Here is a 57,671-nt window from a genome sequence, read left to right as displayed (position 1 = left end):
AAAAGTTTTTCCTCTTATACCTGCGATCTGTTCGCAATCTCCCGAGCATGGCATAGCGTTTGGCATATACAGAAAAGCCAGCAAGACTTACCAATTGTTTGTCTGAGAATAATCCATACAATCGATTGGAATCAGTAACTAATCGATGAAAAATTCGTTGGATATAATCATCTTCTATTCCTGTATCCATGGCAGCAAAATATGCCTCATCTTCTATTTGTAATCTACGAATTTGTTGCAACATGGTTTGTTCACTCCCTATCAAGCATGTAAGTATAGTATAACGATTAGCAATAGTTTGGAAAAAGGATTTGTCTGTATCCCCTTAAGAAACATTGGTTTCCTATCATCATGTTTAAGTTCCCTCCTTTTGCTGGGGTACTTCAAAATTTCGGTGTGCCCAATCATTAATAAAGGAAAACTATTTCAGTAAATTTACGAAGTATGCTACACTCTGATTGGATTAAGTGCGAGGTGTAATTATGAATGATCGACAAAGGGAACTGCTTAAAACATTATTAATACAAAACGGAAAAATTCTTAATATAGATGATTTGTCACTGCAAATGGGATGTTCAGAAAAGACGGTACGTAATGATTTGCAAGTAATCGAAGCGCTGCTTATGGACTATAACGGTACAAGTCTAAGACGGCAACGAGGAGTAGGAATTACACTTGAAATGGATGAAACGGACCGACCTGAATTATTACAGAGAGTACTATCATCTGAGACCAAAGTGCATGAGGATCGATGTATTGAAATCGCCTATTATTTACTGGTAAGTAATAAAGCGGTTTCTTTAGAAGAATTGTCCAATAGGTACTATGTTTCAAGAGCCACCGTGAAAAAAGAATTAGAAATCATCGCGAATTGGCTTAACACGTATCAGCTAACGTTATTATCTAAGCCTAAATTAGGCAATGCTGTTCAAGGGGAAGAAATGCAAAAACGTAGTGCATTGGCTCATTTATCAGAGCTTATTTCTTCTGTTACAAGCGATGAAAGCTATGTCTTAAATTTGTTTTTGCCTTATGAAATAACAATGGTAAAAAGGGTACTACATGAATTACAAAAACGATATGAAATCGCCTTTACAGATGGTGCGATGGAAAGTTTACTTGTGCATACGCTTATTATGGTTAAACGAACGCGGCAAAAATCTCCTGTGTCTATTCCAACCGTGGAGAAGGAAACCATACATTCTTACAATGAATATCACTACGCAACCTGGTTTTTAAAAAAGCTCGGCTCCGTTTTTCGAATTAAATTTCCTGAAGATGAGTTAATTTATTTTACCTGGCATTTGCTTGGCAGCAAAAAGAAGGATGACTTAGGGGATGACATCTTTATGAAAGATGATCACCTACTACAAATTATTGATGATTTAATAAACAGACTGGGTAACCTTACCTTATTTTCGTTTGAAAGTGATGGTATTCTCAAGAAAGGATTAATTGTACATATTCATTCCGTGATTAATCGAATGAAATATGGATTTCCTATTACGAACCCACTCTTATCCGATATTAAAAAAATGTATCCCTACTTGTTTAATATGGTTATGATCGCGTTGGATGAAATTAAAGAAAACCACAAACTGGATGTTCCTGAGGATGAAGCAGCTTATTTAGTACTTCATTTTCAAGCTTCACTGGAACGATTAGAAGGCAAACGAGAGAAAGAAAAAAGGATATTAATCGTTTGCCATTTGGGTGTCGGCATGTCTCACTTATTGCAAGCGAAGATCGAGCATCAATACCATGGATTACAAATTGTTGCTTGTATAGGGAAAGCCGATATGAACGATTATGTGAAAAAATATGAAATTGATTTCATCATTTCAACTGTAAAATTGGAACAGGTGAATATCCCCTATGTGATGGTATCTCCTTTATTAGAAGCGAAGGATAAAGAAAAACTAAATCAATTTATTGCGGAAATAGAAACTAAACAAAGTGGAAAGAGTGAAAAATCAGTACTCTCCTCATTAATTCGTGCGGATCTCATCCATTTGGATGTGGATAAAGAGCACCCGTTTCAAGTAATAGAAATGCTAGGGAATACACTTTATAAGAAAGGATTTATCAACAAAGAGTTCATCCATAGTGCACTGTTAAGAGAAAGAAAGTCATCGACTTCAATCGGGGGAGGTATTGCGATTCCGCATGGGAATCCAACAATGATTAATCAATCCGTCGTTGCGGTTGCTGTGTTAAAACAATCTCTAAATTGGGGGGATGAACAAGTATCGTTAGTGTTTTTGCTAGCCATTTCTAGGAATGATCAAAGGTTAAATAAGGACGCGGTCCGACAGATAGCTAATTATAGTGAGGATCTGTCATTTGTTCACTCATTAGTTCATGCTACTAGTGTGAAAGAATTTCTACAAAAGATGAAATAGTCAATCGTAGTTGAGATTTTCGCTAATAATTCATATTTACCAGAAGTTCTGGTAAACATCGAAATTAATTATTCGATATTCTAAGTTATAATACAGGTAGGTAAGAATAAACGATTCATAGGAGGAAAGTGTGATGAAGGTATTAGCTGTTACAGCTTGCCCTGTTGGAATCGCTCACACCTACATGGCTGCTGAAAATTTACAAAAAGCAGGCGAAGAAATGGGCATTGATATAAAAGTAGAAACACAGGGATCGATCGGTGCAGAAAATGTACTTACAGAACAAGACATTGCCGAAGCAGATGGTATTATTATTGCATCTGACAAAGAAATTTCTAAAGAACGCTTTGTTGGTAAGAAATTAATTGTAACCGGTGTCCAAGAAGGAATTCGTAACCCAAAAGCATTAATTGAACGAATTCAAGCTGGAGACGTATCGGTTCATCAAGAGGGGTTAGTATCTCCAGAAGAAGTGAAGCAAGAGCGTAAACAAAAAGAAAACCCTATTTATAAGCACCTGATGAATGGTGTATCGTATATGATTCCGTTTATCGTTGTTGGAGGTCTTTTGATTGCGTTTGCATTGACCCTTGGTGGGGAACAAACAGCAGGTGGAATTAAAATACCAGAGGGTTCGATTTGGAAACAGATTGAAAGCCTTGGCAATACAGCATTTATGTTCATGGTACCAATATTAGCTGGTTTCATTGCTGTTAGTATTGCAGATCGGCCAGGCCTAGTACCAGGTATGATTGGCGGCTATATTGCAGCTACAGGAAGCTTTTATGGAAGTGAGGCAGGTGCTGGTTTTATTGGCGGGATAATCGCTGGTTTCTTAGCTGGTTATATCGCATTGGGTATTAAGAAAATAAAAGTACCAAAAGCTGTACAACCAGTAATGCCAATTATATTTATACCGATTATTTCATCTGCCATTGTAGGTCTATTATTCATTTATGTTATTGGTGCACCCGTTGCACAAGTGTTCGAAGGTTTAACGGTATGGTTATCAGGAATGCAAGGCGCAAGTTCGATTTTACTCGCACTTATTCTTGGTGGTATGATTGCTGTTGATATGGGTGGACCATTCAATAAAGTGGCATTCTTATTCGGTTCTGCAATGATAGCAGAAGGAAACTATGAAATTATGGGGCCGATTGCTGTTGCAATCTGTATTCCACCTATAGGAATGGGATTAGCAACATTACTGAATAAGAAGAAATATCAGGAGAATGAAAGAGAAGCTGGGAAAGCATCATTGACCATGGGCTTTTTTGGAGTGACAGAAGGTGCCATTCCTTTCGCTGCGCAGGATCCCTTACGAGTAATACCGAGTATTGTGGTCGGCTCCATGGTAGGGTCTGTGATCGCGATGATAGGGAATGTTGGAGATAAGGTTGCACACGGTGGACCAATTGTAGCACTCTTAGGTGCTGTCGTTAATGTAATCATGTTCTTTATTGCAGTAATTGTGGGTGTTCTTGTAACAGCATTTTTAGTTAACTTTTTGAAAAAGGATGTAGCAGATGCTGCACCCGTTCATCAAGAAAACACAGATGGTGGAGCAGCAACATCGAAAGAGACGTCTGAACAACCTACAGATCAGGGAGAAATCCATAAGCTAGTAGATATTACCGCTACCAATCTAATGGAAACAAATCTGACTGGTTCCACACGTGATGAAGTAATTAAAGAATTAATTGAAAAATTTGATGCTGCCGGTATAATAGAATCGAAACAAGCGTATAAGCAGGCAATTCTGGATCGTGAAAGTCAAAGTTCAACTGGCTTGGGAATGAATATTGCGATTCCACATGGTAAATCAAGTGCAGTAAAACGTCCGGCCGTTGCCTTTGGGATTAAGCGTGATGGTGTCGATTGGGATAGCCTCGATGGAACCGATGCGAAGCTAATCTTCATGATCGCTGTACCTGAAGAGAGTGCCGGAGATGCTCACTTGAAAATATTGCAAATGCTATCTCGTAAGTTAATGGATGAAGATTATAGAAACCAATTGCTTGAAGTGACCTCTGAATTAGAAGCAATGAAATTGTTGGGGGAAATTCAATAAAGTTATAGTTGACCGATAAATTACTCGAGGTGATGTTGAATGTATAAAGAACCGATGTTTTTACAGCCCGTTTTTCAAGAGAGGATTTGGGGTGGTCAAAAGCTGCGGAGTGAATTTAATTATGAGATTCCTTACGAAAAAACCGGAGAGGCATGGGTGATTTCTGCACACCCGAATGGACCAAGTGTTATCATGAATGGTCCTTTGTCGGGAAAAACGCTTGCAGAAGCCTGGTATAAACATGGGGAATTATTTAATAAAGATGCAGCGAATATTGAGGAATATCCGTTACTTGTCAAAATCTTAGATGCTAACGCTGATCTTTCGGTACAAGTTCATCCAAATGATGAGTTTGCAAGAGAAGTCGAAGGTGTACCATACGGAAAAACGGAGTGTTGGTATGTGCTTCATGCAGAAGAAGGGGCGGAACTCGTTCTAGGTCATCATGCTAAAAACCAAGAAGAGCTGAAGGAAATGGTTCGTAGTGGAGAATGGGAGAAATTATTACGTCGAAAAAAAGTACAAGCTGGCGATTTTGTATATGTTCCGAGCGGTACCATCCATGCCATTGGAAAAGGAATTGTCATTTTAGAGACACAGCAAAGTTCGGATATTACGTACCGTGTATATGATTATGATCGTACCGATAGAAGTGGTCAAAAGCGTGAACTACATTTAGACCGTGCGGTTGAAGTGACAAACGTGCCACATCAAGATGCGAAAGTAGGACAAAGTGAGATCACGGAAGAAGATTTAGATATAAAGAAACTAGTGGAAGCAAACTATTTCTCGGTAAATCACTGGCAATTACATGGTGAGGTAACTTTGAAGCAAGAATATGACTTTTTGCAGGTTAGTGTGATAGACGGCAATGCTACGATAACAGTAGCCGAGAATGAATTCCCAATCAAAAAAGGAGATCATTTCGTACTCCCTTATGGTATAACTGAATACCATATCGCAGGTGAAGCAGCGTTTATTGTATCGCATCGCTAACGTACTCGATAAATCCAACGTAATGAAGCAAGAACTGTTACTGGTAAAACAACAGTTCTTGCTTTTTATTTACTGCTCCTTTGATAACTGGGAAAGAACGTAGAGAAACCGTTACATTTAGCTAATAATCCAAATAGATAGTAATCTAGACTGCATTTAACATTAGTATATGCTGTATATAGTGTGACAGCTCTGGTATAGGTAGATGGGTGGTCCTTACAGGTTATAGAAGATCATGAGCAAGTTACAAAAGTTGGTATTGGTCGTTTTAGTGGGGAGGGGTTTTTAGAATGTGGCACACGAATCGCAAATTTGATAATCAATTATTTCCTATTTATACGAAGAACATAAAAAATGGATAAACAGACTAGTAAAGTTTATAAAGCCTATCAAAGGAAAGTAAATGAATTATATTATTGGATAGCATTTGCTCTTGTTTTAGCATGTCTTCGGGGGATAGATCACATATACTTGACGCTTCTGAATGAATTTTATATGACGCTACTTATAGTAATTGGCTTGGCAATTAGTTTTTGGTACAGGCGTATATTATTATAAAAAATTAACCTACGAACCTTTAATGGAAGTATATCTAACTGACGACATGATTAATGATTACATAATTGCTGGAAAGAACGGATTTAAAATAGAAGTTGGCATAGCCATCATTATTGTATGCTTATTTGTTTTAGCATTTGTCTTATTTATAGTATTTCGCTGGTTAATGTGTTTCCTAATATCGTTATTCTTATTTGCCCTGTTAGGAATGTTGTTTGGATCCATAACGATTGAAAGATTTAAATTCTATCAAAAAAGGAAATCGGTATGAAGTTCATGCATATTTGCCTGTACCATAAGCCATTCCCTCAAAGTTAGAGGGGTAACAGAATGCGACACGTTGGTTATGTACCAACATAGAAGGATGACTCCATTCCCCCAACTTGTTCCTCCTACTATCCTTTTCACGATCCGGATTCTTCCAAACGCGCTTTGATGTTGTATCCTATGGAGTATAAGCGTTTTACATGATTAACGACTTTCGTAGATTTCAAGATCTGTATGGCATTCAACCAGGTAAAAGGACAAGCATAAATCATCTGTTTAATTGCACTTTTCGATACGTGGAAGGTGTTTGATTTGTTGTGCGTTTAAATGCCTGTGTAAAAAAAGATTGTGAAGAAAAACCAATAATTTCAGCAATCTCACCGATATTATAGTCGGTTGTATCCAACAATATTTTTGCTTCCTTAATTCGAACTTTATTCAGGTATTCAATCGGAGAGATTCCCATATCTTTCTTAAACGTATGTGATAGGTAATATTTATTGATATGCCCCACCTTTGCTAATAAATCAAGTGTGATGTTGTTACGATAGTTTTGATTAATGTAATGCTTGATAAAAGCTACTGCCTTATTAATATTCAGTGTTTCTGTTTTCTCGATGGTAAATTTTTTCTCGCGTTTTAGTTTAACAATCAAGATTTCGATAATATTTTGACAAATAATTTCATATTGGATATCGCCATGCATCACTTCATTTAATAATTTATTAAGGTAAAATAGAACATCTTCACGGTCTCCGCGGTACGTAAAAAGCCCCATTTGTGCGTCTTTTTCCTCAGTAAGTGAGAAAGTCAACCCCTCTATTCCCAAAGCAATATATTGAAGTGAATCTTGAACATTCGACTTCTCCGTATGCTCTACATTAGGATTTATTATCACTAAATCATTTTCTTTAACTGGAATTTCATGAGTTGGAAGAACAAAAGACCCTTTTCCATTTACGATATAAAATAGTTCAGTAAAATGGTGGGTATGCTGTGTACTATGCCAGCCCTTATCATATTCGGAACGAGTAATATACAAAAGTTTAAATGGTCTTTTTTTAGCAGTTGAATTATTTACTTTATATACTTCGTAAGACATGATACGCACCCTCTTTTTATATACGTAATTATGATGACTGATTATTGTTTATATTCTAACTAGTTTTCTAATAAAAGGCAATATTTATAAAACAATGACACCTAGAATATGGAATTATTGGTTTGGTTTTGGATAGTTTCCGTTCATCTATTTTTAACTAGGAATCTAGTATTCACTACAGGGTCTCATGGGAGTTTATTAACAAGCGATAATAACAGCAATATTAATAAAAAAGTCAACAATATTATTATTGTGAAAGCGTTTTTATAAATGTAGCCTTGGAGTAGAGTAGTGATTTGACTACTAAATAAACTATTGAAACGACGGTTTGCCTTTGTTCAACTATGGAAAATCGTTGGATTCCTAAAGGAGGGGATGATTCGGCTTTAGCACGATCTAGCTGTTCATTTATTCTTGGGTAATTGTCTTGAAATTCAAAAGGAGGTTTTGATGTGAACAAACGTTATGAAAAACCATTTTTCATCGTTTTTTTTGCAATGACGATATCTTTATTATCGATAAACGTCCCGTCATTACATGCCGAATTATCAGAAGAAGATAAAGTAGATATTAGTGATCGTGATCTTGAAGAAGGGGATTTTAATTTGATTCAAGGTGACGGATCGATCACATATAATGATGACGGTTCAGCGACTTTTCGTGTTACCTCAAATGAGAAAAATAAAATTGTCTACAGTAAGATGGAAGAGATAAAGAATGGTGTTTTTGAAGCAGATATAACTTCGAATACGGATTTAAGCCGCTTTGGTTTTATTTATCGTCTGCAGGATGCTTCTACGTATTCCTTCGCTGGTACGGAGGATGAAAACGATCAATATTTTAGTGAGATTTTTGGTCCTGCCAATAAGTGGACCTCTACAACGAAGGGGGTACCTTTGGAAGCGGACAAAACCTACCATATACGTGCAAAGTTTGTTGATGATAACGTTACGTTATATGTTGATAATGAAAAAGTGGGTTCCTGGTTTCAACCTGATGGGGTAAATGAGGCAGGATTACTTGGCTTGGAAAAGAGCCGTGGACCTGCTAATATTACCATCTCTAATGTAAGTATCGAGGAATACACACCCCCAGAGCCACCAAATAAGGAACCAATCGAACAAACATTACATTCCAATTATATGGATGTCACCATTGATGAAGTATTTCCACGAATTATTCAATACAAGGTAGATGGTAAAGTGATGAATGGGCAGAAATCTCCTGTTTATGGCTTAAAATTAAACAACATGCTGTACTATCCTGAAGTATCATTTGAAAAAGTCAGTGAAGATGAAGCAATTTACACTTTAGCAGTTGAAGACGAGTATGAAGCGATGGATGCCGAATTAACACTTTCCGTAAAAGTAGAAGATAACCAAGTTACTTACAGATTCGAAGATATAAATAATAAAGCTGGGGCAACGATAGAGACCATTGAATTTGCAGATATGAATTTCATTTCGGTTAATTCCAGTCAAAAGGATGCAAAGGCAAAATTAACAAACCTTAGCAAGGATGTAACCAAACCTGGCGACATCAATGTATTGGTTAATGATTCGCTGGGGGGGATGGACACAGAAACAGGGTATTACACTGCTTTCCTGTCTACAGATGAAATAAGTGCTGGTGTTTGGTCCAGTTCCGAAGTAAATGGATACAAAAATCTTACCGCAAGCCGTTATGAAAATGAAAATGGTGACAAAGCGATTGGGATCGGATCCAGCCCCTTATACTATCATCGCGAATTTATGCCTGAGCCATCATCCAATAAACCAACGATAAAAATTGCGCTTGCCGAAGATATCAATGAAGATAATAATGTAGACTGGCAGGACAGTGCGATTGCTTACCGTGATATCATGCAGGACATTAAAGGAGCAAACAATGTTAATAATCTTGTAGGAACACGAATTGCGATGAATTTTGGGTCACAGGCACAGCAGCCTTTTCTTAAAACATTGGATAATGTAAAAAAGGTAGCCTTGGCAACAGATGGATTAGGACAAGCAGTTCTCTTAAAAGGATATGGAAGTGAAGGACATGATAGTGCGCATCCGGATTATGGTAATGTAGGGGAACGCATGGGGGGCAAAGCCGATCTAAACACCCTTATTAATGAGGGGCATGCGTATAATACCGAATTTGGTGTTCATATAAATGCCCAGGAAACGTATCCGGAAGCAAAAGCTTTCAATGAAGACTTAATTGAAGGACCAAATGCAAAAGGTTGGGGCTGGCTAGACCAATCTTATACAATTGATAAATTAAAAGACTTGTATTCAGGAACGCGGGCAGAACGTTTGGATGAATTACATGCTGCAGCTCCTGGGCTTGATTTTATCTATCTAGATGTCTGGTATCAGGATCAATGGGAATCAGATCGAATTTATGAGCAGTTTAAAGATAGAGGTTGGAGATTGACATCCGAATTTGGGACAGCTGTAGCCAACTATTCTACATGGCAGCACTGGGCTACGGACAAGAATTACGGAGGTCCTGAAAATAAAGGGATTAATTCTGAAGTATTACGTTTTATTGGCAACCATCAAAAAGATTCCTGGGTTTTAAATTGGCCGGAAGCTGGCGGCACAGCAGATCATCCATTACTTGGCGGATTTGAACTAGCTGGATTTGAAGGATGGCAATCCGATAAAAATTATGACAACTTCATCAAAATGACGTTTGATACGAATCTTCCAACAAAATTTTTGCAGAAATATTATGTAACAAACTGGGAAACAACAGATGGTGATCCGACAGTAACAAACTTAGAACAAGAAATTAAGCTGGAAGATCCAAGTAATGGAGATAAAGTGGTGGTAACAAGAAAGGATAATTCCAGAGAACGTATCATTGCGCTTAATGATCAGGTAGTACTTGATGGAAATACGTATTTGATTCCTTGGGTAGAACAAGATTTTGAAAACCCGACCCCTGATTCTGATAAGTTGTATCATTGGAATCTAGAAGGCGGAGAATCAACATGGTCGCTTCCAGATGAATATGCAGGTGTATCTAAGGTTTATGTATATAAATTGACAGATCAAGGCCGATCAGAAAGGCAAAAAGTTAACGTTATTGATCAAAAAATAACCTTACAGGCAGAGGCTGCTACACCTTATATCGTGACGAAGGAAAAAGATGAAGGATTGATCATTGATAATTGGAGTTCAAAAGCGCATGTTTATGATACTGGTTTCAATTCAGGAACAGTAAAAGGGGAACACACAAAGGTTTCTGGTGACAAAAAAGCTGTAACCGTCAAACGGACGAATCAGGCAGGATCAGCTAGAAATTTAAGCAGTGGTGATTATTACTTGGATATCGATAATCCCAAAAAAGACACCTATGTCACTCGTACACTTACAGGACTGGAGCCAGGTAAGGATTATGTAGCTGAGGTTTATGTAGAAAACAACAGTGATAAGCAAGCTTCCATCGAAGTGACTGGTGCTTCAAAAGATGTGAAAAATTACACTCTCCGCAGTCTACAAAAAAATTATGTGAAAGCTGATTCACATGCAACAAATGATGGAACCAATAGTACCATGCAGCGGATGCAGGTAAGCTTTACGGCGGAAAGTGAAAGCGCTGAATTGATCCTTGGTAGAGAATCTGGTGAAGGAAATACCATATATGATGACATCCGAATTGTTAAAAAGTCTTTAACAAATCATGCATCTCCACGTGTATTTGAGCAGGATTTTGAAACGGTAGTGCAGGGTATTTATCCGTTTGTTGTAGGAAACACAGAAGGAGTGGAAGATAATCGTATTCATTTATCCGAGCTCCATGCTCCTTACACCCAAAAAGGATGGGCAGGGAAAAAATTAGTCGATGACGTAATCGATGGTGAATGGTCTTTGAAAGTGAATACTGGAAATAATGGCTTAGTGTACCGAACCATTCCACAGCATGTCCACTTTGAAGCAAATAGTCTATACAAAGTCAGTTTTGACTATCAGACTACTGCTGATTCCTATCGGTTTATAGCTGGAGATCAGGCGATTGATGTAAAGGATATTGATGATGCCAAAGGGCTTTCAGTGAATGAACAAATAACTGCATCCACCGATACCAACAGGGCAGAGTTCACAGTAACTGGCTCAGGAAATGGACAGACCTATATTGGAATCTTTAGTGATGGAACAAGTGTGAATATGGATACCGGTGAAGGAACTTTTATATTAGACAACTTACAAATTGAAAAGGTAGCTACGATAGAAAGCACAGCTGATATCCGAACACTTATTGAACAATACGATGAAGTGGAGGAATTCGCGAACCCTCAAGTGATTCGCGCATTAAACACCCATTTGATTGCAGTTGCTCGTTACGAAAAGCAGGAACAAGCTGCAAAGGTTATCAAGCATCTAAATGGATTTAAACAGCTGCTAGATCAACAAAAACAAGAAAAATTAATTTCTCAAAAGGCGTATAATACGCTTAAATCGAGTTCTGATATTTTAATCGGAAGATGGGAGTAGTTTTTTACCTATCTTTCTATATGAATAAAAAAGCAGGGAGCTGAATTTTTAATCAGCTCCCTTATTTCTATTTGGTAATGATTTTTAGAAGCTACGGTTCTATCTTTATCAAGAAATTTTATTCAAAACATAATAAAAAGCAATATATCTAAAAATCACAACAATATTTTTATTGTGGAAGCGCTTAACACTAGGTACGATTGAACTATAGTAAATAAAACTATGGGGGGTACAAGATGAAAAAATGCTTGTCTATGATTTTCTTTAGCTTACTCGTGCTAAGTTTGGCTGCTTGCTCGGAATCTCAATCAGCAAACGGTGATACAGGAAATGGGAAAACAACCTTACATGTGGCTGCTTTGGAATCCGGTTATGGTGGCGACATGTGGACAAAGATAGCCGATGCATATGAAGCAGCTAACGAGAATGTAACTGTTGAATTAACCGTAGAAAAAAACCTGGAAGAATTGATCCGGCCAAATATGCAAGCCGGAGAATATCCAGATGTATTGTTATTGGCAACAGGTAGACCAGAAGGGTTAACAGAAACACTTATTAAGGAAGATGGTATGGAAAAAATTACAGATGTACTAGACATGGATGTATATGGAGAAGACATGACGGTAAATAACAAATTATTGGAAGGATTCAGTGATACATTAGCTACGAATCCATATGCAGATGGGGAAACCTATTTAGCTCCTATGTTTTATAGTCCTACAGGGTTATTTTATAATGCAGGATTATTTGAAGAGAAAGGCTGGGAAGTTCCGAAAACTTGGGGTGACATGTGGGCTTTAGGTGAGAAGGCAGCTAAAGAAGGAATCTCACTTTTCACCTATCCAACAACTGGCTATTTTGACACGATGGTTGGATCAATGCTGTATGCTTCAGGAGGTACAGATTTCTTTAATTCAGCAATGACTTATGAAGATGGTGTATGGGAAACTGAAGAAGCAACGAAAGTGTTAGAAACAATAAAAAAATTAGCTGATTATACGCATCCAAATACAGTTGCAAATGCAAACCCCAATGATTTTACGAAGAACCAGCAGTTGGTTTTAGATAATGAGGCACTATTTATGCCGAATGGAACTTGGGTAGTTGGTGAAATGAAAGAAGCCCCTAAAGCGGATAATTTTGAGTGGGGGATGATGTCACTTCCTTCGTTTGAAAAAGGCGGCGATCGTTATGCATTTACATTCTTTGAACAGATGTGGATTCCATCTGCTTCTGAAAATAAACAAGCAGCCAAAGAATTTATCACCTATATGTACACAGATGAAGCAGCTTCTATCTTCTTAGAATCTGGAGCAGTTCAGCCAATTAAGGGGATTACAGAAGAAATGGAGGGAGACAATCTACTCTATTACAATATCTATGAAGAAGATGGCGTACTTCCAGCAATGGGAACATTCGCTTCTACAGCTCCTGTTCCAGGTGTCAGCATCGGAGACACATTATATGGTTCCATTGACAGTGTGATCAGTGGTGAAATTTCTGTGGAGGAATGGAGAAAACAAATTGAAGAGGCAAGTGACCAGCTAAGACCTGCTATGAACTAATGGACGATCCAAAGATAAAAATAAAACGGTGGGAACGTAAACTCATCGTTTTATTTGGTCACAGGGTGCGAGGTACGTCGAATGGTGACGAGGGATGCCTGGATGGTGATATGTTGCATATAATGTGTGACTTAGGTGGACGGACGCGTGAATCAGTGGTGAAGTTGCCCAACTCAGGATACCCGGCATGTGATGAAACAGTTCTATTTGAACATGTTGCCTATGCCCCCTACGCGATTTCACATGAAAGAGGTGAGAATAATGAGTAAAAAGAAATCTAGGAATCTATTTATTGGCGTCTGTGTGGCTCCTGCACTTATTTTACTGATTCTTTTTATGGTAATTCCGACGATTGAGGTATTTCGAATGTCGCTTTATCAATGGGGCGGGTTTTCGAATAACCAGCAGTTTGTAGGATTTAATAACTTTAAGCTTTTATGGAATGACATGGATTTTATTCGGTCCTTTCAAAATTCAATTCTATTAATTGTTATTGTTGCCATTTTTACCTTCGTGATTGCTGTTTTCTTTGCGGCAATATTATCCAAAGAGAAGATCCGAGGCAGCAATTTTTTTCGAGTGATCTTTTATATCCCAAACATCTTATCTATTGTCGTAATTGCTGGGATTTTTTCTGCCATCTATGATCCTTCCAATGGGTTATTAAATAGCATTTTCCATCTATTAAGCTTGGAAACCTTACAACAGAAATGGTTAGGTAACCAGACCATTGTTATTTACAGTGTAGCAGGAGCATTGGTGTGGCAGGCTATTGGTTATTACATGGTAATGTATATGTCTAGCATGGCAAGTATACCTGCGAGCTATTATGAAGCAGCCTCCCTAGAAGGGGCTAGCAAGATGAAGCAATTTACCGGCATTACGTTACCATTGATCTGGAACAATATTCGGACGACACTAACGTTTTTTATCATTAGTACGATTAACTTGAGCTTCCTACTTGTAAAAGCAATGACCGGCGGTGGACCAGATGGTTCGTCAGAGGTTTTTCTTTTCTATATGTATGATCAAGCGTATACAAATTCGACCTATGGCTATGGGATGGCGATCGGGGTAGTCGTTTTTATTTTCTCCTTTGCTTTAGCGGCGATTGTAAATTTTATTACAAAACGAGATGTACTGGAATATTAAAGAAGGAGGTAGGAAGTGGTGAAAAAATCAAATGGTTCGCAAACGGATACGTTGTATAAGCTATTTATCTATATTGCTTTGATCACCTTGGCAATATCAATCATTGTACCAGTAGCATGGGTGTTTTTTGCATCAATCAAGCAAAATGCTGAATTCTACGGTAATCCATGGTCGATTCCCCTTGGCTTCCATGTTGAAAATTTCATCGAAGCATTTCAGGAAGCAAATATGGGAAACTACTTATTTAATTCGGCCGTGGTGACCGTATTGGCATTGGCAATCTTGCTGATTGTAGCGTTACCAGCAGCTTATGTATTATCCCGTTTTAGTTTCAGAGGAAGTAAAATGATTAACTCGTTCGTTAAGGTAGGATTGTTTATTAATATCAGCTATATTGCCGTTCCGATTTTCCTCATGCTCCTAGATTGGGATACGGTTATCCGGACTATTCTTGGCGAAGAACTCCTGTTAAATAATCGGTTTATGCTTGCACTCATTTATGCGTCAACCGCATTGCCGTTTACAATTTATCTCTTATCAAGTTATTTTCAAACACTTCCTTCCGATTTTGAGGAAGCAGCAAGTATCGATGGCGCGGGATATTTTAAAACCATGTTTTCAGTGATGCTGCCGATGGCAGGACCAAGTATTATCATAGTTATTTTATTTAACTTCTTACTTTTTTGGAACGAATATATTCTGGCACTAACATTAATGCCGGGCGAAAATCAAACATTGCCAGTTGGCTTATTAAATCTGATGGCGGCTGAGCGGGCAGCGGCGAATTATGGACCAATGTATGCGGGGATGGTCATCGTTATGCTCCCAACATTAATTCTTTATATTATCCTGCAAAAACGTCTAACACAAGGAATGACGGTTGGTGGGTTGAAAGGATAGGTGGATCAAATGAAGAAATTATCAGGAAGAGTAACGTTACCAAGTGAGGAAAATTTTTTAAATGAAACGAAGGAACTACTTAGCCGTTGGGGTGCAGATGCTTTGCGGGATAGTGATGGAACCAAGTTGGATAAAGAAATCAAACAGTTAAATGCCAAAATATATACGACCTATTTTGTGGCACGAAGTCACAATGAATTTGCTGAACAGCATCCGGAAGAAATTCAGCAGCTTTATCTCATGTCCCAATATCATATGGCTACTGGAACGAAGCTGGAAGTAACATTTACGAAGGGGTACTTTGATGAACAGATAGAACCGGATTATGTACATGACCCAAAAAAGTGGTGGGAAGTAATTGACCGGACAACAGGTGAGGTAGTAAATCCAGATAGTTGGGAAGTCAATCAAGCAGAGAATCAATTAGTTATTCATCAAGCACAGCCTTGGCATGAATATACGGTCTCCTTTTTAGCTTATATGAAATGGGATCCGACACAAATGTACAATCATATGACCAATGATTGGGGGGATAAACCGCATGAAATCCCTTTTGATGCTCGGCAGCCATACTCTAATCAATTTATTAAAGATTATTTGGTAAAGTGGCTAAAGGAAAATCCGGACACCGATGTGGTTCGGTTTACCACCTTTTTCTATCATTTTACATTGATATTTAATCATTTAGGAAAAGAAAAATTTGTGGATTGGTTTGGCTATGGAGCGAGCGTTTCTGTGGCGGCATTGCAAGCCTTTGAAAAGGAAAAAGGCTATTCACTAAGACCGGAAGATATCGTAGATCAAGGCTATTACAACACTACCTTTCGCGTTCCTTCAACAGCCTATTTGGATTATATTGATTTCATTCAACAATTTGTTGCGCAAGAAGTGAAAGAACTGGTTGAAATGGTTCACGACAGCGGCAAGGAAGCAATGATGTTTTTAGGAGATAATTGGATTGGAACAGAACCATACGGCAACTATTTTAAAGATACAGATATGGATGCGGTCGTTGGCAGTGTTGGAGATGGAACTACCCTTCGAATTATTTCCGATATTCCGCATGTTGCTTATACCGAGGGGCGATTACTTCCTTACTTTTTCCCGGATACATTTTATGAAGGGAATGATCCGGTTATTGAAGCGAATGAAATTTGGTTGTCTGCTAGAAGGGCTATGATGCGAAAACCACTGGATCGCATCGGCTATGGCGGCTATTTAAGCCTCGCCTATAAATTTCCTGCGTTTGTTGACTATGTGGAACACATTACCGAGGAATTTCGCGAAATTTATGACAAGATTAAAGGAGTAAAGCCTTATACAGGAATTAAAGTGGCCATCCTGAATGCCTGGGGACAACTGAGATCCTGGCAGGCACACACTGTTGCCCATGGGAAGTGGTATAAGCAAACCTATTCCTATTATGGTATTTTGGAAGCGCTCAGTGGTTCAAATGCAGAAGTTACCTTTCTATCTTTTGACGATGTGATACATCATGGTATACCTGATGACATCGATGTGATCATAAATGCAGGAGATGCTGGTACAGCCTTCTCAGGTGGGGAAATATGGAAGGAATCTGTGTTGACAGAAAAACTAAGAGAATGGATTTATCATGGCGGTGGATTTATCGGGATTGGCGAACCAAGTGCATATCATCACGAAGGACGTTATTTTCAACTAGCCAATGTATTAGGTGTGGATAAAGAACTTGGGTTTAGCTTATCGACGAACAAGTATTTTACCGATACGGCCGATTCCCATTTTATTACCGATGATACCAAGGTATTCCATTTCGGTGAAGGGATAAAAAACATCTATGCATTAGAGCAGCAGACGACGATTCTTGGACAAAATGATGATGGCATTTATTTAGCTAGTTCACCATTTGGAAGTGGTCGAAGTGTTTATATGGCCGGACTTCCATATAGCCATGAAAACACACGGTTGTTTATGCGGGCATTATTTTTTGCAGCACATAAAGAAAGGGAATTGAAGAAATGGTATGCATCAAATATTCACTGTGAAGTTCATGCCTACTTAGAAATCAATATGTACGCAGTTGTTAACAATTCAATGGAGACACAGACAACAAATGTTTATGTTGGAACCGGTATTGAGCATGTAGTGACCCTTGGACCGAGTGAGATTATTTGGGAGGTATGCAAAGATGGAAGATAAGGTGTTTCGTATCTTGAAAATCGTATTTTTTCTCTTTTGCATGTATTTGATCATTAATGGACAACGAACAATTGGGAGACTTGAGTTATTTTCCCAATTAATTGGGTTGGCGGGGTTGTTGTTCCTGCTCTGGAATTATAATCGGAAATTCATTTAATAGAGGATGGTTAAATTGTCACATCTTTATCCTCCTTTTTGAACACGAACTACTTTTGCTTTTTGCCAATCTTGGTGATGAAAGTCTAAGTTTCCATAATACGCATGTAATAAAAATGAAACTTTTTATCTGGAATAAAGAGGCAAAACAATTTTGGAAACACTCCATTTGGTTTTGCCTTTTCTAAGCCATTAGAATGGGGGAAGGAAATGAGGTACGCCATTGGTATTGACATTGGTGGGACAAAGATTGCAAGTGGGATTGTTAATGAACATGGGGATTTAATTCAAAAAGAAGTTGTAAGAAGTGATACTTCTGATAAAGAGCAAATGTTTTCACAGGTAATAACATGTGTGCAGACCCTGATGAATCATTCGAGTATCCCATTAAGTGATATATTTGGTATTGGTGCAGGTATCCCTGGTAAAGTGGATAGGGAAAATGGAATAGCTGTATTCCAGAATAATCTACCTTGGCGAGACTTTCCGTTTACAAAACGGATAAGCGAAGCTTTGGGCGTTAATCGAATTGTCATTGATAATGATGTAGATATGGCTGCTTTTGCTGAATGGAAGAAAGCAGAGCTGACGGAAACGGATTTATTTACTTATATTACGATAAGTACAGGAATTGCATGTTCCATCATCCAAGGTGGAGAAATTATTCGAGGTGCTGGTTTTGCTGGAGAGCTAGGGCTTATTCCAATTACCTTGAAAAACAAAGGGACATACATGGAAAGGTTAGAATCCATTGCTTCGGGTCCTGCCATTGCCAAAAGAGGGCAGGATCTATTTAAAGATTCGTACATTACCTCAGCAGATGTATTATCTGCATATCATAAAGGAGATGCACAAGCTGAGATAATTATTCAAGATCTGGTTTCCTCTTTAACCCAAGGGTTATACGTGATTACTAGTTTACTAGACCCACACAAGATTGTATTTGGCGGAAGTGTTGCTGTACATAACCCGCAACTATTACAATTAGTGAAAGAAGAATTAGCTTGTTACTTATTAAAGGAGCAACTTCATATATTAGATCATATGGAATTTAGTCATTTTAATCATGACCAAGGAATTCTAGGCTCTGGTCTTAAGGTATTTAATTCGAACTAAACAGGTGAGTTTGAAAGGAGTATATAAATGAAATGCACCCATGTATACCAAAAAGGGAATGGTCCGATTAACGAAGATTCCTATGTTATTAATCAAGATGCCAATGTATATGCTGTAATAGATGGGGCTACTGGATTAGATGGACTTCCGGGTTACTTGGCTTCGTATACGGTCCAAGAGCAGTTGCAAGCACTGAAGCAAACTGATGGATTATATAATGGGGTGCTTCGAGCGAATCAAACACTAGGTCAAAAATTAGTGGATCAATTTAATAATTTTGCTAGGAGTGGCAGCAATATATCTAGTATTCAAGATATTCCTAAAAAGCAAAGAAGTTCAACCGGGTTAGCAGCAATTCAGTTGCACTCAAATGGTCATGCATTGGACTTTTTTCACGCGGGAGACTGCATGATATTTGTAGAGTATAAAAGTGGTGAAATACGTGCAATTACATATGATCTAATCCAATATTTTGATCAGCTTGCCCTTAAAGAATTCATGAAACTCCATGAGAAAAAAGGAAACCATATGGATTTAAGTCAATTAAGAGAAATGATAAAACCTATTTTAATGCAAAATCGCGAGAACATGAATACATCAGGGGGTTATGGGGTGATTGATGGGACTGCTGAAGCATTCCAATTTATGGAGTCAGGAACGGTTTCCTTAAGCAAGGTGTCGAAAATAGTATTACTTACGGATGGTATGCTTTTACCTACAAGAGAGCAAACCACGATTGCTTGGGAGAAATCTGCAAAGATTGCATGTAATCAGGGGGTAGAGGCATTATTTAATGAAGTAGTGAAACGAGAGAGTCAAGACGCCTCCTGTTTAACCTATCCAAGGTTAAAGGAAAGTGACGATAAAACGGCTCTATTATTAGAACGATAACCGGTATACTAACATTTGTACTGCTTTTAAGTCTGCTGTCTTCGCTTTCACGTCGAAGTCTATGTATCTTTGTTAACATGGAGTCTTCTTATGTCATAACATGCTTGTTTCACTAAATAAATGTTCGATAATTGGAGCAAAAGGAAGTTGACTCAAGCAGGAAATAAGATAACTGAAGATCCTTGAAGAAGCAGTCTTTGTTGCCACGGGAGCTGAAGATGTCCGCAAAAAACACCTTGCTGGAGCAGAAATTAGTACTGTGTATACATGTCGTAGTTTGAATCAATAGCAGCAGAGGAAGCGTAAAGATCCTTAATAACAGGAGCATTGCTGTTTTATTGATTTCCGACGGACCGAATGGGAACCTTACGACACATATAAGTTTGGTTTCTTTTCAAGTCAAATCAGTTCCCATTTACCTGTGACATGGTCGATGGCAAGCTTAACACACGGAATGATAACCAGTTTTTGGAAGCTATATACATCGTAGAGTGGAATCCTATCGTTTTTCTTCCTGTATGGCAAACTATGAAATAAAAGTAGAGACAGGAGGTCCTATTTTTAAAAGTATCTAAAACAATAATTATGTAGCTGGCAATGTAACACCGCTTTAATTAGATAACCATTGCTACAATGGCCCCGTTTAAAAGGTTTGCTAAAGTAGCTGCAATTAATGCTTTCAACATTAGTTTTTGAATATCAAACTTCCGTTTAGGAGCCATGTTTGTTAGCATCCCAACGATACTGCCTGCTGCTCCAAAGTTAGCAAATCCACTAAGTGCAAAAGTCAAAATAGCTAATGTTCTATCCGATAGGCTATCGATAATTTCAGATAGTTGGGCAAACGCTACAAATTCATTTAATAAGAATTTTTGAGCTAATAAATTTCCAGCTGTTAAAGCTTCCCCCCAAGGAATCCCAATAATAAATGCTATGGGAGCGAACAGATAACCAAAAATCAATTCTAATGAAAAGTTGTCAAATCCCAAAAGGGATCCTCCCCAATTTAAAAGCCCATTTATTAACGCCATTAATCCAATGATAGCCATTAACATGAGGCCTACGTTTACTGCAAAGTGTAATCCTTCCTTTGAACTCACAAAAATAACATCAATGATATTTGTCTTTTCCTTGCTTGCAGCAGCTTCTACTGGTTTTATCCACTCGTTATCATTAATTTCTTCTGTTTCCGGAATAATAAATTTTGCTACCATAAGCCCTGCTGGTGCAGACATTAAGGCTGCTGATAGTAAATATTCTAATGGAATCCCCATTGCAGCTAGTCCAACCATTACAGCACCAGAAACGGAAGCTAAGCCTCCTACCATTACAGAAAATAACTGTGATCTCGTCATATTGGCAATATAGGGCCTTACAACTAATGGTGATTGTGTATTACCAACAAAGATGTTCGCAGCAGCGGCTGCTGATTCAGCATAAGAAGTCTTCATTATCTTAGAAATAAATCCTCCAATAATCCGAACGATATACTGCATGATTCCATAATGATAAAGTATTGCTATTAGAACGGTTAAGAAGATAATGAGGCCTAATACGTTAACAGCGAAGACTGCAAGTTCACCGTCCTTATCTGCTAAAGGACCGAAAACAAATGCAATTCCCTCATGTCCATAGTTAATAATATCGTTGATGCCTGTGGATACATATGCAAGTACTTCTTTTCCAAACTCCCATTTTAATACAAGATACCCAAAAACAATTTGGAGAAAAAAACCAATTGTAACTGTTCTTATATTTATATATTTTTTGTTCTCAGATAAGAGAAAAGAGACCAAAATGATAAAACAGCATCCTGCTATACCCCAAATTACATTCATTTTGTACACCTCTGTATATAATAAAATAAAAATTATGACATTTTTGGAGTAATCAGAATGTAAGTGATTGTACATCCTGATTACTTGTTTAAATTCTATTAATTACTTTTTTAACTAATAAAACAAACTTCTCTCGGGATTTGCCGGCAACTTCAATAACTTCATCATGACTTAAAGGCTGGTCTAGGATCCCACAAGCCATATTTGTTAAGCAAGAAATCCCTAATACGCTCATCTCAGAGTGTATTGCAACGGTAGCTTCAGGTACAGTAGACATACCGATTGCATCACCTCCAAGTGTTCGTATCATTCGTATTTCTGCAGGTGTTTCATAAACAGGCCCACTCCACCATCCGTATACACCTTCTTGTAATGTAATATTATTTTCGATAGCTATATCTAAGGCTAAATTACGTAGCTTCTTGCTATAAACCTCAGATACATCAGGAAAGCGTGTGCCTAAGGCAGGATTATTTCTGCCGATTAACGGATTTGTACCAACTAAATTAATATGATCGGTAATTAGCATTAGTTCACCTGGATTAAAGTCTGTATTAACTGCACCGCAAGAATTCGTAATAATTAGATTTTTAGCACCTAATGCTTTTATTACTCTTATAGGAAATGTAACTTCATCCAGACTGTAGCCTTCGTAGTAGTGATAGCGTCCTTTCATTGCAACGATTTTTTTTCCTTCTAATCTACCAATAACCAATTCGTTTGCATGTCCTGCCGCATCAGATTTAGAAAAAAAAGGAATATCTTCATAAGGGATAGTAACGGCATCTTCTATTTCGTCAGCTAGACTTCCTAACCCAGAACCGAGAACGATTCCGACTTCAGGGATAATATTCGTTTTACTTGATATAAAATCTTTCGCTTCCTGGATTTCATTTGTCTTATGCATTATTTGTACCTCCGTTTTTATTTTTAGTAGACCGGTCTACATAATTTATAAAAAAAAATGACTATTTTAGAATGATAGGTATCATGTGAGACATCCCTCGAATAGCAGAAGAATCTTTACGAGCTAAGGATACAATAAAGGCGCCTTGAATCATGGAATTTATGGACTCGCCAAGTTCGTTTGCTTTCTCTTTTTCATAGCCATTTATTTCTAACACTTGAGAAAATTCTGTAGACCAGGCTTCAAATACATCATTACATGCTTTTCGTAAGTTTTCACTGGTTGAGGACGTTTCTAATACAAGGGCAGTAATAGGGACCCCTATAAAGTAATTGTCTTTTTCAAAACGTTCTGCGCTCTCTGCTATAAAGTATTGTATAGCTTCTACTGGATTGTCATGTAGTGTAAGTTTTTCTTTAATAAAATTGGTTACGACTTGTTTTGTCCAATTTATAGCTTCAATAGCTAGTTGCTCTTTACCATTTGGAAAATGGTAGTAAATAGACCCTTTTGGTGCACCACTTTGCTGTATAATATCATTTAATCCTGTTCCAACATACCCTTTTTTTTGCAGAAGTTTTGCTGTTGCCTTAATCATTTCTTCTCGAGTATTTTTTTTCATGTAAGAACATTCACTCCAATTAAAGTTTTATACCAAACGGTCTACATATTATATTTTATGGAAGCGATACCAATTTGTCAATACAAAATAGAACACTATAAGAGGTTAATTATTATCAACTGATTCAGTAACCATGATGTATTCCTACACATTTCCCCAACCGGTTCACTGCTTCTTCAATATCCTCATCTTGTAAATTAGCAAAACCGATAATTAATTTAATCTTTCCAGGTTGTTTGGGTTGATGTTGTAACATGAACCGTCTCATAGAGTAAATCTCAAGCTTTTCTTTTTTAGCATGAGTCTCAACTTCTTCATACCGCTTTTCCGTTTTGAACGTTGCAACAAAATGAAGGCCGGCAGGGATATCTTCAATCGAAATAGTATGTTTAAAGTAAGATCGAAGGTAGGTGACTAGTTTTTTTCTTTTTACTTTATAATAATGATTCATTCGCTTCACATGTCGGTCGTATTCTCCTGTTTGAATAAAATAATGCAACGTATACAGTGCAAGTGCGTTACTGTTTTGAATCAAATGCTGATGGTGATTTCGATAATCGCGCAATAACTTTGGTGGAAGTACCATATAGCTAATGCGAAGTCCAGGTAAAATCGTTTTTGAAAACGTTCCGGTATAGATAACCCGCTGATTTCGATCCAAACTTTGTAAGGATGGAATGTTGTCCGTTTCATACTTAAATTCACTGTCATAATCATCTTCCAAAATATAACGATCGTTGTTCTGTAATGACCAATTAAGCAGTTCGATACGTCGAGAGATTGGCATTATTTTTCCAGTTGGAAATTGGTGGGAGGGTGTGACAAACAAAAGATTCGCCTTTGATTGTTCCGCTCTTTCTATATTCATTCCCTTATTATCCAAGTCGACAAGCTGTACCGGAAATTCCATATTCTTTAAGAGGGTATAAAACCGGGAATACCCTGGGTTTTCCATGGCTATTCTCGTTTTTTCTGTTTTGCTTTCCATGAGTTGACGAATTAACAGCTGGGTACCTGCGCCGATAACAACTTGTTCGGGTTCGCAAACCACACCACGAGATAATGTAATCATCCTGGCAATTGTTTTGCGTACAATGAAGGGTCCTTGAGGATGCGGGAATTCTGAAAGTTCCTGCTTATGCTGATTAATCGCCTTTTGCTGACATTTGATCCACGATTTAAATGGGAATTTCGTAATATCAGAAGCCATATGAGATAAGGAGAGCCAACCTTTTTTATCCACACTCTCTTCTCTTAAATCATCTGGTAAAGTACGAACAGGTTGTTTGTCTTGAATAAACGCAGTTATCGCTTCGACATAATACCCCTTTTTTTCAATTGTATAGATGTATCCTTCTGCTAGTAATTGTTCATATGCATGGGTGATCGTATTTACACTGACGTTTAGTTGAGTGGCCAACGTTCGTTTAGAAGGTAATTTTTCATTGGCATGAATCTTACCCGCTAGGATGATCGCTTTGATTTCTTCATAAATTTGCTGATAAATAAAGGCTTCTTTCTTTGTTTTATCTAATCTCAATAACATTTGAAAGCACTCCTTAATCTGGTACCTATTAAATTTAAAATCTGGTACTTTTCATTATACCAGATTATTGTCATACTAATTACTAAATTTAAAAAAGTGAGGGATATAGATGACTACTGTCGAACAAGCCAGAGATGATATATTACGAACAAAGCGAAATAAGTATATTCCTAGGGGAGTAAGTAACGGAAATGTATTAATTGCTGACCATGCTAAAGGAGCAACCATTACGGATCATGCACAGAATGAATGGATTGATTTTGCTGGTGCTATCGGGACGTTAAATGTAGGACATTCCCACCCCAAAATTACAGAAGCGGTCAAAGCGCAAGTAGATAAATTTTTACACCCGGGATTTAATGTAGTCATGTATGAAGGGTATATCCAACTGGCGGAACGATTATGCCAGCTAATTCCAGGTAGTTTCGATAAGCAAGCAATCCTGTTCAATTCTGGAGCAGAAGCAGTAGAAAATGCGGTCAAAATCGCTCGTAAATATACCAATCGTCAAGCCGTTGTTACATTTACTAGAGGGTTTCACGGGAGAACGAACTTGACGATGGGGATGACAAGTAAAGTAAAACCATATAAATTTGGGTTCGGGCCATTTGCTCCGGAAATTTATCAAGCGCCGTATCCTTACCTCTACCATAAACCAGATACGATGTCAGAATCAGATTATATTGACCAACAGATAGAAGAATTTGAGGAGTTTTTTATTTCGACAGTTGCCCCAGAGACAGTAGCTTGTGTCGTGATGGAACCAGTTCAAGGCGAAGGTGGATTTATAATTCCTCCAAAGAAGTTTGTTCAATTTGTGCGTGCATTTTGTGAAAAACATGGAATTGTATTCGTAGCCGATGAGATTCAAACTGGTTTCGCACGAACAGGGAAACTATTTGCTATGGAACATTTTGATGTTATACCAGATTTGGTAACCGTTTCCAAGTCATTGGCGGCAGGCTTGCCATTAAGTGGGGTAGTAGGCAGAAAAGAAATTCTTCATGCGGCAGAACCTGGAGAATTGGGTGGAACATTTGCTGGTAACCCAGTAGCTTGCGCGGCTGCTTTACAAGTATTAGATATTATTGAAGAAGAAAAATTAGTGGAAAAAGCGGAGCTTCTTGGGAAAAAGCTAGAAGATAAATTAATTACGCTCTCTAAGGAGCATGCATTTATAGGAGATATTCGTAGATTAGGAGCAATGGTAGCTGTTGAATTAGTTACCGATCAAAACAGTAAATTTTCGAATAAAACGAAGGCAAGTGAAATTGTCAACTATGCGAATGATCATGGGTTGCTACTCCTATCAGCTGGTCTAAAGGGAAATGTGATTCGGTTTTTGGCGCCACTAGTTATTTCAGACGAAGAATTAGCGAAGGGCTTAACCATTTTAGAACAGGCATTTAATCAATAGGGGGGATGGTCATGTCTGAAAAGATCCAAGTATGGAACCCTGCAACAGGTGAGATTGTTAATGAAGTGAAAATTAATACAAAAGCAGAAATTGATCGAGCGCTTGAAAATGGACATCGTGGTTTTAAAGCCTGGGCAAACCTTGATGCCCATAAACGGTCTAACTTATTAAAACAATGGTCACATGTAATTCAACAACATAAACAAGAAATTGCAGAGGTTATGACATTAGAAAATGGAAAGCCGCTAAAGGAGTCATTGGGCGAGGTAGATTACGCAACGAGTTATATTGATTGGTATGCAGAAGAGGCAGTAAGAATCTATGGTCGAACGATTCCTGCATCGTCTGATTCAAAGCGGATTGTCATCAGTCGACAGCCAGTGGGGTTAGTTGCGGCGATAACGCCATGGAACTTTCCTGCGGCGATGATGACAAGAAAGGCAGCACCAGCACTAGCTGCAGGATGTTCGTTTATTATTAAGCCAGCGGAAGAAACCCCATTGACGACGATGCGATTCGTAGACCTTGCGCATGAAGCTGGAATTCCAGCGGATGTGATACAGTACGTTAATGGATATGGAACTGATGTTGGTCCATTGTTCACTGCGAGCAACTATGTGCGAAAGATTACCTTTACTGGATCTACACCAGTAGGTAAGACATTAATTCGTGATAGTGCAGATACAGTAAAGCATGTAACGATGGAGTTAGGTGGTCATGCACCACTTATTGTAGCAGCGGACGCAGACTTGGATATTGCCGTTAAGCAAACAATGCTTTCTAAGTTTAGAAATGCTGGTCAAACCTGTATTTGTGCAAATCGTGTAATTGTACATGAGAGCATGGTAGAATCTTATACAGCAAAATTAACAGAAGCGATAAAGCATTTGAAAGTCGGTAATGGATTAGAGAAGGATACAGATGTCGGTCCGATCATAAATGAAAAAGGCTATGACAAAATTGTATCTCAAGTAGAAGATGCAATTCAAAAAGGGGCCGAGGTGTCGATTGGAAATAAGTTTGATGCTAATTTTGAAAACGGTACTTTTTTTGTCTACCCAACGGTGTTAACTCATGTGAGTGAAGCGATGGCTATCATGCAGGAAGAAACATTCGGACCAATTCTTCCGATTACGAGTTTTTCATCTATTGAAGAAGCGGTTGAGATAGCGAATCGAACGCCATATGGCTTAGCGGCTTATTTCTTTACGAATGATTACCGCGTAGGAAGTTATCTTCATGACCATCTTGATTATGGGATTATCGGTTGGAACGATGGGGCTCCTTCTGGTGCGCATGTACCTTTTGGAGGAATGAAAGAGAGCGGTATTGGAAGAGAAGGTGGATTGGAAGGAATTGAACCGTACTTAGAAACAAAATATTTGTCGATTGGTAATTGTAACTTTTCTTAAGATAAAACATGGCTAATTCTACGGATATGGAATTAGCCAGATGCTTAGCAAAACTTTATTGTTGGAAAATTCGTTTAAATGTATGTCGTAGATTTAGTCGGAGGTGCTCATGTGAATGTGGTTCAAAAAGAAATAGAAAAATCCAACGACTTGGAAAAAGAAGATTTGTCTTTTTGGACACCATCTAATCAGTGGAAATCTTTCATTGTATCGCTTACAGGTTTATTTTTATTTCTTGTTCCAATTCCTTATCAGGGACAATGGACAATTGGAATAGGTATTATTGCTGAATTCCTTCAAAACAAATTTGAAGTTTATTTACCAACATTTATGACAGGTGTGTTAATCCTTTCTGTATTGGGAACTACTGTTATGAAAGTAGGTTTACGATACCAAAAACAATGGGCGACCAATTCCAAGTTCTTAAGGGAATTATTAGATGTTAATTGGTTTTGGGGGATATTTCGCATCCTAGGTGCTGTTTTTGCAGTAATGACACTATATGAGTTAGGTCCTAAATTTATCTGGACGGGTGCTACCGGTGGTACGGTATTATTCGATCTCATTCCTGTACTTACAACGTGGTTTTTAATTGCTGGCTTTCTTATGCCCTTATTATTAAATTTTGGGTTAATGGAGTTTATTGGAACTGTTGTTAGAGGGGTGATGCGACCGCTATTTAAATTACCAGGACGCTCATCAATTGATGCTTTAGCGTCATGGATGGGAAGCGGTACCGTTGGAGTGTTGATTACAACACAGCAATATGAGAGTGGATTTTATACAAAACGCGAAGCATCTGTGATCGCAACCAATTTTTCTATTGCATCCATTGCTTTTAGTTTACTCGTTATTAACTTTATTGGTATGGGTCATATGTTTGTACAATTCTATATCACGGTTATTGTGGCAGGAGTTATTGCTGCAATTATCATTCCAAGGATCCCCCCACTATCAAGAAAAGAAGATAACTATTATGAATTAGCAGGCAAGCAAATCGCTGAAGAAGTTCCTACTGGGAAAACCCAATTCCGCTTTGCGATGGAGAAAGCAGTTGCTCGAGCAGCAGAAGTGAAAAGTATTTCCTCAATTGTAAAGAGTGGCGTACAAAATGTCATTGATATTTGGTTTGGTTTGCTCCCACTAGTGATGGGATTAGGCACGATTGCACTTATAATTGCTGAGTTTACACCAGTCTTTCATATTCTTGCTTATCCCTTTGTCCCACTTCTGGAATGGGCGAATATCCCTGAAGCATCAGAGGCAGCGCCAGCGATGATCGTTGGCTTTGCGGACATGTTTCTACCGGCAGTAATAGGCAGTGGAATCGAAAGTGAACTTACCCGCTTTGTTATCGCATCTTTATCAATGACGCAATTAATTTATATATCAGAAGTAGGCATCTTAATTTTACGTTCGAAAATTCCAATCAGTTTTCTTGATATGGTAATTATATTTTTACAGCGCACCATCATTACACTGCCAATTATCATTCTAATGGCACAGCTCTTTTTCCTTTAATGTGACTTGCATAAATAACCGCTAGCAATTAGTTTGATAGTAGAGTGATTAATTCAATAGGAGGAAGACGACATGTACAAACCAAAAGATTCTTCAAAAAGCCCACGATACACCGGTGTACGTACATTTATGCGACTGGAACAAATCCAAACAACAGAAAATGTAGATTTTGTAGTGGTAGGTAATCCTTTTGATACTGCAGTATCAAATCGAATTGGAGCTCGTGGCGGCCCGCAGCATATTCGTAACTTTTCTGTGTTGCTTCGACCTTATAATCCGAATCAAGGAATTAATATTTTTGATTATTGTTCAGGAGTTGACTACGGGGACTTTGAAATTGTTCCACAAAACATTCATAAATCCTATGACATTGTGGGAGAATCGTTAGCTCCCATTCTTGAAAAAGAAATTACTCCCATTATCCTTGGAGGAGATCATTCTGTATCTCTAGGTCATCTTCGGGCGTTTGCAGCCAAGTACGGCCCTGTTTCGCTCGTTCATTTCGATTCCCACAGCGATACATGGGATAATTATTTCGGAGAAAAATATATGCATGGAACGCCATTCCGTAGAGCAGTAGAGGAAGGACTCATTGATACAGAACACTCTATACAGGTTGGTTTACGGGGACCGCTTTATGGACCAGAAGATATAACAGATCCGGAAGATTTAGGATTTAAAACCATTCCGATGCGTGAAGTGAAAAAATTAGGACAAGAAGAGGTATTACGCCAAATTCATGAACGTGTTGGCGACAAGCCCGTTTTTGTTTCATATGATATCGACTTTGTTGACCCTGCATTTGCTCCAGGAACGGGGACCCCAGAAGTAGGCGGTCCTGATAGTCATGAGGCCCTAGAATATGTACGTGGACTTCATGGGCTAGATATTAAAGGTTTTGACTTAGTCGAAGTATTGCCCGAATATGATAGTGGTGAAATAACTGCTGCCCTTGCTTCTGCAGTGGCATTTGAAATGATTACACTAGTTGCCATGAAGAAGCGTGATGATTTAGCAGTTGAAGGGAAGGAAGCCACCTTCACTAAATAAAAATACGTGCGGGAAGGATGCCATCAAATCGAAATGGTTTGGATGACATCCTTTTTTTGTAATAAAATAGATAAAGAAAGCATGAATCTTTTTTTCATATATCAACGTATAATTAGACAGTTTACCTTTGAATCAGGAGGAAGAATATGAATCGAACGATTGAAAAAATATTAGGCATCATTGGGTTTGTAATGGATGCGTTTTTTGCTGCAGTAGGGGTGTTATTACTAATAATTGTTAATACAGGTATTGGCTGGCTTGAAGGTTCGATTAATCCTGTCGAATTCGGAGCCTTTGCTGAATTAATAACGATATTTATCAATTTATTATGGATTCCGATTATCAGTTGTGTCATTAGTTTTATCTTAGGACTTGTAGGTGTTCTTAATCTAAAGCGAAATCCACGTGTTGCCGGCGGGTTCTTTATTGCAGCTACTGTTATTAGCAGCTGGTTACTATTCACAGGAATTGCTTTCCAATCTGTATTATACGCAGTAGCAGCAATTATGTGTTTTGTTAGAAAGCCCGAAAGGAATGCTGCGTAGGCGGTACTCTTGTATCCGTAAAGAAACGAACGGAGAAAAAAAGGATCTTATCCCAATACGAATCCGAACGATTCCACTCGAATCCGTTCGGAATTTTTTTGCACAACACATCGGTCCATCACTTTCCACGAGCGAGGATTCAGCTTCCTTGCCGCGACAAGGAGTTGTCGACGTTGTCCGCGTGGTCGTTCCTCATCAGAACAATTTCCTGCGGCACCTAGTACGATTATTTTTTGAAAATAATAATTATTTCGTATTGACAGATGATATAAACTTGGTTAAAATTCTGTGTAAAGAACATAGTTTTTTATACGGAACAAATAGTTGGAGATGGAGGTTATGAAATGTCACAAAATCCTTCCGGTAATCCAAGCTTGGTTCAGCAAATTAGTAATGCAGTAGTTCCAGAGGGGGCGATAATGTTCTGGCATTTAGGCCAGTCAGGTGTAGTACTAAAAGTGAATGACGTTATTTGTTATATCGATCCATACCTGTCCAATTACATTGAAGAAGAAAGTCTAGTCTATCCACCTAACTTATTAAAACGAAACTTCGATTCACCTATTTCTCCTGAAGCTATTACACACGCAAATCTCGTTCTGATAACACACGAACATGTAGATCATCTCGATCCAAAAACGCTAAAAGCAATCATGAAAAGCTCCCCAGAAGCAACGTTTATTTGCCCAGCACCATCTACCACACAGCTAAAAACGATAGGAATACATGAAGATCGAATCCACTCCGCACTAGCATACGAAGTTATCCAATTCGCTAATTTGTCCATTACTCCAGTTCCTGCGAAACATGAAGATTTTTTCACTGATCAAAAGCAAAGGCATTACTATCTCGGTTACGTTATCGAAACAAACAATGAAACGATTTATCATGCAGGTGACACCGTACTTTATAAAGAATTAATTGACTTTTTGAAACCACGCGCTATAGATGTTGGTTTTTTACCTATTAACGGTCAGGATTGGAAGCGCTCAAATGAAGGAGCACTTGGTAATATGAATTTTCGAGATGCTATCGAGCTTTCCCAACAAATCGACCTTGATTTAATAGTACCGGTTCATTATGACTTATTTCAATCAAATACAGAAAGTCCTGCTTTCTTTGTAGATTACTTATATCGAAACTATCCTTTTCAAAAGTTCAAAATGATGGTCCCTGGAGAAATGATGGTTTACTGGTCCAAATTTAAATGAGGGGAGAAGGACGAATGAGGAAAAAATTGTTTTCGTTTCTGTTGATCGGACTAGTTTTACTGGTTGGCTGTAATGAGGAAAAGAATGCTGGAGGAGAAGCTAAAGAAGGAGATAAGACCACGCTTACTCTATGGCACTATTGGTCAGAAAACCTAGAATCAGAGCTTATTGATCGTGTTGAAGCGTTTAATGCGTCTCAAGAAGATATCCAAGTAGAATTGACATATGTACCTTATAGCGAGTTAACACAACAGCTTTTAATTAGTGCAACGAGTGGTGATATGCCTGATTTGGTTATCGGGGGTATAAATGAAGTTCAGTTTTACGCAAAGTCTGGCATTCTAGAAGACGTTACAGACAAAGTAAAAGATTCTGGATTAGCAGAGAAAATGTATGGAAATATTGCAGAGATTCATCAACTTGATGACAAGTACTATGGTGTCCCGCTTCATACAAATGCGGTTGCGCTTTTTTACAACACAGATTTAGTAGCGGAGCCACCTACAACTTGGGACGAGTTAGAGAGCAGTGCAGAAGAATTAACAGAAGATGGATCATACGGCTTTTCAGCTTCAGCACATAATTCGCAGCATGGTACAGCATCTTGGATACCGTTTTTATGGTCCACAGGTAGTGATGTAACTAATATAACAAGTTCAGATGCGATAAGCGCACTTGATTTGTGGAAACGAATGTTTGATAAGAAAGTGATGCCGCAAGAAATTGTGAATAAAGAGTTAGAGGAAGTGGGTGTGGATTTTTATAATGAAAAAGTTGCGATGATTATCGGCGGCTCATGGATGATACCTACTTTCGAGACGGAAGCTCCAGATTTAAATTGGTCTGTCGCTCAAATTCCAAAAGATAAAACCCATTCGTCCGTTATCGGTGGGGAAAGTATTGCCATTGGGAGTGGGCAATCGATTGAAGAATCGTGGGAATTTATTCAATTCATGCTTGAACCTGATAGACAATTAGAGTGGCTGAAAGCAACTGGGAATTTCCCATTTAGTGACGATGTAGCTAATGACTCCTATTTCCAAGATAATGAAATACGTCGTGTCTTTGCTAATGTCATCCAAAATTCTCAAGGATATGGCTGGGGCGAACAACATAATGATATCAATACTGCTATTTATACTGTGTTACAGGATGCTTTAGTTGGTGGCCAATCTGCCGAAGAGGCGTTGAAAAAGGCGAAAGAAACAGTACAACCATTATTGGAGTCAAATAGGAACTAGAGATTTTATTAAAGGGAGGGAGTTTGGTGGAGAAGTTTGGAAATGCGAAACAATTAAATCGAAATAAATTCAAGGACTATACATTTCTTCTCCCTTCAGCTTTATTTTTACTCGCTTTTCTTGTGTATCCCATTCTGTACAATATTCTATTAAGTTTCAAGGATATAAACATCGGTAATCTGATTCAGGGAGAGCAGCCATTTGTCGGTATTGAAAATTATATTACCGTACTAAAAGATCCGCTATTTGGTAAAGCCCTTGTAAATTCACTAATCTTTACTGTTGCTACAATAATTTTTTCAACAAGTATCGGATTTGCACTTGCTTTATTATTCAATAAGTCGTTTCCTGGTCACAAATGGATGCGGTCGATCCTATTAATTGCTTGGATGACACCAATTATTATTATTGGCACCGTTTTTAGTTGGATGTTAAGTGGGGAGAACGGCATCATTAATGAATTCTTGCTTCAGAGTGGGTTTATTTCGCAGCCTGTGTATTGGTTGACCAATCCAAATTCAGCTTTAATTAGTATTATTATCGCAAATATTTGGATAAGTATCCCATTTAGTATGGTCATTCTATTATCAGGACTGCAAGGTTTGCCTTCAGGTATTTATGAGGCAGCTAAAATAGATGGTGCGAATAAAATAAAGCAATTTTATTACATTACACTCCCATTGATGAAGCCTACTATTCTCGTCCTATTAATGCTCGGGGTTATATTCACATTTAAAGTATTTGATTTAATCTATATCATGACTGGTGGTGGACCTGCTGATTCAACCCAGGTTATCCCATTTCTCGCATATCAGCTGTCCTTTAGCATGTATCGTTTTGGAGAAGGTGCTGCACTTTCTAATATTTCCTTCTTTTTAATAGGAATGATAGCGATCCTCTATCTCTATCTTATTCGGAAGGAGGAAGTAATGTGATGCGTAGTAAAAAGTGGCTATTCTCTATTGTAGGTTTTTTAATTGTTGCTGTATTCTTATTTCCAATCTACTGGATGGTAATCTCGTCTTTAAAACCAATGTCGGAGATCTTTGGTGAATCCACACTTTTCCCGAAGAATGTTACCTTTGAAGCGTATCGAAACATTTTTATAGGAAGTGATCTAGCCATATTTCGTCACTTCTTTAATAGCCTGATCATTAGCTTTGGGACAATGATTGGTACGATCTGCTTAGCTGCACCTGCTGCCTATGCCATTGCAAGAAAGAATTTAAAAGGAATCACCTTGTTTCTTTTATTTATTTTAATTACGCAGATGTTTCCGAGTAATATGTTGGCATTACCTCTTTATACGATGTTTGCCAAGATAGGATTATTGAATTCGTATCTAGGTGTCATTATTGCGAATATGACATTATCACTGCCATTTGTCATTTTGATCATGCGAACGCATTTTTTAACATTGCCCAAGGCATTAGAAGAAGCAGCAATCATTGACGGTTGCTCTAGGTGGGGAGCATTTTTGCGAATTATTCTACCTCTTGCAAGATCAGGAATACTAACTTGTGCGGCATTTAGCTTTTTACTTGCTTGGGGAGAATTTCTATATTCATTAACAATGCTGTCAGACAATAGTAAATGGCCGATAACATTAGCAATGCGACAGTTTGTTGGTCAGTTTGGAACAAATTGGGGAGAATTGATGGCGTTATCAGCTGTTTCTACCCTTCCTATCATCATCATTTTTATATTTACACAGCGTCACATTATAAGTGGTATTGCTGATGGATCAACGAAATAAATAGATAAAAGCAAGAATCGAAAGGAAGAACATCGTGGCTAAATACAATGTACCGGCTTTGGAAAAAGCTATTTCTATATTAAATCTAATTGCATCACCCGAAAGAAAATATACCGTTACAGAGATTCACAAGACGTTAGATATTTCTAAAACAACCGTTTTTTCAATCTTAAAGGTGTTGGAAACACATGATATCGTCAAGAAAAATGAAAAAGGAGAATACAAGATTGGGGTAAAGCTCTATGAATTAGGTATGGCTTATATATCAGAAGTGGATATGGTGAAAATAGCAAGGCCTTATTTAAATAAGCTAATGAATAAAACGGGATATACCGTTCATTTGGGGGTGTTGGATGAGGGGGAAGTGTTGTATGTGGATAAAGTGGAACCAAATTCATTTATACGATTTTCTACCTTCCCAGGACTGCGGACAGATTTTCATATAACGAGTCTTGGAAAGGTAATCGCAGCCTATTTAAAAGAAGAAGAACTTGAACAACTCATTGATCAGAAAGGACTCACACGTCATACAGATCGTACGATTACAGATAGTTCGAAGTTAAAACATTCATTACAGCAGATTCGAGAAAAAGGATATGCCCTCGAAGATGAAGAGGAAGAAATCGGCGTCAGATGTATCGGAGTCCCCGTTTTTAATGGAGACAAAGTGGTAGCTTCTATCAGTATTGTCGGCCATACCTCGATGCTGACATTTACCAATTTGGATGAATTGGTAAAAGAATTGCAGCAAACGGCCATGGCTGTCTCAAAAGAATTAGGGGCAGTAACGTAAATCACGCTGTATGTAGTATCTATGTAGTAGATATATAGGTCATAACGCTGCGTGTTCAATAATTAATCTCAAAGGAGGTAATATGTATGAACAAAGCGAGTAATGTAGAGCTTTATAAAGAGGCAACTGCCTATTCACCAGGTGGGGTGCATACTTCTATTCGTAATGTGGATCCGCACTTAATCTTCACAAAAGCGGAAGGAGCCTATATGGAAGATGTGGAAGGTAATAGATTTATAGACTACCAAGCCGCATTTGGACCATTTATTCTCGGACATAATTATCCTTATGTGAACAATAAAGTAACAGAAACTATTGCAAGAACGGATTTATTCGGTGTCGGAACAACAGATCTCGAAATCGAATTAGCAAAGAAGATTTGTCAGCATGTTCCTTCCTCTGAACAAGTATTATTTTGTAATTCAGGTTCGGAAGCAACGTATCATGCGATACGTTTAGCAAGGGCAGTAACAGAGAAGCGGAAATTAATCAAATTTCAAGGCTGTTACCATGGTTGGCATGATTATGTAGCACGTAATATGTTGAGTGATTGGGATAAAATTGGGAAACGGGATCCTGGTTCTAACGGGATGCTAGATGAAGCAGTTGATAACACATTGGTATGTACATTTAATGATCTTCAACATGTAGAAGAAACCTTAATCGAAAACAATGATGAAGTAGCAGCAATTATTGTTGAACCAATTCCACATAATATTGGCTGTATTTTGCCGGAAGATGGATTTCTAAGTGGTTTAAAAGAACTCTGTTCGAAATACGGCGCTTTGTTGATATTTGATGAAGTGATTACTGGATTTCGTCATGATATTGGTGGCTTTCAAAAAATAGCAGGCATTACCCCTGATCTAACTACCTTAGGAAAAGCAATGGCCAATGGATATCCAATGGCAGCTATTGCCGGTAAGAGGGAGTATATGTCTCGATTTAATACAAATCCAGGTGGTGATGTTTGGTTTGCAGGAACATACAATGGTCACGCAGTAGGGACAGCAGCATCACTTGCTACGATCGAAATGCTGGAGAATGAACCTGTACATGATCACATCTTCCGTTTAGGAGATAGGATGCGAAAAGGAATAAAGGAAATACATGAAGTACTAGGAATCGACGCGTTTGTTGCAGGATTTGGATCCGTTTGGACAACATATTTTATGAATTTTCGACCGAAAAACTATTCGGATTTACAACATAATGATGGAGAGCTATATGTTCGCTATCGCAAGAAGCTCATCGAAAAAGGTATCTTTAAAATGCCGATGAACATGAAACGGAATCATATTAGCTTTAGTCATACAGACAGAGAAATTGATGTAACTTTGGAAGCGATGGAGGATGTATTACGAGAATTGTTTTAAGTTTGAAGACATAGGAGGTTACCAATGAAAATTACTGATGTAAAAACATATATCGCAGGTAATAATTGGAAGAATTGGGTGTTTACACAGGTTGAAACAGATGAAGGAATAACCGGCTTAGGAGAGGCAACGCTTAACGGATTTGCAAAAACGACAGAAGCAGCTGTTCATGAGTTAAAACGGTTGGTGATAGGAAAGGACCCTTTCGATGTCGAGCAGCATTCCTTACGACTATTCCGTGATTACTACTCTGATGGTGGCCAGATTCATGGTGCAGCATTATCTGGAATTGAGTACGGCTGCTGGGATATCATGGGGAAAGCATTAGGGGTCCCGGTTTATAAATTACTTGGAGGAAAAGTGCAACCGAAGCTTCGTGCTTATGCAAATGGCTGGTATCGATCGGCGCGAACACCGGAGAATTTCTATAATAACGCAAAGAAAGTGATCGAAAAAGGATATACAGCATTAAAATTTGACCCCTTTGGATCAGCTTGGCGAACTGTGAGTAGACCTGATTTTAATGAAGCTATCGAAATTATTGCTGCAGTTAGAGAAGCAGTGGGAGAAGATGTGGATATTTTAATCGAAGGTCATAATCGATTTAGTGTTCATACTGCGTTGCAATTTGCTGATGCGATGCAGCCTTTTCAACCAACCTGGTTTGAAGCCCCTGTACCGCCACAAAAAATAAGTTCGATGGTGGAGGTTGCCAAGCGAAGTCCAGTACCAATCGCGTGCGGGGAGGATTATTATTGTAGAGAACAATTTTCGGAACTCTTAGCACATCATGCCGTTCACATTATTCAGCTGGAGCCCCAATATTTAGGGATAACAGCAGCGAAGCAAATTGCTGCGATGACACATGCAAGTAATGGTGTCATTGCTCCACATAGTGCCCAAGGACCTTTATGTTCGGTTGTTTGTGCCCATTTAAACACAGCTACACCGAATTTTTATTTACATGAGATATTCGATGATTTCAATGTCGACTGGACCCAACAATTATTAACCAATCCAATAAACGTAGAAAACGGCTATATTTCAGTTAGTGATCAACCTGGATGGGGGGTTGCATTAAATCATCAAATTGTAGAACAACATCCTTATCACCCAAATCATTTTTTACCACTCTTTTCAGACGGATGGGAAAAGCGTCAATCTGTTGAAATGAATTAATTGATGAGCAGGAGGAAAGTTCATGGGCAAATTACGCATTGGGATAGCTGGAACGAGTAGAGGAAGTCACTTTCATGAAGATTTTAGCAAGGTAGATGGTGCAGAAGTAGTCGCTATTATGGATCCGGATAAGAGAGCACGACAGGCTTTTTGTGATAAATATCAAGTTGAGTATGCGCTCGCTTCGTATGAAGATCTATTAAATGCTGGGATTGATGTGGTTGTTATTGCTTCGCCATTGCAACTTCATACTGCACAGGCGATCGACGCACTCAATCAAGATATTCATGTTTTATCAGAAGTTACGGCTGCTGCTACATTGGAAGACTGTAAGTTATTACTACAAGCTGCTAAAAATAGCAATGCACAATATATGATGGCAGAGAATTACTGTTATATTCGGGAAAATATCGCTATTCGAAACATGGTTAGAGCAGGTTTATTTGGTGACATATATTTTGCTGAAGGGGAATATTTGCATAATGTAACCTACCTTCATTACGACGAACATGGGAAGCCAACATGGCGACGTAAAGAAACAATGGGAAAACGTGGCTGTACGTACGGCACACATAGCTTAGGACCGCCTTTGGATTGGTTTAATGAGCGGGTGAAATTGGTTAATTGTCTGGGCCCGGGATCGCATACGGAGCCTGCATATGAAAACGATGACACAACGATGATGCTATGTCGCACAGAAAGTGGAGCCCTGATAACGATCCGTTTAGATATGGTGTCTAATCGGCCGCATAACATGGGATATTACTCGCTTCAAGGTACAAAAGGCTGTTATGAAGCGCCAAGAGTACCTGGTGGCACACATCGGATTTGGCTCACGGATTATACGCAATCAAAGGAGGAGTGGCTGGCGCTCCCCGATGTGTATGGTGATTTTCTTCCAGCTGAGTTAATTGATTTCCCAGAAGAGGCAAAAGATTCCCACCATTGGGGAGCCGATTATTTTATGGTCAAAGACTTTGTTCATCGTATCCTTGAACAACGACCAGTAGCGATTGATATCTATAAATCACTTGAAATGACCTTACCGGGAATTCTTTCAGAACAATCAATTACTCGTAATGGGGCTCCCATCGAGGTTCCGGATGTGCGAAAGTGGTAGATAGTAAAACAGATGGAGGGATATATAATGCCGGATTTGTATAAACAAACAGATATCGAGCTCGTTATCAACAATCTGCTGAATCTAGTACGTATACAAGATCATGCAGGTGATACGAGAGAAATTGCAGCACTTTATGAACAATTACTAACGGAAGTCGGCTTTAACGTAGAAACATATGAATTCATCCCAAATAACCCAACACTTATTGGAAGATTTCAAGGAAATACCAACCCTGATGGGAAAAAGTTAATCTTTAATGGACATATGGATGTCATTCCTTTAGATCATCGAGCCCCATTTGTTAAGGATGGGAAAGTATACGGTCGTGGAACATGCGATATGAAAGGATCCCTCGCGTGTATTTTGGAAGCTGCTAGAATGCTGCATGCTTCTCGTGATGCTATTAATGGGGAATGGATTGTGATTGCGAATAGTATGCATGAAAGCCCGGGGGGAAGAGGAGAAGATTTATATGCGCTTGCGGAAAAGATAGATTTAAAAGCTGATGCAGCAATCGTCATGGAAGGAGCAACAAGCGATTGCACCATTGCTCAAATGGGATCAGCCACGTTTCATATCGTTGTCGAAAGAGAGGGAGATCCTAGTCACCAATTATTCACACCGATTGAAACACCACACCCTATTCATGTTATGGCAGATGTCATTCATGCGTTAGAACTTGAAAATAAGTACTTAAACCAACAAGCGATTGAAGATATTGGCTATGCTTCTTACTTTATTGGCCATATACAAAGTGGATCCTTTTATAACCAAATGCCTAAGTATGCTAGTGTGGAAGGAGTCCGACGCTATGGACCAGATGACGATTTTGAGGCGGTTAAGCACCAAATGGAAGAACGATTAGCTACTATTGCGGATAAACATGGCGTACGTATTCATTTAGAGTTAACCAAGGTGAGAGATGGCTATCGCATAGCAAAAGATCATCCTCTAGTAACAGCTCTTCAGCAATCGGTAAAACAAGTAACGAAAGTGGAAATACCATTAACAGGGAAAAAACTAGTAACAGATGCTGGCATTTTTGTAAAAGAGATGGGGATACCAACCGTTTGCCATGGTCCTGATCAACGTACTGCTCACGGAGAAATAGAATATGTAGAAATCAGTGAACTGGAAAAAACGATAAATATTTACGTTCAGTTTATTCATGAGTTTTTTAAAGCATAGGCGTGGACGTGGAACGTACTTGGGACTAAAGCGTATAAGGGGAGGGGATTTTTGCGTGAACAAGCGAGTATTAGTTACTGGCGCTGCAAGTGGTATTGGGAGAGGAATTGCTGAAAAGTTCCTAAGTGCAGGATGTAAAGTAGTGTTGCTAGATAAGGATGAACAAAAATTATCAGCGGCGCTGCAAGATCTAGCTGAATTAAAGGGCGCATCACACGCTGTTATTTGCGACATTTCAGATGAAAATGAAGTTCAGTCAGCTGCTAATGCGTGTTGGAAATGTTGGGATGGACTTGATATTTTAATAAACAATGCTGGCTGGGCTGCTAGAGAACCTTTTCTAGAGATTTCATTAGCAAATTGGGATAAAATATTGGAAATCAATTTACGAGGCACCTTTCTCCTTAGCCAATGGATAAGCAAAGAGATGGCCGCGCAGCAAATACCTGGTTCTATCGTGAATATATCGTCAAAGAATGGGCTTGCAGGGAGTTCCAAGCTCGCACATTATAATGCCTCGAAAGCTGGTATCAATCTATTAACGCAATCTATGGCAGTTGAGTTAGCAGCGTATAATATTCGTGTTAACGCAGTAGCACCCGGATTCATTGATACACCATTAGATCAAGCCTTAAAGCAAAAAGAGGAACAATTAAATTTAACCGATAAAACTCCATTGAATCGACTTGGCACGATAGAAGAAGTTGCAAATGGAGTCTTTTTTTTAGCATCCGATCAAGCCTCCTATATTACCGGCTCGATATTACCGATTGATGGGGGGCATCTGGCAAATGCAAGTGAATTTTAAATCATAAACGATACTTGCTTCATTCGCATTTATTTATCATCGAAAAGGGAGGAGATAACATGAAATTAGTGACAATTAGAGGATCACAGACAAATTATCTTGGCATAAAAACAGATACAGGAGTAGTCGATCTAACTGCCATATTTCCTCGATATAACAATATGAAGAAGTTAATCGAGCATGTAGATATAACTCAATTAAAGACGATGATTACCGAACAAATGGAAAAAGAATTGCCGGTTTTTGTTGATGATACAAAACTTACGCTTGGTCCTTGTATCACAGATCCGGAAAAGGTCATCTGTGTTGGATTAAATTATCGTAAGCATGCTGAAGAAACGCAAGCAGATATACCTCAAACACCGATTCTTTTTAATAAATACAATAATACACTGGCTGGACATATGGAGGATATCAAATTACCAATGGATTCTGACCAAGTAGATTATGAAGCAGAATTGGCCATTGTAATTGGTAAAACAGCAACGAAGGTGTCGAAGGAAAACGCGAAAGATTATGTTTTTGGTTACTGCTGTGCAAATGATATATCAGCAAGAGATTTGCAGTTTAGATCTTCCCAATGGTTACTAGGTAAAAATTTAGAGGGATTTTGCCCACTAGGACCTTATTTTGTAACAGCTGATGAGATACCTAATCCAAATAACTTAACGATTAGTTGTCGTGTGAATGGAGAGGTTAGGCAACTGTCCAATACAAAGGATATGATTTTTCATTGTGATGAGATAATTAGTTATATTTCACAATATATGACGCTAAAAGCTGGAGATATCATTCTTACTGGTACCCCTGAAGGTGTTGTGATGGGGTATGATAAGGCAGCGCAAGTTTGGTTACGTGACGGTGACGAAGTGACAGTAGAGATAGAGGGTCTTGGAAAACTAACGAATGTCTTAACTAGCTGTTATGGTTAATTCTTTCTTTAAAGTGGGGAAGGGGTGAAAGAAATGATGGTTGAAAATCAAATTATTTACCTCGTATTTTTTTTACTATTTTTATTGTTTATGGTATGTATTGGAATTTGGGTAACGCGGAAAGTTCAAACAGGTGAGGATTTTTTAATGGGAGGAAGAGGGTTAGGCCCAATTCTTTTAATTGGGGCAACGGTTGCGACTGCTGTTGGTACGGGTTCAAGTATGGGGGCAGTCCAGACAGCTTATGAGCAAGGGTGGGCAGGAGCATTTTTTGGGATAGGATTGGGAATAGGAATGATTACGTTAGTTTTGTTATTTTCGGATGCACGGGATAAAAATTTTATGACGTTCTCTGAAGAATTGAGTTATTACTTTGGGGCAAGCAAAGTAATTAAAGGAGCTATGTCAATTATCTTATACTTAGCAGAGGTTGGATGGTTAGGAACCCATATTCTAGGGGGCAGTATTTATCTAGGGTGGATTACTGGTCTAGATCCTACAACTGCTAAAATTGTTACTGCAGTGGGTTTTGGCTTATATACCATAATTGGTGGATATTTAGCCGTTGTTTATACGGATGTGGTTCAATCTATTATTTTATTTATTGGGTTTACCCTTTTAGCCATATTGTCCTTCATAAGGGTTGGAGGCTTCACTGGTTTATCTGAAGGATTACCTAGGGAGATGACAACATTCTTAGGTGTTCAAGAAGCTGGATTAATTCCCGGACTATCCTTGATTTTAGTTACAGTGGTGGCAGTTTTAGTCATTCCTGCTTATCGACACCGTATTTATTCTGGTAAGAATGCGAGCGTAGTTAAGAAAAGTTTTATTATTTCAGGAATTGTAGCAGTGTTATTCTCTATTTTCCCAACCATCATTGGTTTATCTTCTCGATTGTTGAATCCGACCATGTCAGATACCGCTTTTGCCTTTCCCTATATGATAACTGAGGTATTTCCACTTTGGATTGGTGCTTTTTTATTGGTAGCAGGCTTAGCTGCAACGATGTCTTCAGGAGATTCAGATGCTATAGCTGGAACAACGATACTAGTGAGAGATGTTTATCAGGTAATTAGCGGGAAATTACCAAGTAGAAAGAAGACAATTTTGTTTTCAAGGATAGGATTAATGATAACCATTGGGTTAGCGCTACTTTTCATTATTGGTACTACAAACATCATTAGTTATATTACCAACATGAGTTCTACCATTATGACTGGTTTACTAGTAGCGGCTTTATTAGGGAAGTATTGGAGAAGAGCTACTTGGCAAGGTGGAATAGCAAGTCTAATAGGGGGATCTGGTACTTCTTTCACCATAATTTCAAATGAAACTTCATTGAATTTTGGGGAAATCCAGTTATCCCATCTTTAATAGTGTCCTTTCTTGCTGGTTTAATAGTTAGTTATTGTTCTCCAAAGAAAAAAATTACAAATGACGAGGCCCTAAAAAAATTAGAAGAGGAAAGAGAGATTTTTAATAATGTTGGTTAATTAGCTAGAATATAACTAAAATAAGAACCTCTAATTTGAATCAACCAATGTATGCGTTAAACTGCAATCTGGTATACGGGATACTTTCCACAGACAAGGGCTCAGCTAGCTCGGGTAAGAAAAAACGCTTACTCGAGTGGAGCCTCACTCACTCCCCCGTGGAAGTCATTTCTGTTCTATTATTAAGAATTGGTTATTATCCTTACAGTAGTAAATACCACTTTAAAAGCGAACGATAAATAATTTAAACGATTCTCCGAATGTAACTTCGCACATGAAGAAAACGGATTATTCCTTTATCTAAATTAGGATTGCCCTCATCTCTTTTTAAGCTAGACTAAATAGTATATTTTTCATACCACCCCACCCTCATATCACGATATTCAGCAATACGCTCAATGTAACGATGCTAACCAAAGTAGAAATTAGTGTAATACTCGATACTAATTCTGGTTCGGAATCGAATTCGATTGCATACATAGTTGTAGTTGCAGCGGTTGGCATGGCAGAAATAATAATTAGCACAGATGCAATAATTGGATCTACATCAACAATGAATACAAATAAATAAGCGATTGCTGGTGCAATTATCATTTTTAAGGTAACAGCAGATGTAACGACTTGCCAATTAAGTTTTAATCCAGTAATGGATCCAAGCTGCATTCCTAACATAATCATCATGACAGGAATGGCGGCATCCCCAACCATTGCTAAAGTTGAATGAATGGCATCTGGGATAGGAACTGCAACGTATTTAAAGATAAAAGCTAATATTGCTGCATAGGTAGTAGGCATCTTAAGAATATTTTCGCAGGCACGCCGTATTCCATTTGTACTTCTAGAAGCATAGTAGATACCAAAGAAATTATTTTGCAATGCTTGTACGACCATTATGAAAATGGCATATGGAACCGCAGCTTCTCCAACACTGAACAGGACAACAGGTAAGCCGTAATTTCCAGAATTCATAAATCCTGTAGCTAAAATAGAAGCACTTTCTGTATCAGGTTCCCATTTAAAGATTCTTGCTAGTAATTTATTTAATGCCACCATTAAGTAGAACAAAACAAACATATAGATCAGAATAATGAAGAAACCACTGTCATATTCCGCGTCATATAGTGTAACAAAGATCAGGGGTGGTGAGAGTATGTATAGTGACACGGTAGAGATGGATTTTACGTCTAAAACCCGAATTCGTTGTAAAATAAATCCTGAAGCAAAAACAGCCATAATTGGCAGAATAACACTAAGAAATAACATCATGTTGAACATCCCCATTTAATCAAGTAAGAAATAGTTTACCATATACATAGACAGTTAAGGAATGGAGATGGTTTCTTTTTAAAGGAGTTCAGGTTTGGTGAAAAAATATCAAATTTTAAAATCGTATATCCACTTCGGAAATTCTACCAATGGTATTAATTTGATAGAACTTATAGTAACGAGTATATCGTATTACAGGTAAAGTTCGAGCCAATTTCTGTTGTATCTTTTTTCACTAAATGTTTTTTTTACTTTTAATGCATTTGTAGATAAATTCTTACGATATTTTTCATTCTCCATTACGTCAATTATTTTTTTAGCAAGCGCTTGTCTACTTCCGTCTTCGACTAAATGCCCATCTATTCCATCTGTAATAATATCTTTAGGACCATATTTAATATTATATGATATTACAGGGGTACCCACTGCCATACTTTCTGTAATAACCATTGCAAATCCTTCTTGTCTCGAAGTTAATATCGAGCATGCTGCGTTTCTATACGTAGTTTGCGGAGAATTTGTATATGACTTTAGAAATACATTATTTTGTAATTTTAAATTCTTGATAAGTGCTTGCAGTTCTTCTTTACTATTTCCATTTCCATAAATATAATATTGTGCTTTTGGTAGTTTATCTACAACAAGGCGAAATGCGCGTATTGCTTCTTCAAGTCTCTTGACCTCATGAAGGCGAGCTAAGGTTACTGCAAGATATGGGTTATAGTTCAACGTATTTTTAGTTTTTCTTTCTTCTTTAATTGAAGTGGAGTGTGGGATTACTCTAAAATTACTGTTTGCACCATAGACTTTCTCTACATCTTGCTTTTGTTCATTTGTTAAAAAAACAATATAATCAAAATTACTTGCTAGCTCTTTGAATAAAGACTGATATGCTGGTTTAATCATACTATTATCATTAAACGGTTTTTGTAAATGACTTGAATGTATCACTTCAATTTTTTTTATATTTTTGTGCTGGACATTGGCTAACATTGGAGTAAACTTTCGCAATTCACTCGATACAACTGGATATTTAATCCGTTGTAATACAGATTCTAGCCATTCTTGCTGACATTTAGATAAACTAGTGAACTCTTTGGGTTGATGTATAAACCGTACTACTCTTCCTTCATTGTCTGACTTTGGATTAACATACACACTGAAGATACAATTTCCCGACGTATCAAAATATTGATCAAAGCGGGGTTTATTGTTCGTGCTGTCCATATGCCTTGTCCTCGCCAGAATACCGTTTTCATTATATTCCTCCCGACGAACCCTTTTACCGGTTTCATCCATATAATCAATAAATTTTATACATCCTTCAGCGTTAAATCGTTTGTACATGATGTATAATCCATTTTTATAGTACCTATAAGAAGGTTCTTTTTTCCTGTTTTCAACTGGAAATACAGTGTACCCTTTTTCTTTTACGAGTTGTTTTTTTGCTTTTGTTTTCTTCTTCATCAATTGCATTTCTTCAAAAAAATTAATGACTTTTACATGTTTACTGAGAATATTCTTATCATAGAGTTTTTGGATAATTTTATTAAAGTATTGTTGATATGCAAATGTAATTATCATGACGTTCTTATTGTGCTGTGATAACATATTTGCTCTTTTTATGGAAGCTCTTGTAATACCACCGCGTTCAACATCTAATGAATTAACTAAAATAATAGGTGTTGTTTTCTTCATTGTCAGTGCTCCTTGTCATAATAGTCTCTTGATAGCAGGATATAGGGATTAGTAATAAGGAAGAATCATGATGTCTGCCTATATAAATAGATTATTTTTCCAATACATCATTATAAAGCATTATTAAAAAGTTTCCTAGACTTATTTTTAGTTATAAAGGAGAGGGAGTTAGTTAAACGCTTATAATCAGCTTCTTAATTAATTCTAATGGAGACTTTCGAAAATTAATTTAGCTAATATAACTGCTGCTTCTTTGTTTATCAACATCTGTTGTTTTTTTACGAATAGGTCGTCTTGACCAAATTGAAGCTAGAATAGACCCATTAATAACGTGGGTTACCACAGCTACCGCTCCAGGCAAGGCGGTCAATGGCTGCTGAGCAAAATGCGTATTTGCTAGCGATACGCCCAGACCTGCATTTTGGATACCCACTTCTATCGATATCGCCCGTCTCATGTCTGCATCAAGTCTTAAAGCCATCGCTATAACATAGCCAAGTAGCAATCCTGATAGATTATGGATAATAACAGTAAGAAAGATTAATATACCTGAGGCAGCTATATTTTCCGTATTCCCAGAAACTACGGCAGCAACTACACCTGAAATCGCGATAACAGAAATAAAAGGCAATGCTTGCGAACTTTTTTCTACGATGTTAGGCAAGAACTTTTGAATAATAATACCCAAAGCGATCGGAATAATAATCACTTGAATAATTGAAAGAAACATAGCAAAGGGGTTAACTGGCATCCATTGCCCAGCAAGTAAATATAGTAATAAGGGTGTAAGCATAGGCGATAGTAATGTTGAAAAAGAAGTCATTGCAATAGATAATGCGACATTTCCTTTAGCAAGATAAACCATTACATTCGATGCAGTACCTCCTGGGACACATCCAACTAAAATAATTCCAGCAGCTAACATTGGCGGCAATTGTAAGAGCGTAGCAATTCCGTATGCGATTAGTGGCATAATCGAAAATTGGATAAGTACTCCAATTAGGACTGGTATTGGTTTGGTTAGAACAAGTTTCAAGTCAACTGGTTTCATATTCATCCCCATGCCAAACATAACAATTCCTAATAAAATATTGATATAGGAATTAAGCCATAGAAACTGATTTGGAAGGTTGAATGCAAGGATAGCTACCAGAATGGTGATTAAAGCAAAGTACTTATTCGCAAAGGTACTGATGAAATTAATTGTTTTCATTGAGATCTTTACTCCTTTAAATAATAAGAAATTGTTTCATATTATAAGGATTGAAAACAGAAAAGTCTATAGATTTTCAAAATTTTATAATTGGTAGTTGTATTCCATATCATAGGTAGCTTCATCCAAGAGAAGACCGCACCTTAGATGCGGTCTGGTAAATATTATATTTCGATAAGTTTTTTAAATTCTTGGTATATGTTGGATACTTCTGGACCTACAACAATTTGTACGTGTTGATCGTCAACCTTAACGACACCGTGTGCGCCGGTTTGCTTGATCTTTTCTTCGTTAATGATGGAGGCATCAGCTAAGACTAATCGTAGACGTGTCATGCAGTTTTCGTAATCAGTTATATTTTCTTTACCACCTACATTTTCAAGAATCTTTTTCGCCATGTATTCATACTTCGAATGCGATAAGGATAGTTCTTGTTCACGCTCTTCTGATTCTTCACTGAATGCAACATCATCTTCTCTTCCAATTACTTTTATATTGCGTTTTACGATAATGGTGTAGAATGTAATGTAATATAATACACCAAATGCTAGACCGATAGGGAGGAGGAGTAGACCATTCTCCGCAATACCAAGGTTTAATCCATAGTCAATGATACTCCCTCCCCAAGAAAAGCCGTGCCGGACATGTAACAAATACAATGTAGCACCTGCGAGTCCTGTATAAACAGAGTGAATGAAGTATAATAATGGCGATGTAAAAATAAATGTGAACTCAATAGGCTCTGTCAGACCAGCTACAACAGAGGTAAGGCTTCCGGAACTCATGAGTGCTTTTGTTTCTTGTTTTTTCTTTTTCTTTGCTGCTCGAGTAATTGCTAAAGCTATTGCAGGGATACCAAAGATCATGACGATAAAGAAGCCACCAAGGAAATAACCAGCAGTAGGATCGCCATTTAAAAATCTTGTTATTTCTCCAGTCACTACCTCACCTGAAGGTGTTTCATAACTGCCTAGGCCAAAATAGATATATGTGTTTAATACGTGATGCAAGCCAAATGGCAGGAGGAAGCGGTTGAGAAATCCAAAGATAAAGATTCCTAACGCGCCTAGTCCTACGAGTGATTGGGCAAAAAAGTCAATTCCTGCTTGGGCATATGGCCAAATAAAAGTGAATATACCTGCAACTGGAATCATGGTTAAAATAATCATCGTAATTGGAAATTTTTCGCCACCAAAAAATGAAAAGATATTCGGTAATTGGGTATTCTTAAATCGATTGTAGATAAAGGCGGCAATTAACCCAGATAATACCCCACCGAAGACACTCATATTCAAGTCTGGATTCATCAGGGCTAATCCTTCATTTAATACACTAATCGCTAAAAATCCAGTTAATGCTGGAATCCCTCTATCCTTTGTTTTTGCTAGGCCCATGGCAATACCAATAGCTATTAAAATATCCATGTTATTAAAGATGACTCCTGCGGCTTGGAATAATGGTAGATCTAGTAAGTCAGGAGCACTTATGCGGAATAGAATCCCAGCTATTGGCATAGCGACAATTGGAATGAGCATGGACTTTCCAAGCTTTTGCATAAACCGTCTCATGATAAAGCTCCTCTCCTTAAGTCTCGATACGAAATTAACTGTACATGAGAGCTGTTTCGAAATTTCGCTTTCATCGAAGGATGGATTAATGCAGTTAGCTCTTCTATGCGCGGCATCGCGTAGGAAGACTGCTCTAAAATCTGCTTATCTAAATAAGCCGGGTGACACATGATTTCAATCGTAGTTGCATGTCTATACATGGCGAGCAATTCATCGATATCTTTTAATAAAACCTCTGGGTTCATTTCAAACGCTTCCGTTGTCCGCAGCGCTTTCGTCGTGTCATTATGTTGTAGATAATTGCGAACAGGTAGATTGTATTCTTTAGCAAGTTCTACAAATATTGGCTGCATTGTTTCTTTATGATGAATATGATGATGACTATCAAGATGAGTTGGAGTAAGCCCAGATGCAATAAACGATTCAATTTGTGCTTTCCATTCAGAATATAACTCTTCTTGATCGATATGAAATCGTTTCTGATAATGATGGAGTTTTTTGAAATTACCATCCATATCTACTAATGTGTGATGTGTAGAACATATTGGTTTTCCGCATGTGAGGGTCAGATGGACGCCGATTCCGAGATCTGGATGATTTCTGCCGAGTTCATAGGCATGCTGTGCACCAGGCATATTGGTCATTAAGGTTGTTGACGTTAGCACACCCTCTGTATGCGCGTCGATAATCCCGTAATTAATCGCACGCGAATATCCAAAATCATCTGCATTAATAATCAATTGCTTCATATCTATTCCACCTTCAAGAATTTTATTTTAGAGCTGGCCAATACCCTTGATTGGCTTTTATTAAGTCATTTAATATAGCTTTAGCTGTTGGAGCATGGACAATTGTTCTGTTTAACGTAAGAGCCTGTAATGCTTTTGTATAACTATTTTCATAGAAAGCATCTACAACTAGCTTTTCATAGGCTAACTGATTTTCAATTAATCCTTTGTAAAACCGAGGGATTTCCCCAACGACATACGGTTTTGGTCCATGCTTTGTAAGCGAGGCAGGGACTTCCACCATTGCATCATTTGGAATATTAGATATAATTCCGTTATTTTCAACAATGACAATATAAGTCTCTTGCAAATGGTAAACAAGGGAGGCAGCGGCTCGTATCATATAAACCCCATGAATATCACTTTCTATATCTATCATTGCAGCAGTTTTCGCGTTAATAATCTGGTCACATTGTTCGTGGACACGCTTTTCCCTTCCGTTAATTACTTGACGTGCTCTTGTATTGCCGATCTCTTCCTTTTTCGCTAAATCGTCTGGATAAAGATAGTATTGCAGGTATGTATTTGGAAGATATTCTGGAAAATCGATCAGCATTTGCCTTGCCTGCTTAAACGTTTGCTTCCATGATTCATCATGGGCAATTTCTTTATCCTTAGGTATGAACCCCTCCTCAAGTATTTTATTTTTAATGGTATCCGTTAAATCATTCCCCTCTTTATCATATATTCTTGTAAACCAACCAAAATGATTTAATCCAAAATATTCTGGTACGAGCTCCCATACATCTTTATGTAACATCGATGCATAGCTGTGCATAATTGCAATAGGCATATCACAAATATTGAGAATTCGTTCATCTGCTTTAAACTCTCGATTTAATGCATCGGCTACGATGGCGGCTGGATTCGTATAATTCAATATCCAGGCGTCTTTGGAATACGATCGGATATCTTGAATTAATGCAACCATGTCTGTAATTGATCGCATACCATAGGCCATGCCACCAGCCCCACAGGTTTCTTGGCCGACTACACCATGGCGTACAGGGATTTCTTCATCTTGCTCCCGCATCCTTAATCCACCAGTACGGATTTGAATAAAAGCAACATCGATGTCTGTGAACGCTTCTTGTTTATTCGTCGTATAGGTGAACGTTTCTAATTCTGGATAATTTTCTTTAAGGATAATTTCCGATGCTTTGGCTATTTTCTCTTGGCGCTGTTTATCATTATCATAGAATACAATTTTTCTTAGTGGAAAGTTAGCTTTCTCGGCTACTAAACTCATAATTATTCCTAGTGTGTACGTACTTCCACCGCCAACGATGACTAGATTTTGCTTGCTTCTCATATGAAACCCCTTTCATTTATAATTTAATACAACTTTAACACAAATATTATATGGTTATCAATACAAATTTAGAACAAATTCTATCAGTAACTATGAAAATCATGCTGTAAATGGTAGACTGAAGTATATATTTTTCGAGAGGCTGGTCGTTGAATGTGGGATAAATCATTGCCTTTATACAAACAGATCGCAAACAGAATTAAAGAAGATATCATCTCAGCAAAATTAGCGCAGGGAGATGCTATTCCGACTGAAACAAAGCTAGCTCATTCGTATGGTGTTAGTCGAGTAACAGTAAGGCAGGCTATTAAGTTATTGGTAGAAGAAAAATTATTATATCGTGTTCAAGGTAGTGGAACATATATAAGCCATAACAAGGTTGAACATAATATATATAAATTACAAAGCTTTACAGAGGAAATGATCAGACTAGACCATCAACCATCGAATGAAATAATAGAATTTCAGTTAACATTGCCTTCAGTAGAAGTGCAGGATGTATTAAATGTTTCGGAAGATGATAAGGTGTATTATATTAAGCGGTTACGATTGGCAGATAAAGAAGCTTTTATTCTGGAGGAATCTTACTTGCCTGTAGAACTGTTCCCAGACTTGTCCATTGATGTGATGAAAGAATCAAAATATGACTATATTGAACAGAAAGGTCATCAGATCGATAAACGTTACGGAGAACTGTATCCGATCATGCCAACGAAAGAGATTGTGGATTTTCTTCATGTTGAGGAGAATGAGCCGCTGCTTTATTTAAAAGCATTTTCAACATTTGTGCAAGGAACGGTATTTGAGTATTCAAAAATATACTTTCATCCGTCGAAATATGTATTTAAGTTTATTTCGCTGAAGGATAGGGAGTAGTAAGTAAAAGCAAAAAGAAACAGCCGTCACAAAAAGATGTGCGGCTGTTTTATGGCATTGCATAATTGTAAATTTTTTATATCGCGGATACCATGGATTGGCTGAACTGCAATACATGTTTCAATTCTTCGTACTCTTCTTGATGTAGAGGCACCATTGGCAAACGAACGCTACCAACAGAAATACCTTTAAGGTTCAATGCTGCTTTTACTGGTGTTGGACTCGGTGCCGCAAATAGTGCTTTCATAATTGGGAGTAGATGCTGATGCACCTCTGCACTTCTTATTACATTTCCATTTCGATACTGGTTGACCATTTCTTGCATTTCATTGCCAATTATATGGGAAGCTACGGAAACGACACCAGTTCCTCCTACCGATAATACAGGTAATGTAAGTCCATCATCTCCACTATAAAGTGTGAAATCATGAGGCGTGCGACGAATGATTTCCGTGATTTGATCAAGGTCACCGCTGGCCTCTTTAATTGATACAATAGAATCAATTTCAGATAGTCTTACAATTGTTTCAGCGCTAGCATTGGCAACAGTTCTACCTGGAACGTTATAAAGCATGATCGGTAGGGAGGTTGCTTCGGCGATCGATTGAAAATGTCTATATATCCCTTCTTGTGAAGGCTTGCTATAGTATGGGGTAACCAGCATAATACCATCTACGCCAGTTTGTTCTGCTTGTTTCGTTAACTCAATCGATGCTTTTGTATGATTTGATCCAGTCCCAGCAATAATTGGAATTCTGCCGTTAGTAATTTTCACAACCGATTTAAATAACGCTAATTTTTCTTCATTTGTAAGTGTTGGTGATTCTCCAGTTGTACCAGCTACGACTAATGCATCGGATCCATTTGCAATTAAATAATTAACTAGATTTTCCGTTGCTTGAAAATCAATTTCTCCTTGTTGATCAAATGGGGTAACCATTGCAGTTACTACTTGGCCAAATAACATTGCTTCACACCCTTTTTGTGTAATTTTTGATAGGTGGAAAGGCCATATATAATAAACGCAAAAAAGCAACAGCGAGGGGTATCACTGCTGCAGAAACGTTAGAATCGTTTCTTGCGTCAGATAGCCCTCCATATAGTTTCCTATATGACAGTCCTGTATTTATTCAATAGCAGAACCAGCTACAGAAAATATGAGATTTCTGTGGCTTCGGCAATGCCCCCTTTCCACCATCTTCCCTGGATCTCATCATCCTCAAACGGTGTAATCATGAACATTGCACCTCTATCCTCACTTCAAAAAATTGAAATAAGAAGATATTTAGTTGCCTGTAATATAACAGAAAATCATTATTTATGCAAGGGAGAAAATTTCTTTGCTTTAAATTTTATGTTGTTTATTATCTTCTCCTATGAAAGGCCAAGTTATTGGGGTTGCCACTTCGAATAATTGAAATTCTCCTTTTGTTAATCTAACAGCATTTCTCGTAAATAATTTCAGTTTATTTAATATTTTTAGATGAACGGGGTGTAGACAATGATTAATACTTAAATAATGTGTATTCATATATTTGAAAACAACTCCATCTGGTAGTAGTGTGTTATTAGAAATGCGTTCAACTATTACTTCACCATCTTTTAATTTTGTTAACGTAATGTCATCCATTAGGATTATGTCCTTAATATGAAGATGGAATCTCCGTAAAACCCTATTATTGCAAATTTTTCTTTTTTTGTTATCTTGGATAAAATACATTTCTTTGGATTCTCTTGATTGTACTAAACGTTGATTTGGAATGAAGCCATTATTAACAAGATTGAGGTCAATAGGCATAGTTTCTTCATATTTAAAAAGGATGGGGTCAGGTATTTGTACAACGTTAGCTCTGTTGTATTTTAATTGGTCAAACATCGCTTCTGAAATATGTCTACGCTTCTGATTGTCAATTAAATAAACTTTGTCATCTAATCCTTTTACTAAAACACCATCCGGTATGGTTTCTGGAAGATAAGATGTTAGCTGTTGCAGAGATGATGGGGTAATTAAGCTAACATCTAAGACTTTAGGAATGGGATGGAAGGGGGCAAACCTATTTAATCGATTCCAGAATGCTGCATCAGCATTATACCAATACATAGGATCATCATTCCAATAACTTTGATAGGATTTAAAAACTTCATTGGCAATGTTTCTCGTATGCATTACGGAGCAATGATCGACTTGATGTGCAGCCTTTTTTAAGATGCCCTTCGTGTTTAGGTTCTTTTCAGCTACCACATTGTAAGAATGATCAACATGTTTTATCAATTGTCCAGAGTACACAATGTTAATGGAAGGGTGTTGGTCCAAGAAATGCGCCATCTCCTCTAATCTTTCAGGCAAATAAAACACATCATCTGTTAAATAGGAAATGTATTCTCCGTGAGATAAGGAAATGGCGATATTAATTAACGTAGCATAGCGAGTTTTTTTATATCTTTGATTGTCTTTAATACCACTATTATAATAATAAATGCGTGAGTCGTCTAAATAAGTATGGATAATATTAGTAGTTTGTGTGTTCGAAGCATCGTCCATAATAAAAAGTTCCCAGTTATTAAATGTCTGATTTAATACACTATTAATAGCTTTGCCAACTGTGTCTGGCTTATTATAACTTGTAAGAATGACGGTTATTTTAGGGTTCACTCTTATCACCTGCCTCATTTCCCTTTTTGCTAGTCATTTTTTGAAGAACTCCTAATATAATTGAAAGCAATAAATATCTATAAATAGAGGAGATATCTTTGAAATGAATGTTTTATATATTCCATCCGGATATTCTGGTATTTATACCTATTTTGATCAATGGATCTACGATGAAATAAACAAATGTAGCGGATTGACTACAATGTATTTCTCGTTACGAAACGGAGGGAATTTTCAACATGTTTGTCAACAGTTTAAACCCGATATGATTCTAACTATTTTGGGGGATCATCTTCCTATTTATATATTAGAAACCATACAATCCGGCAATTTTAAGTCGGTTCTTTGGCTTACAGAAGATCCTTATTATACGGATCGTTCCATTAAAATTCTGCCGTACTTCGATTATATATTTTCAATTGATTCAAATGCAGTAGCATATTATAAAAGGCTAGGGCACAAAAATGTCCATCATCTGATGCTTGGTACAAACCCTTCTGTATTCTCGCAAAGAAGTATAGAAAGGCAATATGATATATGTATGGTCGGGTACCCTTATCTAGAAAGAATTCGATTGGTGTTATTAATTTTAGAAAAAACTTCATACACTATGCAATTAATTGGAAATAATTGGCGTGCACAATGGATTCCAAAATCAGCTAGAAGCAGATGTAAGGTAATAAGTCGTTGGATTCCCCCCAACAAAGTTGCAGATTTCTATTCAAATTCTAAGATTATACTTAATACGTTACGGCCTCATAATGAACCCTCCAATCAGAATACGGCTGGAATTCTTAATCAAAGTGTTAATAATCGTATGTTTGATATTGCAAGCTGCGGTTCATTCGCACTTATGGAATATATTGATGAACTCCCAACTTATTTTCAAGAGGGAAAGGAGATTGTTTCATTTCAAACAGATGAAGACTGCATATACAAAATAAGCCAATATTTAAATAAAAATGAATTACGACAGGAAATTGCTGAAAGTGCAAAAGATAAGGTATTACGTTTGCATACATTTGCGAGTAGAGTGGAAGAAATGATAGGTATCGTAAGGAGTGATTAACCCCACCATTGTTGTTGACTAGCGATAATGCGTCTGCCAATCAAAATCGATTTGTTTGTCGTCCCAAGATAACCGTTTTTCATCAGGATTTTTCGGATTATACGAAGTGGTTGTAAAATAAATTAAAGTTGCTGGATTACAACCAAGCACACGGTATCCATGTGCGACTCCTTTAGGGATTAATAATAGAATAGGATTGTTTTCACCCATATAATATGTTTCGGTTTTCCCACTTGTACTTGAATTTTTTCGAAGATCATGAAGAACCACTTGAGCATTTCCAGATGGAAAAAACCATAAGTCATCTTGTTTTTCATGATAATGAAATGCTTTGATGACTCCAGGGTAACTCATGGAAAAGGTTGCCTGCCCAAAGTGTTCTAGCAAATTATCATCATCTCTTACTAACTCAGTCAGATAACCGCGATCATCACAATGTCTTATTAATTCTTTAACAACTACGCCTTCCATCATTTAAAGTTTCTCCTTCCCCATAAATTTTGTTAACCCCTTTTTCCATGTACATGGTAAGGAAATGTTTAATTGCTTCAATCTTTCCATTTTTAGAGCAGAAAAAAAAGGCCTTGGCACGGAAGTCTTTTGGTAATCCTTTGTTAATACTGGTTTTACCAGATGAATACCTGTGCCTGACTCTTGGTAAATTACTCGAGCCAAATCATACCAACTACATTTTCCTTGATTGCTAATGTGATAGATACCATAAGGAGATTCGAATATTTCTAAACATTTTTCAACAAGATCTTCTGCATACGTTGGAGATCCAATTTGATCCGAGACAACTGACACCTCCTGACCTTGCTTCGCCAAATACCATATCGTTCGTACAAAATTTTTTCCCCCGTGCCCGTATAGCCAAGATGTTCTTACAATATAGCTTTCAGGGTTGGTTTTTAAAACGACTTCTTCCCCTAACCATTTACTTAGGCCATAGGTGTTTTTGGGATTTGGCTTGCTCGTTTCGCTATATGCCACATTGCTTTCACCATCAAATACATAATCACTGCTAATATAAACTAATTTCACCTTATGACTCTTACAAGATTTAGCAATATTTAATGAACCAAGTGTATTGACTTGGAAAGCTTTCATTTTCATATTTTCACATTGATCCACATCGGTGTAAGCAGCACAATGAATAAGATAATCAGGCTTATTCTGCTTGATGATTTTGTCAACTTCCTCGGGATTTGTTATATCCATCTCTTTTTTTGAATAACTGATGTTATGATATGAAGGCTGTAATCTTTTTGCAAATGCTACTCCAAGCTGCCCTTCCCCACCTGAAATAATCATTTTTTTCATCATAAATCTCCCTTCTAGAGATTTCTTTTTTAGAGGTTGATTATAACTGGTAATTATAGTCAAGCGTCATACGTCAATCCTTGTATCACAATTCATT

Annotated in this window: 49 protein-coding genes and 1 riboswitch (2 of these 50 running past the window's edge); of the genes, 32 read left to right on the top strand and 17 right to left on the bottom strand. The window is 37.7% G+C overall.

Going from position 1 to position 57,671, the window contains the following annotated elements:
• Nucleotides 1-244 carry the 5' portion of a GNAT family N-acetyltransferase gene (locus JKP73_RS02930; protein ID WP_038242649.1) on the bottom strand. The gene continues 620 nt to the left of window position 1, outside the view, so 244 of the gene's 864 nt are visible here — the first part of the coding sequence; it begins with the start codon at nucleotides 242-244; its stop codon lies beyond the left edge, outside the window.
• 238 nt (nucleotides 245-482) lie between these two features.
• On the opposite strand from JKP73_RS02930, the gene JKP73_RS02925 reads away from it, so the two are divergent.
• From JKP73_RS02925 to JKP73_RS02910, 4 genes are all read left to right on the top strand, one after another.
• A complete protein-coding gene (locus JKP73_RS02925; protein WP_021289455.1) occupies nucleotides 483-2,402 on the top strand; it encodes a BglG family transcription antiterminator in 1,920 nt (639 codons plus the stop codon).
• A gap of 133 nt (nucleotides 2,403-2,535) precedes the next feature.
• Complete coding sequence (locus JKP73_RS02920; RefSeq protein WP_200410885.1) at nucleotides 2,536-4,473, top strand: PTS fructose transporter subunit IIABC; 1,938 nt, start codon at nucleotides 2,536-2,538, stop codon at nucleotides 4,471-4,473.
• Nucleotides 4,474-4,512: 39 nt separating this feature from the next.
• A complete protein-coding gene (gene manA, locus JKP73_RS02915; protein ID WP_200410884.1) occupies nucleotides 4,513-5,469 on the top strand; it encodes a mannose-6-phosphate isomerase, class I in 957 nt (318 codons plus the stop codon).
• 514 nt (nucleotides 5,470-5,983) lie between these two features.
• Entirely contained in the window at nucleotides 5,984-6,298 is a 315-nt protein-coding gene (locus JKP73_RS02910; RefSeq protein ID WP_200410883.1) for a hypothetical protein, read from the top strand.
• A gap of 264 nt (nucleotides 6,299-6,562) precedes the next feature.
• Here JKP73_RS02910 and JKP73_RS02905 read toward each other — a convergent pair whose 3' ends face one another.
• Nucleotides 6,563-7,396, bottom strand: a complete 834-nt coding sequence (locus JKP73_RS02905) for an AraC family transcriptional regulator (protein WP_021289450.1) — start codon at nucleotides 7,394-7,396, stop codon at nucleotides 6,563-6,565.
• A 452-nt stretch (nucleotides 7,397-7,848) separates the two neighbouring features.
• Here JKP73_RS02905 and JKP73_RS02900 point away from each other — a divergent pair, with 452 nt between their 5' ends.
• From JKP73_RS02900 to JKP73_RS02860, 9 genes are all read left to right on the top strand, one after another.
• Nucleotides 7,849-11,886 (top strand): endo-alpha-N-acetylgalactosaminidase family protein, encoded by a 4,038-nt coding sequence (locus JKP73_RS02900; protein ID WP_234447042.1) that lies wholly within the window; start codon nucleotides 7,849-7,851, stop codon nucleotides 11,884-11,886.
• Nucleotides 11,887-12,122: 236 nt separating this feature from the next.
• Entirely contained in the window at nucleotides 12,123-13,451 is a 1,329-nt protein-coding gene (locus JKP73_RS02895) for a carbohydrate ABC transporter substrate-binding protein (RefSeq protein WP_200410882.1), read from the top strand.
• Nucleotides 13,452-13,516: 65 nt separating this feature from the next.
• Nucleotides 13,517-13,720 carry a hypothetical protein gene (locus JKP73_RS02890; protein ID WP_200410881.1) on the top strand — a complete coding sequence of 68 codons (204 nt, stop codon included), beginning with the start codon at nucleotides 13,517-13,519 and terminating at the stop codon, nucleotides 13,718-13,720.
• The gene (locus tag JKP73_RS02885; RefSeq protein ID WP_021289447.1) at nucleotides 13,713-14,603 is read left to right on the top strand and encodes a carbohydrate ABC transporter permease; all 891 of its coding nucleotides are present in this window, start codon (nucleotides 13,713-13,715) and stop codon (nucleotides 14,601-14,603) included. Before JKP73_RS02890 ends, JKP73_RS02885 begins: the two co-directional genes overlap by 8 nt.
• Nucleotides 14,604-14,621: 18 nt before the next feature.
• Nucleotides 14,622-15,503, top strand: coding sequence for a carbohydrate ABC transporter permease (locus JKP73_RS02880; RefSeq protein WP_031335071.1), 882 nt, complete (start codon nucleotides 14,622-14,624; stop codon nucleotides 15,501-15,503).
• Between the two features lie 9 nt (nucleotides 15,504-15,512).
• Entirely contained in the window at nucleotides 15,513-17,684 is a 2,172-nt protein-coding gene (gene gnpA, locus JKP73_RS02875) for a 1,3-beta-galactosyl-N-acetylhexosamine phosphorylase (protein WP_200410880.1), read from the top strand.
• Entirely contained in the window at nucleotides 17,674-17,841 is a 168-nt protein-coding gene (locus tag JKP73_RS02870) for a DUF6903 family protein (RefSeq protein ID WP_021289444.1), read from the top strand. The genes gnpA and JKP73_RS02870 overlap by 11 nt, the downstream gene beginning before the upstream one ends.
• 209 nt (nucleotides 17,842-18,050) lie before the next feature.
• Entirely contained in the window at nucleotides 18,051-18,956 is a 906-nt protein-coding gene (locus JKP73_RS02865; RefSeq protein ID WP_021289443.1) for an ROK family protein, read from the top strand.
• Between the two features lie 27 nt (nucleotides 18,957-18,983).
• The gene (locus JKP73_RS02860; RefSeq protein WP_038242668.1) at nucleotides 18,984-19,847 is read left to right on the top strand and encodes a protein phosphatase 2C domain-containing protein; all 864 of its coding nucleotides are present in this window, start codon (nucleotides 18,984-18,986) and stop codon (nucleotides 19,845-19,847) included.
• Between the two features lie 614 nt (nucleotides 19,848-20,461).
• Here the strand turns inward: JKP73_RS02860 and JKP73_RS02855 are convergent.
• The 4 genes from JKP73_RS02855 to gabR all read right to left on the bottom strand — a co-directional run bounded on the left by JKP73_RS02855 (nucleotide 20,462) and on the right by gabR (nucleotide 24,760).
• Entirely contained in the window at nucleotides 20,462-21,685 is a 1,224-nt protein-coding gene (locus JKP73_RS02855; RefSeq protein WP_200410879.1) for a NupC/NupG family nucleoside CNT transporter, read from the bottom strand.
• 88 nt (nucleotides 21,686-21,773) lie between these two features.
• On the bottom strand, nucleotides 21,774-22,592 hold the full coding sequence (locus JKP73_RS02850; protein ID WP_200410878.1) for a purine-nucleoside phosphorylase: 819 nt from the start codon (nucleotides 22,590-22,592) through the stop codon (nucleotides 21,774-21,776).
• A gap of 61 nt (nucleotides 22,593-22,653) precedes the next feature.
• Nucleotides 22,654-23,214 carry a TetR/AcrR family transcriptional regulator gene (locus JKP73_RS02845; protein ID WP_038242678.1) on the bottom strand — a complete coding sequence of 187 codons (561 nt, stop codon included), beginning with the start codon at nucleotides 23,212-23,214 and terminating at the stop codon, nucleotides 22,654-22,656.
• 124 nt (nucleotides 23,215-23,338) lie between these two features.
• Nucleotides 23,339-24,760: a MocR-like transcriptional regulator GabR gene (gene gabR / locus JKP73_RS02840; RefSeq protein ID WP_200410877.1), complete on the bottom strand. Its 1,422-nt coding sequence runs from the start codon at nucleotides 24,758-24,760 to the stop codon at nucleotides 23,339-23,341.
• Nucleotides 24,761-24,869: 109 nt separating this feature from the next.
• On the opposite strand from gabR, the gene gabT reads away from it, so the two are divergent.
• The 17 genes from gabT to JKP73_RS02755 all read left to right on the top strand — a co-directional run bounded on the left by gabT (nucleotide 24,870) and on the right by JKP73_RS02755 (nucleotide 43,689).
• A complete protein-coding gene (gene gabT, locus JKP73_RS02835) occupies nucleotides 24,870-26,177 on the top strand; it encodes a 4-aminobutyrate--2-oxoglutarate transaminase (protein WP_200410876.1) in 1,308 nt (435 codons plus the stop codon).
• Nucleotides 26,178-26,188: 11 nt separating this feature from the next.
• Entirely contained in the window at nucleotides 26,189-27,589 is a 1,401-nt protein-coding gene (locus JKP73_RS02830; protein WP_200410875.1) for an NAD-dependent succinate-semialdehyde dehydrogenase, read from the top strand.
• A 111-nt stretch (nucleotides 27,590-27,700) separates the two neighbouring features.
• A complete protein-coding gene (locus tag JKP73_RS02825) occupies nucleotides 27,701-29,110 on the top strand; it encodes a YjiH family protein (RefSeq protein WP_232620932.1) in 1,410 nt (469 codons plus the stop codon).
• Between the two features lie 72 nt (nucleotides 29,111-29,182).
• A complete protein-coding gene (gene speB, locus JKP73_RS02820; protein WP_021289434.1) occupies nucleotides 29,183-30,160 on the top strand; it encodes an agmatinase in 978 nt (325 codons plus the stop codon).
• Nucleotides 30,161-30,306: 146 nt separating this feature from the next.
• Entirely contained in the window at nucleotides 30,307-30,705 is a 399-nt protein-coding gene (locus tag JKP73_RS02815) for a DUF4064 domain-containing protein (RefSeq protein ID WP_021289432.1), read from the top strand.
• Nucleotides 30,706-31,049: 344 nt separating this feature from the next.
• Entirely contained in the window at nucleotides 31,050-31,916 is an 867-nt protein-coding gene (locus JKP73_RS02810) for an MBL fold metallo-hydrolase (RefSeq protein ID WP_200410874.1), read from the top strand.
• Nucleotides 31,917-31,930: 14 nt separating this feature from the next.
• Nucleotides 31,931-33,157 (top strand): ABC transporter substrate-binding protein, encoded by a 1,227-nt coding sequence (locus JKP73_RS02805; RefSeq protein WP_200410873.1) that lies wholly within the window; start codon nucleotides 31,931-31,933, stop codon nucleotides 33,155-33,157.
• A gap of 26 nt (nucleotides 33,158-33,183) precedes the next feature.
• Nucleotides 33,184-34,092, top strand: coding sequence for a carbohydrate ABC transporter permease (locus JKP73_RS02800; RefSeq protein WP_160806696.1), 909 nt, complete (start codon nucleotides 33,184-33,186; stop codon nucleotides 34,090-34,092).
• On the top strand, nucleotides 34,092-34,913 hold the full coding sequence (locus JKP73_RS02795; RefSeq protein WP_234447071.1) for a carbohydrate ABC transporter permease: 822 nt from the start codon (nucleotides 34,092-34,094) through the stop codon (nucleotides 34,911-34,913). The genes JKP73_RS02800 and JKP73_RS02795 overlap by 1 nt, the downstream gene beginning before the upstream one ends.
• Nucleotides 34,914-34,947: 34 nt before the next feature.
• A complete protein-coding gene (locus JKP73_RS02790) occupies nucleotides 34,948-35,706 on the top strand; it encodes an IclR family transcriptional regulator (protein WP_021289427.1) in 759 nt (252 codons plus the stop codon).
• 86 nt (nucleotides 35,707-35,792) lie between these two features.
• Nucleotides 35,793-37,082, top strand: coding sequence for an aspartate aminotransferase family protein (locus JKP73_RS02785; RefSeq protein ID WP_200410871.1), 1,290 nt, complete (start codon nucleotides 35,793-35,795; stop codon nucleotides 37,080-37,082).
• Between the two features lie 24 nt (nucleotides 37,083-37,106).
• Nucleotides 37,107-38,261, top strand: a complete 1,155-nt coding sequence (locus JKP73_RS02780; protein ID WP_021289425.1) for a mandelate racemase/muconate lactonizing enzyme family protein — start codon at nucleotides 37,107-37,109, stop codon at nucleotides 38,259-38,261.
• Between the two features lie 22 nt (nucleotides 38,262-38,283).
• On the top strand, nucleotides 38,284-39,381 hold the full coding sequence (locus JKP73_RS02775; RefSeq protein WP_200410870.1) for a Gfo/Idh/MocA family protein: 1,098 nt from the start codon (nucleotides 38,284-38,286) through the stop codon (nucleotides 39,379-39,381).
• Nucleotides 39,382-39,408: 27 nt separating this feature from the next.
• On the top strand, nucleotides 39,409-40,572 hold the full coding sequence (locus JKP73_RS02770; RefSeq protein ID WP_021289423.1) for a M20 family metallopeptidase: 1,164 nt from the start codon (nucleotides 39,409-39,411) through the stop codon (nucleotides 40,570-40,572).
• A gap of 55 nt (nucleotides 40,573-40,627) precedes the next feature.
• On the top strand, nucleotides 40,628-41,380 hold the full coding sequence (locus JKP73_RS02765) for an SDR family NAD(P)-dependent oxidoreductase (RefSeq protein ID WP_200410869.1): 753 nt from the start codon (nucleotides 40,628-40,630) through the stop codon (nucleotides 41,378-41,380).
• Nucleotides 41,381-41,439: 59 nt separating this feature from the next.
• Complete coding sequence (locus JKP73_RS02760) at nucleotides 41,440-42,312, top strand: fumarylacetoacetate hydrolase family protein (protein ID WP_200410868.1); 873 nt, start codon at nucleotides 41,440-41,442, stop codon at nucleotides 42,310-42,312.
• A 33-nt stretch (nucleotides 42,313-42,345) separates the two neighbouring features.
• The gene (locus tag JKP73_RS02755) at nucleotides 42,346-43,689 is read left to right on the top strand and encodes a sodium:solute symporter family protein (protein WP_200410867.1); all 1,344 of its coding nucleotides are present in this window, start codon (nucleotides 42,346-42,348) and stop codon (nucleotides 43,687-43,689) included.
• Between the two features lie 488 nt (nucleotides 43,690-44,177).
• Here the strand turns inward: JKP73_RS02755 and JKP73_RS02750 are convergent, their stop codons facing one another.
• From JKP73_RS02750 to JKP73_RS02725, 6 genes are all read right to left on the bottom strand, one after another.
• The gene (locus tag JKP73_RS02750) at nucleotides 44,178-45,074 is read right to left on the bottom strand and encodes an AEC family transporter (RefSeq protein WP_200410866.1); all 897 of its coding nucleotides are present in this window, start codon (nucleotides 45,072-45,074) and stop codon (nucleotides 44,178-44,180) included.
• 192 nt (nucleotides 45,075-45,266) lie between these two features.
• Nucleotides 45,267-46,772 (bottom strand): glycosyltransferase, encoded by a 1,506-nt coding sequence (locus JKP73_RS02745; protein WP_021289418.1) that lies wholly within the window; start codon nucleotides 46,770-46,772, stop codon nucleotides 45,267-45,269.
• 229 nt (nucleotides 46,773-47,001) lie between these two features.
• Nucleotides 47,002-47,985: a bile acid:sodium symporter family protein gene (locus JKP73_RS02740; protein ID WP_200410865.1), complete on the bottom strand. Its 984-nt coding sequence runs from the start codon at nucleotides 47,983-47,985 to the stop codon at nucleotides 47,002-47,004.
• A 164-nt stretch (nucleotides 47,986-48,149) separates the two neighbouring features.
• Nucleotides 48,150-49,553: a PTS transporter subunit EIIC gene (locus tag JKP73_RS02735; RefSeq protein ID WP_038242693.1), complete on the bottom strand. Its 1,404-nt coding sequence runs from the start codon at nucleotides 49,551-49,553 to the stop codon at nucleotides 48,150-48,152.
• Nucleotides 49,550-50,302: a chitin disaccharide deacetylase gene (gene chbG, locus JKP73_RS02730; protein WP_021289415.1), complete on the bottom strand. Its 753-nt coding sequence runs from the start codon at nucleotides 50,300-50,302 to the stop codon at nucleotides 49,550-49,552. The genes JKP73_RS02735 and chbG overlap by 4 nt, the downstream gene beginning before the upstream one ends.
• Nucleotides 50,303-50,324: 22 nt before the next feature.
• Nucleotides 50,325-51,653 (bottom strand): 6-phospho-alpha-glucosidase, encoded by a 1,329-nt coding sequence (locus JKP73_RS02725; RefSeq protein WP_021289414.1) that lies wholly within the window; start codon nucleotides 51,651-51,653, stop codon nucleotides 50,325-50,327.
• Between the two features lie 153 nt (nucleotides 51,654-51,806).
• Between JKP73_RS02725 and JKP73_RS02720 the strand changes: the two genes are divergently transcribed.
• Nucleotides 51,807-52,529 (top strand): GntR family transcriptional regulator, encoded by a 723-nt coding sequence (locus JKP73_RS02720; RefSeq protein WP_038242695.1) that lies wholly within the window; start codon nucleotides 51,807-51,809, stop codon nucleotides 52,527-52,529.
• A gap of 76 nt (nucleotides 52,530-52,605) precedes the next feature.
• Here JKP73_RS02720 and dapA read toward each other — a convergent pair whose 3' ends face one another.
• Both dapA and JKP73_RS02710 read right to left on the bottom strand, forming a co-directional pair.
• Nucleotides 52,606-53,496, bottom strand: a complete 891-nt coding sequence (dapA, locus tag JKP73_RS02715) for a 4-hydroxy-tetrahydrodipicolinate synthase (protein WP_021289412.1) — start codon at nucleotides 53,494-53,496, stop codon at nucleotides 52,606-52,608.
• 113 nt (nucleotides 53,497-53,609) lie between these two features.
• Nucleotides 53,610-53,789, bottom strand: a riboswitch (Lysine riboswitch).
• An 85-nt stretch (nucleotides 53,790-53,874) separates the two neighbouring features.
• On the bottom strand, nucleotides 53,875-55,182 hold the full coding sequence (locus tag JKP73_RS02710; protein ID WP_038242699.1) for a glycosyltransferase family 2 protein: 1,308 nt from the start codon (nucleotides 55,180-55,182) through the stop codon (nucleotides 53,875-53,877).
• Between the two features lie 103 nt (nucleotides 55,183-55,285).
• Here JKP73_RS02710 and JKP73_RS02705 point away from each other — a divergent pair, with 103 nt between their 5' ends.
• On the top strand, nucleotides 55,286-56,251 hold the full coding sequence (locus JKP73_RS02705) for a CgeB family protein (protein WP_200410864.1): 966 nt from the start codon (nucleotides 55,286-55,288) through the stop codon (nucleotides 56,249-56,251).
• An 18-nt stretch (nucleotides 56,252-56,269) separates the two neighbouring features.
• On the opposite strand, the gene JKP73_RS02700 is transcribed toward JKP73_RS02705, so the two are convergent.
• The 3 genes from JKP73_RS02700 to JKP73_RS02690 form a co-directional block, all read right to left on the bottom strand.
• On the bottom strand, nucleotides 56,270-56,725 hold the full coding sequence (locus JKP73_RS02700; RefSeq protein ID WP_021289408.1) for a dTDP-4-dehydrorhamnose 3,5-epimerase family protein: 456 nt from the start codon (nucleotides 56,723-56,725) through the stop codon (nucleotides 56,270-56,272).
• Nucleotides 56,726-57,577, bottom strand: coding sequence for a dTDP-4-dehydrorhamnose reductase (gene rfbD / locus JKP73_RS02695; RefSeq protein ID WP_200410863.1), 852 nt, complete (start codon nucleotides 57,575-57,577; stop codon nucleotides 56,726-56,728).
• Between the two features lie 93 nt (nucleotides 57,578-57,670).
• Nucleotide 57,671: a 1-nt sliver of a sugar phosphate nucleotidyltransferase gene (locus JKP73_RS02690; RefSeq protein ID WP_021289406.1), read on the bottom strand. The gene runs 728 nt beyond the window's last position; just 1 of its 729 coding nucleotides falls inside the window; the start codon falls outside the window, past its right edge — the gene reads right to left on this strand; the stop codon is cut by the window's right edge — 1 of its three bases falls inside, at nucleotide 57,671.

The sequence above is a fragment of the Virgibacillus salexigens genome (genome assembly GCF_014905415.1).
In the GTDB taxonomy this organism is placed as follows: Bacteria; Bacillota; Bacilli; order Bacillales; family Amphibacillaceae; genus Virgibacillus; species Virgibacillus salexigens.
This window is presented reverse-complemented; position numbering and strand designations above follow the sequence as displayed.

Bases quoted from the DNA above. Each gene is read 5' to 3' on its own strand.
- JKP73_RS02865 (WP_021289443.1), top strand. From the start codon at position 18,051: ATGAGGTACGCCATTGGTATTGACATTGGTGGGACAAAGATTGCAAGT.
- gabR (WP_200410877.1), bottom strand. From the start codon at position 24,760: ATGTTATTGAGATTAGATAAAACAAAGAAAGAAGCCTTTATTTATCAG.
- JKP73_RS02775 (WP_200410870.1), top strand. From the start codon at position 38,284: ATGGGCAAATTACGCATTGGGATAGCTGGAACGAGTAGAGGAAGTCAC.
- JKP73_RS02850 (WP_200410878.1), bottom strand. From the start codon at position 22,592: ATGCATAAGACAAATGAAATCCAGGAAGCGAAAGATTTTATATCAAGT.
- dapA (WP_021289412.1), bottom strand. From the start codon at position 53,496: ATGTTATTTGGCCAAGTAGTAACTGCAATGGTTACCCCATTTGATCAA.
- gnpA (WP_200410880.1), top strand. From the start codon at position 15,513: ATGAAGAAATTATCAGGAAGAGTAACGTTACCAAGTGAGGAAAATTTT.
- JKP73_RS02805 (WP_200410873.1), top strand. From the start codon at position 31,931: ATGAGGAAAAAATTGTTTTCGTTTCTGTTGATCGGACTAGTTTTACTG.
- JKP73_RS02770 (WP_021289423.1), top strand. From the start codon at position 39,409: ATGCCGGATTTGTATAAACAAACAGATATCGAGCTCGTTATCAACAAT.
- JKP73_RS02750 (WP_200410866.1), bottom strand. From the start codon at position 45,074: ATGATGTTATTTCTTAGTGTTATTCTGCCAATTATGGCTGTTTTTGCT.
- JKP73_RS02735 (WP_038242693.1), bottom strand. From the start codon at position 49,553: ATGAGACGGTTTATGCAAAAGCTTGGAAAGTCCATGCTCATTCCAATT.
- manA (WP_200410884.1), top strand. From the start codon at position 4,513: ATGTATAAAGAACCGATGTTTTTACAGCCCGTTTTTCAAGAGAGGATT.
- JKP73_RS02860 (WP_038242668.1), top strand. From the start codon at position 18,984: ATGAAATGCACCCATGTATACCAAAAAGGGAATGGTCCGATTAACGAA.
- gabT (WP_200410876.1), top strand. From the start codon at position 24,870: ATGACTACTGTCGAACAAGCCAGAGATGATATATTACGAACAAAGCGA.
- JKP73_RS02885 (WP_021289447.1), top strand. From the start codon at position 13,713: ATGAGTAAAAAGAAATCTAGGAATCTATTTATTGGCGTCTGTGTGGCT.
- JKP73_RS02745 (WP_021289418.1), bottom strand. From the start codon at position 46,772: ATGAAGAAAACAACACCTATTATTTTAGTTAATTCATTAGATGTTGAA.
- rfbD (WP_200410863.1), bottom strand. From the start codon at position 57,577: ATGATGAAAAAAATGATTATTTCAGGTGGGGAAGGGCAGCTTGGAGTA.
- JKP73_RS02815 (WP_021289432.1), top strand. From the start codon at position 30,307: ATGAATCGAACGATTGAAAAAATATTAGGCATCATTGGGTTTGTAATG.
- JKP73_RS02705 (WP_200410864.1), top strand. From the start codon at position 55,286: ATGAATGTTTTATATATTCCATCCGGATATTCTGGTATTTATACCTAT.
- JKP73_RS02925 (WP_021289455.1), top strand. From the start codon at position 483: ATGAATGATCGACAAAGGGAACTGCTTAAAACATTATTAATACAAAAC.
- JKP73_RS02755 (WP_200410867.1), top strand. From the start codon at position 42,346: ATGATGGTTGAAAATCAAATTATTTACCTCGTATTTTTTTTACTATTT.
- JKP73_RS02740 (WP_200410865.1), bottom strand. From the start codon at position 47,985: ATGAAAACAATTAATTTCATCAGTACCTTTGCGAATAAGTACTTTGCT.
- chbG (WP_021289415.1), bottom strand. From the start codon at position 50,302: ATGAAGCAATTGATTATTAATGCAGATGATTTTGGATATTCGCGTGCG.
- JKP73_RS02845 (WP_038242678.1), bottom strand. From the start codon at position 23,214: ATGAAAAAAAATACTCGAGAAGAAATGATTAAGGCAACAGCAAAACTT.
- JKP73_RS02780 (WP_021289425.1), top strand. From the start codon at position 37,107: ATGAAAATTACTGATGTAAAAACATATATCGCAGGTAATAATTGGAAG.
- JKP73_RS02810 (WP_200410874.1), top strand. From the start codon at position 31,050: ATGTCACAAAATCCTTCCGGTAATCCAAGCTTGGTTCAGCAAATTAGT.
- JKP73_RS02760 (WP_200410868.1), top strand. From the start codon at position 41,440: ATGAAATTAGTGACAATTAGAGGATCACAGACAAATTATCTTGGCATA.
- JKP73_RS02830 (WP_200410875.1), top strand. From the start codon at position 26,189: ATGTCTGAAAAGATCCAAGTATGGAACCCTGCAACAGGTGAGATTGTT.
- JKP73_RS02920 (WP_200410885.1), top strand. From the start codon at position 2,536: ATGAAGGTATTAGCTGTTACAGCTTGCCCTGTTGGAATCGCTCACACC.
- JKP73_RS02855 (WP_200410879.1), bottom strand. From the start codon at position 21,685: ATGAATGTAATTTGGGGTATAGCAGGATGCTGTTTTATCATTTTGGTC.
- speB (WP_021289434.1), top strand. From the start codon at position 29,183: ATGTACAAACCAAAAGATTCTTCAAAAAGCCCACGATACACCGGTGTA.
- JKP73_RS02700 (WP_021289408.1), bottom strand. From the start codon at position 56,725: ATGATGGAAGGCGTAGTTGTTAAAGAATTAATAAGACATTGTGATGAT.
- JKP73_RS02720 (WP_038242695.1), top strand. From the start codon at position 51,807: ATGTGGGATAAATCATTGCCTTTATACAAACAGATCGCAAACAGAATT.
- JKP73_RS02905 (WP_021289450.1), bottom strand. From the start codon at position 7,396: ATGTCTTACGAAGTATATAAAGTAAATAATTCAACTGCTAAAAAAAGA.
- JKP73_RS02895 (WP_200410882.1), top strand. From the start codon at position 12,123: ATGAAAAAATGCTTGTCTATGATTTTCTTTAGCTTACTCGTGCTAAGT.
- JKP73_RS02785 (WP_200410871.1), top strand. From the start codon at position 35,793: ATGAACAAAGCGAGTAATGTAGAGCTTTATAAAGAGGCAACTGCCTAT.
- JKP73_RS02870 (WP_021289444.1), top strand. From the start codon at position 17,674: ATGGAAGATAAGGTGTTTCGTATCTTGAAAATCGTATTTTTTCTCTTT.
- JKP73_RS02795 (WP_234447071.1), top strand. From the start codon at position 34,092: ATGCGTAGTAAAAAGTGGCTATTCTCTATTGTAGGTTTTTTAATTGTT.
- JKP73_RS02725 (WP_021289414.1), bottom strand. From the start codon at position 51,653: ATGAGAAGCAAGCAAAATCTAGTCATCGTTGGCGGTGGAAGTACGTAC.